Origin of the sequence: uncultured Shewanella sp. (genome assembly GCF_947497935.1) — a bacterium.
Lineage (GTDB): Bacteria > Pseudomonadota > Gammaproteobacteria > Enterobacterales > Shewanellaceae > Shewanella.
Genome location: NZ_CANMIO010000016.1, coordinates 1 through 57,671, shown reverse-complemented (window position 1 = coordinate 57,671; position 57,671 = coordinate 1). Strand labels below are relative to the sequence as shown.

Genomic DNA, 57,671 nt, shown 5'->3' with positions numbered 1-57,671 from the left:
AGCTTGTTGATGGCTGCAAGCTGAGAATGAGGTTAAGGAGAGAGGTCTAAGGTTATGTGTGTAAGCAGTGTAGGAGAATGTTTGCAGGGCTATTTTTTTGAGGTATTAGATAATTCATTTTTAATCCTTTAAAAGTTTAGAAATCAAATCCGTTGATCACATTGCTACTAAGTATAGGACTTAAATCATTAAATGGTAAATCTGCTTAAGTGTAACAAAGCATATGCTAGAGCCTTAAAAATTTTTCATAGATAAATCAGATGCTAATCGATGTGATCTTATTTAGAATTGTACTGATTACCGCAATTAATTGAGCAAAAGAGTTAAATATGACGATTGAGAGAATTGAAACCGCTACTCGCATGAGCCGCATCGTTAAGCATAACGGCACCATCTATCTATGTGGTCAGGTGGCTAAAGATGCTGAGCAAGATATTACCGAGCAAACCCGTACCATGCTTGAAAAGGTCGATACTCTACTCGAGCAAGCTGGCAGCGATAGAGAGCACATCTTATCGGCTACCATTTATATTAAAGATATGCAGTATTTTGCTGAAATGAACGCAGTTTGGGATGCATGGGTGCCAGAAGGTTACGCACCTGCTCGCGCATGTGTTGAAGCTAAGATGGCTCGTGACGCACTATTAGTTGAGATCTCTGTGGTCGCAGCTGAGAAAGCATAAGCCTATCTAGGCTTAATCGCCGAAGCGGCTATTGGCTTCGGCAATCTCATTTCTTATCAATTTAACCCGACTACAACTTCGCTTATTCTATCCCCGAGTTCCTCGCTTCTGTTATACTGCCCGCCTGATTTTTTGGAGGCAATAATGGACGTATCATCTTTACTAGACGGCCTAAACGACAAGCAGCGTGAAGCTGTTGGTGCACCGCAATCTAGCATGCTGGTATTAGCGGGTGCGGGTAGTGGCAAAACGCGGGTGCTCACCCACAGAATTGCCTGGTTGATGCAGGTTGAACAGCAAAGCCCTTATGCGATTTTAGCGGTAACTTTTACCAATAAAGCGGCAAAAGAGATGCGTGAGCGTGTTGAAAAGGTTGCTGGTGGCAATATGAGCCGCATGTGGATAGGCACTTTCCACGGTTTAGCACACCGTTTGCTACGCACCCATTATAAAGATGCTAATCTGCCTGAGAGTTTCCAAATCTTAGACTCAGACGATCAACTGCGTCTGATCAAACGTATTCTTAAAAGCCTTAACTTGGACGAGAAGCAATATCCGCCAAGACAAGCTCAGGGCTACATCAATGGTAAGAAGGACTTAGGTCTACGCCCATCGCATATCGATGCCGGCGGCTTTCCGATTGAGCAAAATTTACTGAAGATTTATCAAATTTATCAAGATTCATGCGATCGCGCCGGTTTGGTAGATTTTGCGGAGATCCTGCTTAGAGCCCATGAGCTTTGGCTCAACAAGCCACATATTCTTGACCATTACCAAGATAGATTTAAGCATATTCTTGTGGACGAGTTCCAAGATACTAACGCCATTCAATATGCGTGGATCCGTGTACTTGCAGGTTCGACTGCCAATGTGATGATTGTTGGTGATGACGATCAGTCTATTTACGGCTGGCGCGGCGCTCAGGTGGAGAACTTGCATAAGTTCTTAGCCGACTTCCCAGCGGCGCAAACCATTCGTTTGGAACAGAATTATCGCTCGAGTGGTAATATTCTAAATGCCTCGAACGAGCTGATTGCCAATAACCCAGATCGTATGGGTAAGAAGCTGTGGACCGACGACAAAGACGGTGAGCCGATTGGACTTTACTGCGCCTTTAACGAGATGGATGAGGCGCGCTTTATCGTTGGGCGTATCACCGATTGGCAAGATGAAGGCGGCAAGTTAGAAGATTGCGCCATCTTATATCGCTCTAATGCTCAGTCACGGGTACTGGAAGAAGCCTTACTGCACAAAGGTATTGCTTACCGGATCTATGGCGGTCTGCGTTTCTTCGAACGCCAAGAGATTAAAGACGCCATGGGCTATCTGCGTCTCATCAATAACAAGAATGACGACGCAGCGTTTGAACGCGTTGTGAATACCCCAACTCGTGGTATTGGCGATCGCACCTTAGAGATAATACGTACAACTGCGCGTCAGCAAGAGATGACCTTGTGGGAAGCGAGTATTCGCTTACTGGAAGAAAAAGTCCTTAACGGCCGCGCTGCCAATGCCGTGCGTGGCTTCATGGATTTAATTGTCGCCATGAGAATGGATACTGACGAGCAATCCTTACACCGCATGACAGATCACGTGATCCAAACATCGGGTCTAAAAGCGATGTATGAAGCTGAGAAGAGTGAAAAAGCTCGTGCACGTGTAGAGAACTTAGAAGAATTAGTGACAGCCGCTCGCAGCTTTGTGATGCCTGAAGAGATTGAAGACATGGGCGAGCTCAATGCCTTCTTGTCTCACGCGGCGCTAGAAGCGGGTGAAGGTCAGGCCGATGAGTTTACCGATGCGGTGCAATTAATGACGTTGCACTCGGCAAAGGGCCTTGAGTTTCCAATGGTATTTATGGCGGGCGTGGAAGAAGGTTTATTCCCAAGCCAGATGGCAATCGATGAGGGTGATCGTCTCGATGAGGAGCGCCGTCTCTGCTACGTGGGTATGACCCGCGCCATGCAAAAGCTGTATATCACCTATGCCGAGTCGAGACGCATCTATGGCCGTGAAAGCTTCGCTAGACCATCACGTTTTGTAAAAGAAATTCCTGAGCAATATGTGCAGGAAATTCGTATGCGAACTCAGGTTTCAGCACCGGCAGTCAGCAGTCGCTTTAGTAAGCAAGATAGCGCGTTTAACGAATCAGGCTTTAAGATTGGTCAGCGTGTGATGCACCCTAAATTTGGTGAAGGCACTGTGACTAACTACGAGGGTAGTGGTGCACAGGCGCGTATTCAGGTTAACTTTTTCGACGTGGGCAGTAAGTGGTTAGTGATCGCTTACGCACGTTTAGAAAAGGTGTAATTTGGCGAAGCAGTTAAAGATAGCGGCTTGGATATTACGTGATTAACGATCATGCAAATATAAGGCTGAGCACTGTGCTCAGCCTTATTTTTTAGTGCATAAAACAAGCATCAATTTTATTTATCTCAATACTGGTTGAATACTGTTACAGCTCAGTCATAATGCGGTTACAAAACTAAAGGCCGAAGACGTTGTAGGAGAGCCTAATCATGAATTTAAGGGATAAACTAGACGTTTATATGCGACTCGCGCGTATGGACCGTCCCATTGGTACCTTGTTATTAATGTGGCCATGTTTGATGGCTCTGACCTTTGCCGCTGGTGGTTTGCCAGATCTTAAAGTGTTTATTATTTTTGTGATTGGCGTATTCTCGATGCGAGCTTGCGGCTGCATTATTAATGACTATGCCGATAGGGATCTCGATGCCCATGTTGAGCGCACCAAAGCACGGCCACTAGCTAGCGGTGAGGTTTCCAGTAAAGAAGCCTTGTTACTGTTTTTAGCTGTAGCCTTGTTTTCATTTTGCCTAGTGCTGATGCTTAATCCGTTAGTAGTACAGTTGTCGGTTGTCGGTATCATTCTTACCATTATTTACCCCTTCACCAAACGCTATACCAATATGCCGCAGATGTTTTTGGGCACAGTATGGAGTTGGTCAATCCCTATGGCTTATGCCGCGCAGACGGGAACGGTTCCGGTAGAGGCTTGGTGGTTATTTGCCGCTAACTGGTGCTGGACGGTAGCTTACGACACCATGTATGCCATGGTTGATAGAGATGATGATTTAAAGGTTGGCATCAAGTCGACAGCGATCCTATTTGGCCGATATGACAGACATATCATCGGGGCTTTTCAGCTAGCGGCTCTAAGCTGCTTTATCATTGCTGGCATGGTTGCAGATCGCGGCGCTATTTATGTAGTTGGTATCTTGGCCTTTATCGGTTTTGCTCTTTACCAGCAGAAGCTTATCCATGGTCGCGAACGTGGACCTTGCTTCACGGCATTTCTAAATAATAACTGGGCCGGCATGGTGTTGTTTAGCGCCTTGGTTCTGGACTACTTAATTATTGGTTAACTGCTTGCCTAACCATAAAAAAACGCCTTTTTCGAGGCGTTTTTTTATGGTTGAAATACTGGTGTGTTTCGCCTCATAGCTACTTTGATATCGCAACGATTCGAAGATCCCTGACTATACTTACTGTTGTCGCTAACCATAGTTAAGGGTCATAGAAGTGACATCTTGGTTGGCTATGCTGAGATAGCGGCTTTATCGAGGTCTGTGTCTTAGGTGCTATCTAAGCCAAAAGTAACAAATGGATTTGATTACTACGGAGGGATTGATGTCAGCTTGGGTTATCGCTTATGAAGCGGGGCAGTGGGCCGATTATGAGCTTGCGTTACTGCTGGTTTCAGCATCAATATTACTGGTATGGCTGCTGGTGTGCAGGCTTAAACCGCAAGGGTTCCTGCGTTGCAGCCTAGCTGTGGTCTGTTGCGTGGCGCTTACCGGCTTGTGCTTGACGAGCCGAGTCGATGCACTGCAAATAAGCTCGCTGTTGACCAAGGGCAAAAATATTGAAGTGCTGGATGGCATCTACCGCTATGGGGAATATCGCTTTCCTCACCATAGCGCTAATGGAATCGATTTTCGTGAAATTCACATCGGTCAGCGTTTACTAAAGCTCTATCACGGTGGTTACTTAGCGCACAGTCGCTGCTATCGAGACTTCTATAATAGCAATCGATTTAACGACAATATCGAGCTGCGTTTATACATACATTGGTATGAGCACGAGCTGGTGTATAAGCGTGAAAAGGTGGTGATAAAAACTCCCTGCATCTTAAAGATTGAACAGCGGAATACCGGCTAACCCGTCTTACATTATGTTATAGAACGACTGTCTATAACACCTTGATTTAGAACTTCTCTGTAGTGCTTGCCGGTATAGGCGTTAACTGCTTAGCGCCATTTAAGGCCTTGTTGTCAGCAGGATCTTTCGAGCCCTGAAGACTCTTTCCTTGTTGGGTGTTAAACAACCAATCCATGCCATGAATAGCCGTGGTAGCAAAGGCTGTGGCGTGGTGAGCCTCATTGATAATCAATAGTTTGCTGTCAAAAGCTGGGTTACCGATTGCAACATTGTTTAGCAATGCCTTAAAGTGCTGCGCATCGGCCACCATATTGTGCTGTGAGTCTCCGCCTTTACCGTTATGCTCAAGTGCACCGATACCGATAAAGACATTTGCACCTATCCCCTGGAGTGAATTGATATTCTTTGCAAATTGAGTCAAAACCCAGCGTTCATGCCACCAAAAAGAAGGGCTACCTAACAGGTAGTTAGTAAAGAGATCTGGCTGCTTTAACAGTATATAAGCGCCAAATAGGCCACCTAAAGAGTTACCAATATAGGTGCGCTGCTGGGGATTTGTGCGGTAGTTCTGCTCTATATAGGGGATAATTTTAGTCTTTAAAAAGTGTAAATGTCTGTCGGCGCCGCCAGTGGCTTTTTTCCAGCTAGTGTCTACCGTAGGTGTGTAGTCCCTGACTCGACTATGATCACTTTTCAGCCCAAGCTCCCAAGAGATCCCCACAATAATGGCTGGTGCCATCTGCTTTGAGTTCATCGGAAAGCGGGTCACACCAGACATGATCTGAAAGGTATACATGGCATCAGTAAGATAAATCACCGGATATTGGAGATCTTTGTTCGCAGAGGCTTTATAACCTTTAGGTAGCTTAACATAGAGCCTATAGGTACGTGCTTCATCGTTAATTTGTACAGTATGACTGCGTGGAATGCTAAAAGGCGTGGTTAAGTGTGCGGTTGCTTCAATGCTTCGATTAGCCGCGAAAGCGTATGGTGAGGCGAGAGTGAGCAACGCTAGGCTGGATAGCAATAAGCTAAGAAGAATGCACTTATTTCGCAAGGTTAACATCGATACTCTGTCCAGCAGTGACTAGTTTCTCTAGCTTAGCTTTTTATTTGTACAAAAGCAGCTTAAGTTAATATCGATTAGATTGGTTTTCTGTCTGGAGTGATATGTCTATGTATTTAAGTTGCCGTCGTACAGGAGCCTGTGTAAACAGAGCGAATCGACTCTACTTACACAGTATCAAAGCTTAAGCCTTAACTAACTTTTCTAGATCTGCTGGGCGGTAGTAAACCGACTTGAGGACCTTACCTTGGCGGACGACTTTACCGGCCATATCGACGTCTTTAGCGCACTTGGCGATGATGAAATCCCCCTTGGTGCTGCCGACAATCTCAACACCTTGCTTGGCATAAAAAGCGATGGTTTCCTCAAGCTCTTGCTCATTACGGCAAACCTTACTCATGTTGCTCGAATGCACTTCATCCCAACAGGTAACAAAGTCGATTTCACGATTCTTGGCAACGTGCAGTAGTAGGTCGATCACATAGCTTATCTCGACTCTATCGGTTACCTGAGTTGCGCCTAGATGCACCAAACGCCCCATCAATACATACACTGAATCGACGATAGCATCGGCTTGTTCTACGCGACTATCAGCCTCAGCCAACTCTGTGAGCTCTTCAATCGCAAGCGATGTGTGCAGCGTATCGGCTTTATCATCTAACGTGCTGATATCCTCGATCGGTAAGTCGAAAGTCATGCGGAACTCTCGAATATCGCGATATAGGTGATCGTATAGTGGCTGATCCAAAGCGGATAGTTTCATCGGTAGTATGCCTTTGCTGCTGAATAAAATTAACTGGCGCCATACTAATGAAATGATGTCGTAAATGAAAGTCGGACACGCTTAGTTATTTGGTTTCGCAGGAGTCTATATTGACCGCGGAGGTATAAGAAAATAAGCAAAAAACTGATTTATTAATACGTTAATTGAGCTGATTGGAAAGATGAGTGATGAGCTCATCTTTGATCTGCTTGATTAAGTTTTGGCTATGCTGATGGCTAATATCGAGTGCCTGCCAGCCATCGGTTCCCATTATTGATAATTGAGAGATCTTGATGGCACCTTTCAGCTCAAGATCTCCTGACAGCTTAACTATCCCAGCCTTGGTATTGAGTCGACTAATATTAAAACTTGCCATGGTGTACTCAGTTGCAATTGTCAGTGATCAACATAAGCAGATGTCGACCAGTTTGCAATAAAGTTTGCGTAATTGTTGCATTTTTATCCGTCTGTTGGTCTTGGTATGAATTTTTATCATCAGTGGCACCCTTAGTGGTAAATGCGTATTTAGTGCATATTTAATCGATATCTCACATTTGCCTGAATAGCTAGGCTGTTTCGGGGTGAAGGGAGGATCGCTTACCTAGGGGAGTTCAAGCTGAACGCTAGACGCTGTTGTTAACTTTATGTAAGGATGTGGTTTCAGCCTATGCACCTTAGTTTATTTTTTAGCGTAAAAAACGATTTAATTTTAGAGCTTTAATTTTAGAAAGAGTGCTTAGGTAATAAGAATAATAAAAAGGATGCTACATGAGCTCAAATAATGATCTTCAACAGTCTGATCCTGTGACTATGGATCCTCTGCAAGATAGCAAGCATACCGTCCCAACCTTACTCGATGCTCTTCTCCCTATTATCGCCTTAGTGATGATGCTCACCGCTGCCGTCTACCTGTTCTCATCCGACAGTTCATACGGTGCCAATCAAATTGCTTTGATAATGGCGGGTTGTATAGGGCTATTGATAGGTTGGAAAAATGGTTATAGCTGGGCGGAAATGGAGCAGGGCATCGTCCGCAGTATTGGTGTCGCCACCGGGGCATTGCTCATTCTGTTTACCGTTGGATCCCTCATTGGCACCTGGATCCTCGCAGGCACTGTACCGACCATGATCTATTACGGCATGTTGGTGCTCAACCCTGAATATTTTTATGCGGCCTGTTGTTTACTATGTGCGGTTGTCGCCATCAGTATTGGTAGCTCATGGACAGTGGCGGGCACCTTAGGTATCGCCTTGGTCGGCGTGGCATCAGCCATGGGACTCAGTGTCGAGATCACCGCCGGCGCCATCATTAGTGGTGCGTACTTTGGCGATAAGATGTCTCCTATGTCTGATACCACCAACTTAGCGCCAGCCGTAGCTGGAACCGATATTTTTAGCCATATCCGCCATATGGTTTGGACTACAGTGCCGAGCATCATCATAGCCATGATCTGTTTTCTGTTATTAGGCTTTAATAATCAGGTTGGCATAGATAACAATAACTTTGAGCAAACCTTATCGCTCATTCAGACTCAATTTAATCCCGGGGTTCACCTGTTGTTGCCGTTGTTAGTGGTGTTTATCTTGGCTTGGAAAAAAATCCCCGCCTTTCCAACGGTTATTATAGGTACCATAGCGGGAGCTGTCTGCGCGGTACTGTTTCAGTTTGATAACGTAGTGGATTTTGCTGCTGATGACAGCCTAAGCCCTGTGGTTGCCTTGGTAAAAGGGGTCTGGGTGGCGATGTTTAATGGCTATACGGCGAGCACAGGGGATGAGGTACTTGATAACCTACTGAGTCGCGGCGGTATGAGCAGTATGATCAATACCGTATGGTTGATTCTGTGTGCCATGACCTTCGGTGGCATCATGGAAGTCACAGGGCTACTTAAGCGCATTTTGCAGAGTGTTTTAGGCTTGGTGAAATCCAGTGGCAGCTTGATAATAACCACTCTGGCAAGCTGTATCGGTGCCAACCTAATCACCGCCGATCAGTTTATCGCAATTGTGCTGCCAGGAAGGATGCTTAAGGTGGAGTACACCAAACGTGGCCTAGCTCCTGTTAACCTAAGCCGAGCATTAGAAGATTCTGCCACCATTACTAGCCCGCTTATTCCGTGGAATACTTGTGGCGCCTATATGGCCAGTACATTAGGGGTGGCAACGGTGGCATATCTGCCTTATGCCTTCTTTAATTTAGTCTGCCCACTAATCAGTGCTGCCTATGCAAAATATGACTTTAAGATAGAGCGTTTACCCGAGGCCAATATACCTCAGCCACAAGAGGCCGTTGCTTAAGCTGGGGCGATAGCTTGGTAGCTCAGATAAAAAAAGCCTTGTCGGTTAGGAGTCGACAAGGCACTTGGCACTGTGATTGACAGAACCTAAATTCACCATAGAGAGGGTGAAAATCACTTTAGGACCTAGGACCTAGGACCTAGGACCTTGAGCCTTGAGCCTTGATCCTAGAACTAACGATGCGCGTATTTGGCCGTCAGCTTTTCAAGGTATGGCTGCACCTCTTTGTCACCCCAGTCGAGGTAACCACGTAAGAAGCCCACAAGGTTGCCTGAACCGTCAAATACATAAGTGGCGGGCACAACATCGGCTGGCATAATTTGGTCGATAGTTTTCTTCGGATCTAACCAAGTCTGGTAGTGGCCTAGTTCGTGGCGATCTAGGAAGGCCTGTACCTTGTCACTTTCTTCATCAATTGAGATGGGTACCACAACCAAGTCGTTATTTTTATTAACTTGGCGGATGTTCTCCATCTGTGGGATCTCTTTAATACAAGGTGCACACCAGGTCGCCCACAGGTTAACCAGTACTAACTTACCCTTGTATTGTTTTAGGCTAATCTGCTCGCCTTTGGTGTCAGTAAACATCACTTCAGGTACTGAACGTGCCGACTGCATTTCAATAAAGCGCGACATAATTAGCGGCTTTTCAATGGCTTCACCAGTGTTGTAAACCTTATTTGAAGCAACTTGTGCTTGGGCTGGTATAAGTAGAGATGACAGAACCAATAAGCCGCTCAGTAGATGTGTTTTATTCATAGGTGTTAGCCTTCATGTCTTGATGTTTACGTTGTTCACGGATCCAGATTACTGCAAACGTAATAATGCCAAATAACAGCAGGATCGGCCCAAACCACAGCAGGGCGGTGGCGGCCGAAAAGCTAGGTTGGTATCTGATTTTCTCGCCGTAGCGTTGTACTAAAAAGTCGATGATCTCAGCTTTGGATTCGCCTTGTTCGAGCATTAAGAAAATTTGCCCCTTAAGCTCACTGGCTATTGGCGCACCTGAGTCAAACAGGTTTTGGTTTACCGACATAGGGCAGCGCAGCTCATGGGCGATTTCAAAGCCTAAGTCACGGATTTGCTCTGGGCTGTAATGGATCTTGTCGCTAGCGCCTTGGGCAGAAACGCTGATACACAGCAAGATGGCAAAGCCTGCGAGTAAGCGAGTTAAGGTTGCCGTGTATGACTTGCTCATGCGAGTCTCCCTGCTTTACAGGCATTGACTTGGTTAGGCGTATTAGCGGTTTGGCTGTGGCGTAAACGCAGTTGGTAAAGACCCGTTAAAGCAGCAATCGCGCCACCTAGCATCATCATTAGGCCACCAATCCAGATCCAACAGGCAAGTGGCTTATGGCTAATACGCACTAAGTATTCGGTTTCACTGAGTTGCTGACCACTCGATACATACAGGTCGCGCACTAAGTTGCGCATAATGCCGGCCTTAGACACTTCCATCGCATTGGTCTTAAAGGTTTGGCGCTGTGGGGTGATGTAACCGACAAAGTTATCATTAACATCGGTCACGCGTATATTGGCTTGAATCGCGGTATAACTGGTGGACTCCACATCCACTGTATCTTCATAAACAAAGGTGTAGCCAGCGACCACTTTACCTTGGCCTGGGCCCATTCTGAGTAACTCTTGAGTCTCAAAGTTCGACACCGCCGTGGCGCCGATAATGGTAATTGCCACGCCAAGGTGAGCTATCAGCATTGCCGATTTTTTAGCAATCACTGCCGCGCCTTGCTGGCGTAGGCTAAACACTAAATACCCCAGAGAAATGAACACCCAGCTTGCGGCCGTCGCGCCAAGCCAGACCCAAGGGTTAAAGCCATCGCGGGTTTGCATCGCAACTAATACACCGATTACAGCAGCCACGGAAAATAGCCCAAGTAGTGGAGATAAACGGTTTAATGACTGCTTCCACTTTATAAGCGGTGCTGCGCCCATAAGCAGTACCGTTACGAAGGTAAGCGGCACGAAGATACTATTGAAATAAGGCGCACCCACTGACAGCGTACCTAAATTAAGCAGTTCAAATAGCAGTGGGTAGAAGGTGCCTAGCAAGACAGAGATGGCCGCAACCACCAATACGATATTGCCAAGCAGCATCACAGTGTCGCGAGAGACTAAAGCAAAGTCAGACTTAGACTTTATCTGATTGGCTTTGAGGGCAAACAGGGTTAACGCGCCGCATACAAAAATACCTAATAGGAACAGAATCGACATGCCGCGAGTCGGATCGGATGCAAAGGCATGCACCGACTGCACTATGCCTGAGCGGACCAAGAAGGTGCCCAGTAAACTTAAAGAGAAGGCCAATAAGCACAGCAATAGAGTTGAGATTTTAAAGCTGCTACGTTGCTGACTCAGTACCACGCTATGCAGTAGGGCTGTGGCCACAAGCCAGGGAATAAAAGAGGCGTTTTCTACCGGATCCCAGAACCACCAACCGCCCCAGCCTAGCTCGTTATAAGCCCACCACGAACCAAAAGCATTACCACCCGTTAGAAACACCCACGCCATTAACACCCAAGGGCGAAGGTAGCTTGCATGTTGCTGAGTAAACTTACCCCCAAGTAGCGCCGCAATCGCAGCAGCAAAGGTGATGGTGAGTCCTACATAGCCTAAGAACAACATAGGTGGATGGAAGATGAGTCCTATGTCTTGCAAAATTGGATTGAGGTCGCGCCCCTCTATCGGAAAGTTTGGTAGTAAGCGAGCAAATGGATTAGAGGTGAACAGCATAAACAGGTTAAAGCCGGCTATCACAAACGCTAAAATGGCGATCATACGGCCAATAAACAGTGGATCTTGATAGCGCGAGGAGAACACGATCAGGCAGCCCCAAATCGCGATGGACACCACCCAAAACAGCATTGAGCCTTCATGGCTACCCCATACTGCTGCCACCTTATATAGGGTCGCAAGTTGAGTATTGGAGTGGTTGGCCACATAAGCCACAGAGAAGTCATCGACTAAGAAGGAAATAAGCAAACATAATATTGAGGCACTAATGGTGACGGTCATTAATGCCGTTAATGTTTTTACATAACTAAATAGATAATAGTTTTTTGTATAAGAAGCATAGAGCGGAATAAATGACAGCATTAATGCTGACACTGTGCTAATGATAAGGAATATAAGTCCTAGTTCTGGGATCATCTTATTCAATTCTCTACATTCTAATAAATGCCTGAGCCAAGTTTATCCAGATTTAAATGATTAGATGTGACTGTTTAATATTTGCGGTGAGCATTAAGTTAATAATGCTGTGCGCTATTTATTAATCAGTTGTGTAACGTCTAACTCTTCAAGATAAATCTTAATCAAGCCGTTGTGGCTTAGGGTAGATTATATTAGCGAAGCATTTTGTGACCTCGCGAGCCTTTATCGTACCCCATCTTCCCAGTGATATTTTTTCACGTCTAAAGTGGTTGTTTTTAGCTTTTTTTAGATATCAAAAAATACGATTAAAAGTGAAAAACATGTTTTGGGTGTCTCGTTAAGTTGTTGTATTTACTTTATTTTCACTGGTTTTTTACTATCTGTATTTTTCTAAGTCTCATTTCGTGCTGTGACGCGTATTTTTCGTAAAAAAGATGTGGAAAATGGCTGCAACTCAATTGTTCAGTTGTTCGGCTAAACAAGAGAGTGCCTTAGTTGAATGATGATGAAAATACTATAACTAGGTTATAACTAGGAGTGATGATGAAAAGTTGGAAACTTAAAGCAGTCGCAAGCGTACTGTTTTGTTTCGGCGCAATAGGTAACGCTAGTGCTGCTGGTGATAAGTACAATAGCATCCCAGAAATGGGTGCATCTGCTAAGAATGCAATTGCAAACTATGCTGGTACACAAGAAAGAACAGGTGTTAAGTCACTACACGATTATATTGTTCAAGAAGATGAGTTATTTGATTTCTTATTTCAAAACCATCCAATGTTCAAATATCAAGAAGAAGGTAACTTAATTGGTGATTACCATATCAGTGACCGTGGTGAAGAATATTTAGATACCGGCGGAAGCCAGGCATACAGCAAGCGTGTTGGTCGTCCAAGTGCAGTTCAGTACCGTCTAGGTGCTAAATCAACATTGGATTTCCCAAACAACTTCGTAGGTCCAGAGAAGTGTGCTGAATGTCACGCGACTCAATATGAGAAATGGCAACGTTCGCGTCACGCTAACGTAGTACGTTTCCCAAGTGAAATTACAGATAAAGAAGTACCAAACGGCGACTTAAATGCACCACTATACGGCAGCGAAGCGTCTATGCTTCCAGACGGTGTTCGTGCTAACGACGTTTACGCAATCATCGGTACACCACGTACTAAATACGGTTTCCTAGATTCATGGTTAGTACGCGGTACTTACCACGTTCGTGACGGTCTACTATCTGAAGGTACCGGTAAAATGGTAGCGGGTGGTAACCAGTTCTCACGTGGTTGGGCTGAATGGTTAACGCCAGAAATGGCTAAGAAAATTAATAAAGCAATCCCTGAGTTCCCAGTAACACTTGAAGAATTTGGTGATACAGGTTCGCACAAGTGGGGTATGACTTCATACGGTGCTAAGTACGAAAAAGAGATGCTATTCCAACCAGGTAGCTCTTACTGTGAAATGTGCCATACCTACAAGTTTGACTTCCAAAACCAGCAAGAGTTCTTCGATGCACTTGGCGACGCTAAGAAGCTTCAAGAGCACACTATCTCTAAGGGTATTGCTTGTGAAGAGTGTCATGGCGCAGGTGGTCACTTAGATGGTGGTACTGGCGGCATGCAGTCTAACTGTGAACGTTGTCACCAGCGTTTCTTCTTCGTTGACGCACTAGCTGATACAGAACAAGCACAAGAGAAAATGGAATACGCATTCGGCGTATACATGAAGTCTGCTTGTCCATCTTGTGGTACTGAAGGCTCGCAAATGTTTGCTTCTTCTCACTACGAGAAAGGCATGCGTTGTACAACTTGTCACGATCCACACGAAGTAACAGATGGTGACTTCCTATCTGGTTTCTCTTCTCCAAAGCTGAAGAAAGACTGTGTTGACTGTCACGAAGCGCAAGCAACGATTGCTGACAACACTGACACCCACAGCAACCAAACTTGTCAAAGCTGTCACATGCCTAACATGGGTAGCTGTGAGAACTTCGCTGCAATCCAGTTCCCAGACAACGCAGGTTTTGACGCGGTACGTCGTACTCACATGTGGAAGATTGATATCGACCCAGAGCGTAAGACACTTAACCCACCAGAAGGTCAGCCACGTGATTCAAGCGTGAAAGGCTGGACTGTTGCTAAGAACGAAGAAGGTCACAACTACTTAGACTTAATGTGGACTTGTGCTCGTACCGCTATTTCTGACAAAGACGTAGTGGATAACAAGGGTTGTCATAGCCCATTCCAGTCTGAGCTAGAAACTGGCCTACATTACGATGACCAACTAGAGATCTACGGCGAAGTAATGAAGATGCAAACGCCTGTTAAGGACGTTTACGCCAAAGTTGAACAAGCTCTTGAGCGCATCGATACGCTACTAGAAGTGACTAAGTTGTCTACTGCAGACAAGACTGAAGTGCTAATGCTAGCTGAGAAAGCACAAGAAGCAATTGATCTAATTAAGAAAGATGGTTCATGGGGTGTGCATGGCTTCCGTTACAGCCAGAAGCGTCTAGACGCAGCACTGACTTATGTTACCCAAGCTCAAAACATTCTTGATGGTGTTGGTTACAGCGCTAAAAACATGTAATTGAGTTTATACCGACCTCAACCTAAGGCGACTTAGGTTGAGGTAACAAAGAGAGAAACTATGAATAGAGTACTGGGAAGTGTCGTTTTCACCGTCTTGTTATCAATGCTATCAGCGGGCAGTTATGCCGGTGGTGGTCAAGAGATGGGCCCGGCTAAATATTATGATGAGCCGTTACAAACAATCACCATGATGGAAGCACAAACCTTAGTGGGCAAAGAGGGAGTTTACTTCTTTGATGTCAACACATTGGAATTATGGGCAGAAGGATTCATTCCAGGCGCTGTTTATTTCAACGTAAAAAATTGGAAAGACTTGCTGCCAAAAAACAAAGACGCACTCATGGTTTTCTACTGTGCAAACCGTCTTTGTAATGCCAGCGAAATTGCTGCTCGACATGTGATGAAACTGGGTTACACCCAAGTGCTTCAGATGCCAGATGGAATATATGGCTGGCGTTTAGCTAATCGAGTAACAGAAAAGCCATAACGGATTATGTTTATTTATTTTTAGTGAGATTGAATGTATGAAAAAGCTTAAAAAAAGTGTCTTGGCCGTTGTGTCTTGTCTAACCCTATCAGTATCTGTGTCGTGTTTTGCTAATAGCGATTTGACTACTGACGTTGAAAAAGAGTCGTACAGCATAGGCGCGTCTTTTGGTCACCATATCTCTAGTCAGGTATATGGCCAATCTCAGTTAGGCGCAGAAGTGGATATGGGGCAAGTGGTAAACGGTTTACTCGATGCTTTGAAAGATGAGACAAAAATGTCTAAAGAGGAAATCGTCACTTACCTAAATCAGCGCGCTGAAACGCTAAATGCAGCGAAGCAGGTCAAGTTAGATGAGCTAACTGCTAAGAACGTAGCAGCCGGTGAAGCTTTCATGGTTGAAAATGCTAAGAACAGCGATGTTAAGCAAACTGAATCAGGTCTGCAATACGAAGTGATCACCATGGGTGACGGCGCCATGCCACAAGGCAATGACGTAGTTACCGTGCACTACAAAGGCACCTTGATTGATGGCACTGAGTTTGACAGCACTTATGACCGCGACGAACCAAACCGTTTCTCTTTAGTTACCGTTATTGAAGGCTGGCAAGAAGCGCTTGCTCTTATGCCTCAAGGGTCAAAATTTAAATTAACAATTCCACCTGCACTCGCTTACGGCGACCGTGTTGTTGGCATGATCCAACCGCATTCGACTTTGGTATTCGAAGTTGAACTAGTCAAAGTTGAAGCGCCAGGTGAAGGTGCTCACGGCATGGGACTAAGTGGCATGGGTATGGGTGGAATGATGGGCGGCTCTATGGGCGCCAATCCACACAAATAAATTTGATATTAATTATTGATATAGAGCCAAGATGAACATAGTACTTATTAGTATCTCAATTATTTTATTCTGTTCGACAGCGTTCCTTTTTTGTCACCACCTAAGGTATGACAAAAAGCTGACTGAACTTGAATCAGAAGTTGGGCACTTCTTTGGCTCTAATATTAGCATCGACACCAATGATGCTAAGCAAAACAATAATTATTACTTTGGAACCATTGGCTTCTTTCTTATTAGTGTTTCGGTTTTACTTTATTCAACAATCGGTAGTTATCAGCATTTGGACTCAGCTCAGGTTGATTACAACATTGATTATTTGCTGGTTGCCGATATTAACAAAGGCCAGAAACTCGCTGAAGAAAACCCCGGTGATCCACTAGTGCTATTAGGGCTAGCCCAGTCGTATATCGACGGTGGCTTATACAATGACGCGCTAGGAACCTTAGACCAACTACTGACGATAGACGCTAACAACACCCAAGCTTTAGGGCTTAAAGCCACATCTATGTACTACCGCGATGACCGCGTTATTAGCATGGAGACTTCTTTAGTGATTGCGAGGGCGCTAACTCTGCATCATGAAGAATTAAATACCCGCTTATTAATGGCCAATGATGCTTACCTAAATGGTGATTATCAAAAGGCGATAGATAACTGGAATATTGTTTTAAGCAATAAAGTGCAAGTGTTTAATCGTGATGCAATTCAATTCGCCATTGAAAAGTCCAAAGGCAAATTAACGCAAGTTAAATCTTAGTGAGTCAAAAATCTAAATAAACGTACTAGCAAAAATATTAAATAAAAAATTACGTGTCGGTTTTAAACCGATAATCGGAGGATGCTGTGAGTGAAAATCTAGAGAGACGGAGGTTCCTTAAAGGTCTAGGAGCCAGCTCTTTGATATTGGCACCGCTTGGGTGTAGCTCAGTCAAAGACAAGGAAGATACCAACAAGCCGCATTATGTAATGGTTTTCGACCAAAATAAATGTGTTGGTTGTGGTGAGTGTAAGGATGCCTGTAATAAGGCTAACCACTTACCAGAAGGTAAATCTCGCCTGCTAATGGAAGAGCAATCGAGCGCCGTTGAAGGTCAGCCTTGTCCACACTGTGGCAAAACCAATGACTGTGGTTGTCAGCGTAAGTTCGTACGTGTTTCATGTCAGCAGTGTAAAAACGCTCCTTGCGTAACAGTTTGCCCAACCGGCGCTGCACATCGCGACGAGAAGACAGGCATTGTGACCATGGACGCGGCGAAATGTGCTGGCTGTAAGTACTGTATTGGTGCTTGCCCATATGACGCACGTTTCATCAACAAAGAAACTGACGTTGCCGATAACTGTGACTTCTGCCTAAACAGCAAGCTTGCCATTGGTGAGTTACCAGCTTGTGTGCAGCAGTGCCGTTACGACGCACTAATCTTTGGCGATGCAAACGATCCAACTTCCTATGTGAGTAAGCTATTAGCAGTGAAGGACTCGGTGCGTATTAAGCCGGGCTTCGGAACTGAACCTAGCTTGCGCTACATTCCAATTGTGAAGCTAGGAGTATAGTCATGGACGGTAATATTGAATTTACAATGGGCCTTTCACAAGGCATCGCGTGGCCTTGGCCAATTGCGGTTTACCTGTTCTTTGCTGGTATTTCTGGTGGTGCACTATCTGTAGCCCTGTTCATTCGTTTCTACAAAAAACAAACTGAAAACACACCTTTTTTAAAGGCTGCGTCTTTAGTGTCGTTGGTAACGATTGCACTGGGTATGATCTGTCTGGTTTTAGACTTAACTAATCCGCTGTTCTTCTGGCGTATTTTGGTGTTCTACAACCTAAACTCAGTGATGTCAGTGGGTGTTATTGCGCTATCAGCATACATTCCATTAGTTGCACTAGTCACCTTGTTCGCAATGGAAGAAGAGATCAAAGCCTACAAGCCTTTGAATTTCTTACTGCCAATTATCGATAAGTTACGCGGTATTCGCGCACCATCTGAAAAGCTAGTGTTAGTACTTGCTATGTCAGTGTGTGCTTACACCGGCTTCTTGATCTCAGCCTTGATCCGCTTCCCAATCATCAATACCTCGGTATTGCCTGCATTGTTTGTTGCGTCAGGTCTATCTGCGGGTGCCGCTGCTGCGAAAATGGTCGCAGTATCGGTATTCAAAGAAGACATACACAGCAAAGATATGCACACATTACATGGCTTTGAATGGCCAGTAATGGCAGCCGAAGCTCTGTTCCTATTCATGATTATCATGTCTTTGGCTACAGGTAATGAAGGTGCACAAGCTGCATTCGCTGGTTTCCATACCGGCGTGTGGGCAAACGTGTTCTGGATTGGTGTTGTGGGTATCGGTTTTGTGGGTCCATTACTGCTTAATTTCGCCACAGGTAAAGCGTTTAGCCATTCGGCTAAAGCGTTCTACATGTCAGGTATGTGTGCGGTAGTCGGCATGATGTGCTTGCGTATGTTTGTGATTTACGCCGGCCAGTTAAATGCCATCTAGTCGAGTGAATTGGAGAGCCGAATAAGTTTCCCCGACTTAACAGGCTAACCGATTTAATTGACGAAAGTGAGTAGCGAGTTTGCGGTCACTGACTCTTCAGTGCACTTGAGCTTAGCCTTTAGTGGTTAGCTTAGCGCGAGAGTGAGTGGCCAAAGGCTCAATACAAATAATGTTAGTCGCAGTGGGGTTGTAAACAAACAGCAGGTCTTTGAGCGCTTTCCCTATGGGTGCTTAGTGATCTGCTTGCCTTTACATCTAAGCCACAAGTTAGACTGACTGTGAGTAAGCTAGCCCTTCAATGTCGTCCCTGCAAGGCTACAGAAGGGCTAGTCTGAAAACATACTGGAACTTGGAGAGAAAATGAAAAAGTTAATCTGTTTGTTATTCCTTTTACCTTTGCTCAGCGCTTGTAGCGAAAGCAGTGCAGATGTCACTCAATATACGGCTGAAGCCATCCATGAGCATGACCGTTGTCACTTGTGCGGCATGATGATCACCAAGTATCCAGGGCCTAAGGGCCAAGTTCACCTTAAAGGGCAAACTGTGGTGCCAAAGTTCTGCTCGACCCGAGACATGTTTAACTTCGCTCTGCAGAGCGAGAACAAGCGTCAAATTGAAGCGCTATTTGTTCATGACGTAGGTGCAACGGATTGGGAACACCCGAAAGACGACGCCTTCACCGATGCTAAAACCGCTTGGTATGTTTACGGCACCATTAAGAAGGCGGTGATGGGCCCTGCGGTAGCGAGCTTTAAGAGCCAAGATGATGCGGTTGCATTCGCGAAAGAGTTTGGCGGCGCCGTTCTGCCATATGAAAAGATTGATATCGCCTTGTTAGCTGGTGAGTAATGGCTCACTGCCATTACAAGCAAATAAAGTCCGGTAAGTGATCGCCAGTGAGTGGGCACTTACCAAACTAATGAATCTATTTATGAAAAAAGTCACCTCTGCTCAAGTGCTAGGACTATTTTACAAGGCAGCGAAACAAGTCTGCCTGAGTGCTTGCCTATCTCTACTCTTAAGCCCCATTAGTTTCGCGGCCACTTATTCGGTGGTGAGTACTGAAAGCCTTAAGCAGCAGCTGTTAAGTGTCGTCGCGGGTGACACCATAGTGTTAAGCGCTGGCGAATATCGCGGCCACTTTGAGATCCACCAAGCCATCAGCTTAATCGGTGAGAAGGGCGCGATTATTGATGCGAAGGGACGTGGCAGTGCCGTCAGTATCTTTAGCTCAGATGTGACCCTTTCCAATCTTGTTATCCAAAACTGGGGCGGCGATCTGTATGAACTTAACGCGGGTATATTAATTAAAGAGCAAGCACAGCGAGTTCGTGTTGAATCAAGCCAGCTGCAAGGTGATGGCTTTGGTATTTACGCCGAAAATACCAGTCATATTACTGTTGTTAATAATGTAATAGCCGGTAATCCAGCCCTGTATAAGCTCGATAGAGGTGATGGGGTTTACCTTAAAGGCGTCGATGTTTCGGTCATCCACGACAACGCCATCTCAGATGTTAGAGACGGCGTCTACTTAGAAACCAGTACTAACAGCTTAGTGTTCGATAACCGTTTTCACTCGGCGCAGTATGGCATTCACTACATGTACACCAAGCATGATGAAGCCTATGGCAATCAGGTTGATAACGTTGATGGTGGCTACGCCATTATGAGTTCAGAATTCGTTAATCTGCATCAAAACCAAGCCTCAAACACCTTAGACTTTGGCATTTTGCTCAACATCAGTAACCAATGCATCGTCAGTAATAACCGTATGTCGTTAGGTCATAACCCCCAAGGTACAGCCGAGCTCGGCAACGAGGGTAAGGGCATCTTTATCTATGGCGCTCGCGATAATGAGGTGACCCATAACCTGTTCTCCGACAATGATATCGGCATCTATATGGCCATGGGCGGCGAGAAGAATAAGGTTTACGGCAACCAGTTTGTTAATAACAAGACCCAGGTGAAATACGTTGGTGACACGCTGTTAGAGTGGAGTTATGAAGGCAGAGGCAATTACTGGAGCGGCTACATGGGCTGGGATACCAACCATGATGGCATCGCCGATAAAGCATACCGCCCTAACGACAGCCTAGATAAGCTTTTTTGGCTCTATCCCGAGGCGCGCTTTTTAATGAACAGCCCAGTGGTTGCACTGCTGCGTTGGGTGCAAGGACAGTTCGAGTTTGGCCCTGCAACGGGCATTGTCGACAGCTTCCCCATACTCGCCCCTTCAGTGCAAAGCCTTTCCCTACAAAGCTCTACATTACTCAGTTTAGATGATGAGCACCTACCGAATGAGGCTGGAATGCAATGAGTACTGCTACGCCAAACAACAGGTTTGATGATGGCTCTAAAATTGAGAAACAGATGCAAAAACTGTCTATAAAAGAACCGCCAATACAGCTAATCGATGTGAGCCTTAACTATCATAATTTTACTGCGTTAGATAATGTCAGTTTTGAGGTTAATGCCGGGCAGACCATGGCATTGTTGGGCCACAATGGTGCCGGAAAATCTAGTCTGATTAAAGTCATTCTAGGCTTGATTTCCCCAACAGCCGGCGTGGCAAAAGTCATGGGGCAATGTGCCACATCAGGTAAAGGTAAGCACGAAATTAATTTAGGTTACCTGCCAGAAGATGTCAGTTTTTACGACAAACTCACAGGGCTTGAAGTGCTCAGCTATTTTGCCGCGCTCAAGGGCGTAAGTAAGCAGCGTATAGCGTCGCTCATTGAAGAGTTTGGCCTCGAATATGCTCAGCACCGCCAGCTAAAAAACTACTCAAAAGGCATGAAGCAGCGCCTTGGAGTTGCGCAAGCGATTCTATCTGAACCTAAAATCTTACTGCTAGATGAACCTACCGTGGGACTCGACCCGCAGGCGTCGCAGTTTCTATACGGCAAGATAAATCAGCTAAAGCAGGCAGGCTGCGCCGTGGTGATCTCGACCCATGAGTTGTCGTTAGTCGAGTCACACTTAGATACCGCGTTGATCATGGCTAAAGGCAAGTGTCGAGCGTTAGGCACATGCGCACAGCTTAGCAGCAACAGTGGTTTAAAACTCAGTATTAACTTCCAAGATCTTAATGAAAGAGTCAAGACTAACGCCTATCTGCAGCAGTTTTATCAAGATGATTTGTTGCGTTTTAGCCATCAGCACAAAGCCGACATCGTTAAGCACTTAGTCACCCAATGCCAAATATTCGATTTCGAAATAAAAGAGCCAAGACTCGAAGACATTTACCACGATTTAATGGGGCAATCTTTACGCTCCGCAGCAGAGCAGACATAACATGTATATTAATAAACTAACATCGCCCGTGTTGATTATTGCCTATAAAGAGATCTGCGATAGTTCACGTAACCGCTGGCTCACTTTTATGGGTAGCCTGTTTTTATTGCTGTCATTGAGTGTCAGCTTTGCAGGCAGTGCCGTAACCGGTAGTTTGTATCTGCCAGAGCTCAACAGCTTGATGAGTAGCTTATCGACCATTTCGGTATTCATCATTCCTCTCGCGGCTATTTTACTGTGTTACGACAGCTTTGTTGGCGAAGATGAGTCAGGCACCTTGTTACTGCTGCTGTCTTACCCCTTAACGCGGATGCAAATATTATTGGGTAAGTTACTCGGCCATGTGACTGTGATGTTTGTTGCCACGGGAGCCGCCTTTGGCTTGACGGCAGTACTGCTCATGCTGTTGGGTGATCATTACCATAAAGGTCAGTTAATCAGTGCTTTTGTGCAGTTTGTGATAAGCAGTAACCTGTTAGCGCTAACCTTTATTTTGATCAGCTATATTGTCAGCCTCAAAAGCACCGAGAAAGCCAAGGCGATAGGTGGTTTACTACTGATTTGGTTTCTGTTTGTGCTCATCTATGACCTGTTACTGCTGACTATTTTGGTGTCAGATTTCTCGTTTGCTAATCAATATGTCATTAACGCCTTGATCGCCATGAGCCCGACAGACCTCTACCGCGCTATTAATTTAGTTGCCATCGATGGCAGCAGTGCCAGCGGCAGTTTAGGCATGCTTGCAAACTCAGATTGGGGCTTATCGGCAATGTATGCATTGCTCTTGTTGTGGATCGTGTCGCTGACTGGGATCTCTCACCAGCTCTTTAAGCATAAGCCGCTTTAGCGGCATTGAACGTTCGGTAAAAGCTGAGAAAAGTGATTACAAAAAGCTATTACTAAAGAGGTAATATCATTAAGGTCTAAATTTGTGAACATTAGCGACAATTGGCTTACTTACCTAGACCATTATGAGCCAAAAATCACATTCTACTTAATTACTTAGCTGTAGAATTTGCAAGGTCGATAAATTTGTAAATATCAATTACGTATAATTAGGTAGTAGAGGTTAATTGTGTTGAAAATTACTCCGTATTTGGAGTTGGATACGGAAGCCAACCAGTTAGTTGACCATGTCAGTGGAAAAAAAATCAGTTTGACCTTTTCTGAGTCTGCTGTATTACATCGTCTTTTACTGTCATCAAACCCTGTGTGCTCAAAAGAAGAGTTACTTAGCGCAGGTTGGCCCGATCGTGTGGTGGCGGTGACATCCTTAACTCAATGTATTAGTACCTTGCGTAAAAAGCTCGATGGCTATCGAGAAATTCAGTTAAAGACCATCGCTCGCCGTGGTTATCAGCTACATATTTCGACTCAGTCCCATGTGAAAATGTTGGCGGTAAATGACGCTGAGTCGATGAAGGCTGCATTTTTCGATGTGTCTCTATTGGTCAAAATTTCAGGCATTGTTATTGCTATTCTCCTACTGGTAATGGCCTGGTATTTCAGTGACTACCACAAGGTACATCAGAATCTTGCACGTTGGAGCAGCGATGAGCAATTTGAGCTGAAGGTTGGCGGCTTAAAAGGCAGTGCGCAGTTGCTTTATAAAGATGATGCGCCGCATCTGCATCCATTTATGTGGGAGAAACATCTACTCCCCGATACCAGTTTCTTAACTTGCCATGAAGATTTTAATGCCTTTGCGGCCACCGATGGTGAAAACTATTCGATAGCGCTATGTCCAGGGAATGATAAAGAGCAGTGTGCGGGTAAGGGCTTAATTAACTTGACCTCGGTGGACTCTGAGCCTGCAGAGCTTAATCTGCAGGAGTTTGTCGACTTGTCGAGCGCGATGGAGCAACGCATACGTTACAACCGAGTGATGCTGCCTGAAAGTACTGGCACAGGTGGCGCGCTACTTGAGCATAACTATCAAGCCGATGTGTATTTCCCGGTTAAAGATGAGCTGCTTATTCGCGCCGACATCAATATGTCGCTCATCTATGACTCTTCAGATACCGGTGAATTTCACTCTTCGACCTGTATCACCGACCAAGACTGTCTAACCACACCGATTAAGTACAAGATCCGCGGTAAGTTTAAGCAATACTCGGGCATGATCGGTGGCCTTGAGGCGGATATTTTCCAGGTTAAAGTCGAGCAGAAGGATTTGATTAAACCGGATAAATTGAATGATTCGGCGGTGCGTTTTTATCGAGATTTACGCAAGCGCGATATTAAGGATAAAGAGGTGTATTTCATCCGAATTCATCAGGATCATAAGACGGCAGTTTGGATTATCCCGCTGTTTGGTCAAGTGACGGCTTGGTACCATTATGAGAGATTCGATATCTAAGTCGATATTAGTGCTCATATCGAGCTGAGCTGGTTGGTTAGACTGTGTCTAACAGTTAGCATCATGGGACAGAGTCCCACTTTGAAAGCCCACGGTTATGTGGGCTTTTTTGTGCCCTTAGCTTGGGTATTGCTTTGTGGTTTGAGCTATTCAGGCTACGCCTGACTCGCGTTTTACAGTGAAAGGCAATCAAGCTGCGCTTGACCTATAAGTTAGACTGCGTCTAACAATCAACGTCGTGGCGCTTCGCCCCTATTCTTTTGTAAAGAGTCGAGCCAAGGGGGAAAGCGCTTGTCCCCCTTAGCGAACCCCCTGCGCCCCAGACAAAGTTACATGCATTAGATACGGGCCTCATGCTCCAATAAAAATAGCCTAACGACTCAGATGGGACATCTGATGTGAATGGATTCACAAATGCCGTGATGGCATGGATGCCATAGAACGGCCTGCCCCCCGAGCCTGAACCATCATCCATGATGGTTCCACGGCATTTTCATTTCCGTATTTTGGCAACTTCGATGGGGAATGGTATTACCTGTGATAAAGCGGGAGATTTAATTTTGTATTTTCTATTTGGTTTTGAAAAAAAGTTAGGTGGTTAATTTAATGAATTTGTAATCAGGCTATTGTGTTTTGTTTTGTTTTGTTTTGTTTTGTTTTGTTTTGTTTTGTTTTGTTATAGGTTATTTGTCTGAATAAAAAATGATCAAGGAATGATTGTAATGTTTAATAAGTTTTTATTGTTGACTTTAATATTTATATGTTTATCTATTAAAGCAGATGAAGCCTTTTTTTGTAAGGAGTGTACATCTCTCGAAAATGCTAAAGATATAGCAAAATTGAAGTATGCGCCAAAGTTACAATGTAACTCCACTGACCCTATCTCTCCACCGACACCAGATAACTCTACCTGTGGTTCGATAGCTCGAAATATTATTTTAGTTAATCCTACCACAAAAGACGTTTACTCTTTTCGCGTAGGCCATAGTAATCAAGCGCCTTTTTATCCAGCGATGGCTTGGAGTCGAGATTTATCAGCTCAAGATGTTTCAGGATATGCGATGGTTGCTGAATACTTGTCTACTTATAAAAATGGAATTCAAATAGCAACGAGTAATGCTAACCTCTCAAAATCAAGTATTAGTTTTAGTAGCTCCGGTTCAGATACTGCAACATGCCCAACAGATACAGCATTAAGCACTTTGGTGGATCCTAATGCTAGGAAAAGTGGGGTCAGAGTAAGATAGTTATTCTGTGCTAATTCAGTACACAGAACCTACAGAAAACACCCATTCCCCATCGGAGCTGCCGAAGTACGCTGGAAACTCTTTATAAACCAGAGTCGTGTGATATTGACATGGATGGCGGTGTAGCAGGGATCTGTGCCCCCCCATATCTCCCAACTTTGATTCGCATTTTCTTGTGCTGCGGAGTACTCTTCTCTCCCACTATCTATTTGTTTTCTTATTATATTCAATCGCCAAGGATGTTGTATGGCCCAGTTTGATAAGTATGTTGCTATCGTTGTTGATCCCCAATCCCCAGAGAGTATTACCTGTGCACTTGCCGAGTATCGTCAGCGAATAAGCGATGGTTCGGCCTTTCGCTTAACCATGAACCTGCTGCTCAATGTGCAGTTTGTAGCGCCTACTGGCAGCACTCTGACCTTAGAAGATACCGGCGAGAACCGCGCTTTGGTCGAGCAAGCGCTGAATACTTGCCGTTTTGACGAGAAACACGCTTTTATCACTGAGCCGGTACTATTCGGTGCTGCGTTAAACTTTCCAGATCTCATGCCTGCGGTGGTTGAAACTGTCGAGGCTTTGGTGGCATTTTCTCGCAGCCGTAACGATTCTAACGATCTTTGGCTAGATGATCACAACGCTTTTGGTATCGAAGCCTTGTATATGCTGGTTGAGACCGATGCCAGTTATAGCCCTATGCTAGCGCGTTTCCTTGTGCCTTACTGGGATACGCAGGCTATGACGGCACCGCTTTGCTTGCTCAGTGGCTTAGTCGGTAAGCTTGGCTGGACTCGTGATTTGATCAAGGCTTACGTTTGGTGCGATGGCGCAGAAGTACGCCGCTACTTTTTTGAAGAAGATGATGCGGTGCAAGCAGACTTGCTATCGCACCTACAATCCCAGCCTGACGATTACAACTATTTTAAAACTGAGCTTTTATCACGGCTGCAAGCGAGCCCGGTTTTGATGCTTGCTGATGAGCCTAGCTCTTTGAGCCAGATGTTGTTTGAGTATTACGGCAGCATGGGCGCTTGGCCAGTGGGAGCTGAGCGCTGGGAGTTTGAAGATGAGCAAGAGCAGTGGCAAGACAAGGTAAAGCAGCAATTAATCTGTGGCGCTAAAGTTGAAGATGAAATCATCACTTTAGCGGCAACACTGACTGAAACTCGCACTGAATCTGACTTTTTGGCAGTAGCTGAAGCGCAGCGCAGTGGCATTGAAAACGCTTATCAAGCCTGGATGCAACCTACAGAGGTTGAAATTGAGGCTGATACACAAGCTTCCTCAGCAGTTGAACCAAAGCCCGCTGTTGAACCAGAGCCAGAAGTTAACGCCATCCAGTGGGATGAAAAAACGGCTCGCTCATTCTTTAGCTGCTTAAATCCAAGAACAGATTTAATCAGCCAAGAGCGTTTACAGCGCCTCAGTGATGAGCTTGGCCATCGTGACGGCCAAGAGATTGTTGAAGTGCTGCCTTATATGCCATTGCACCTTGGTAGTAGCGCTTATTTAGCACTGCGACTTAACAATCAGCCTAGCGCCGTAGAGCGCGATGCCATTGAGCAATGGTTAGAGCAGCACTTGAGTAAGTTGCTCACTGATTTTGTGCTCAAGTATTGCGATGTACCTGAAGAGGCTAACGAGGCGCTGCGTCAGTGGCTTTGTTGTTTAGAGCCTGATGCTGAATATTGTGCTGCAGCAGATATTGACGCGCAAATGATAGCGCTTGTGCGCGCGAACATGGCAAAAGACGGCGGTAAGTCAGGGCCTGAAATCAGCGCCAAACAAGCAGCTTATTGGACCTTGTTTACCCATGATGCTGGTCAGCGCTGCATGTTAACCACCTTGTTATTACAAAGTGCTGGCAAGCTTGAGCTATCGAGTCATATTGCGATGCTAGCCAAAAGACATTGGCAATTGTGGTTGGCAATTGCGCCGCAGCGGGTGATAAATCGCGTCGTTAAATTTAAAGCTGATTACGGGCTGTATGCGGCGATTAATGATCAAGATGTCGAGACCGCTTTATTCGATTTGTTACAGCAATACGGTGTAACAGATGCCATGCTAGAAGCCTTTACTTTGATGGCAGATCAACAAGTTGCCGATTATCGTCCGGCTGATGCGCGTTTTGCCCAGCGTTACGCTGCCAAAGTTGAGCAATATGCTACAGTCGATAGCACTGACACCAGCATGATTGGACGGCAGCAACTTAAGCAATTCGAGGCTTTATTGCGAGAGCTTGAGTATTGCCGTGAAGATCAAGTCTTGGAGTTTTTACAGCATGTAAAAGCGCGTAATCCACAGGTCTCGCTGCCGATCATGCCGATGTTTGAGCAAGCTTTACTTAATACCTTGAAAGAAGGTTTTGAAGAGGATAGCGCGCAAACCTTGTATGACAAACTCATGGCTTACCTAGCAAGTGGCGAAGGCTTAGAGACCTTGAGTCCGCAGGCGTTAAAAATGCCAAAATTGCAGGGCTGGAACCCGTATCCTATGTACCGAGGTAAACTCGGCCCTGCTGATTTTATCTGGATGTTACCCATTGAAATGGCTGAGCGCTTAGCACTGTTTTTAGCGCAATTAGGTAAGCGCGGCTTGCATTGGTTGGGTCGAAGCTCAGTCGAGAACGCCTATGTGGCTAGTCGTATGCAAGTGGGTGAGATCAGCATGGCCGAGCGTTGGAGTCATTCAGAGGTGGGTAATGAGCGTCACGGCGACAGTGATATGGGCGATGCGCTGGATATTGCTAAGCAAAGCTGGGCACTAAATTGGCTCGATAACGCTGGCGTGCCAGAGGCTTCACTGGTGTACTTTGCTGTGCATGAGGGTTATGAGCAACAAGCGTTTGTACGCAGACTCGCGACTGAAAACCGCCTGCCTGATATGCAGGACTGGCTCACGGCAGATGAACGTGTCGAGTTACTCGAGATGCTCCAAGATGCTGAGTCATTGCCTGACGCGACTACGCAGAGCTTTTTGCAAGATTGTTCTAGTACAGTGAAACAACTGGCAAATAAGTTATTTGGTAACCGTGGTTAATCGTTGATAGTTCTGAATGGTTTTATGGCAGCACGTTTGAAAACAAAGCTGTCATAAAGCCATCCATTTGTCATTACTGTTCATGAGTTAGATAACCCTGAGCTACAACACTGCCAAACCAAACCAAACCAAACCAAACCAAACCAAACCAAACCAAACCAAACCAAACCAAACCAAACCCCCTCACAATAGTTTTAAGCATGATTTAGATGCTAATAATCCATGGAACTCACTTCCCCAAATAATGCGTTAAAACATGTTTTAACGTCTTTAGTGCTCGACTATGTGTCTAGGCGAGTATCTATTGACTATGGTGTTGCAACACACCGAGATGAATCCAGTTCTTTATGATTACGACTGCGCTAGCCCTTATGCCGCCTAAGCTAGCGAGATTCACTTAACCATACTTGCTTGGTTTTTAATCGCTCTTTTGTAAGTTTTTGGCGCTTTAAAGAAAATTAAAGTCCCATTTTTATATCTAAAAAGATCTCTTTGTAACTATTTATCTGTTTGTTTTTTAATGTAAATACCGTTTTTACATCTAATCGCTTCTAATGCTTTTTTTAGTGTGCTGTAGCGCAAATTTTTACTGTTTTTTATATGGAAAATAGCCCTTGCTCAGTTGTCTAGCTCAATCGGTGAACGGTTAGTTTTAAAAATGTGGGCTTTAAAAAGCCCGCAAAAAAACAGTGAAAAAATAAAATAATGATAAGTAGGAGTGAATGATGAGACGGTGGAAACACAAGGTAGCATTAAGCGTGCTGTTTTGTTTTGGTGCCATTGCCAATGCGAACGCTGCTGGAAAATATGACAGCATCCCTCAGATGGGTAAAACCGCTAAAGGGGCTATTTCTGAATACAACGGTATGCAACAAGTTAACGGCGTGAAAACGCTGCAAGACTATATCGTTCAAGAAGAAGAGTTATTCGATTATTTATTTGAGAACCATCCAGTATTTAAATACCAGCAGTCTGGCAATCTGATTGGTGATTACCATATCAGTGACCGTGGTGAAGAGTATTTAGATACCGGCCACAGCCCTAACTACAGTGAGCGCGTTGGTGCGCCTCGCGCAGTTCAGTACCGTTTAGGTGCTAAATCAATTTTAGATTATCCAAACAATTTCGTTGGTCCAGAAAAGTGTGCTGAATGTCATGCGACTCAATATGAGAAATGGCAGCGTTCGCGTCACGCTAAAACAATTCGTTTCCCAGGTGAACACCCTGAAGTGGATAACGACATTGAAAAGACCATGTACAACACTAAAGACACGTCTATTTTGCCAGACGGTATTACGCCAGACATGATCTATGCAACTGTTGGTACGCCTCGTACTAAATACGGTTTCATCGATGCGTGGCTAGTGCGTGGTACTTACCACATCAGAGACGGGTTATTACGCGACGGTACCGGTAAAATGGTAGCGGGTGCTAACCAGTTCTCTCGTGGTTGGGCTGAATGGTTAACGCCAGAAATGTCTAAGAAAATTAACGATGTTATCCCAGAATTCCCAACAACCTTAGCGGGTTTCGGTGGTTCAGGTTCGCACCAGCAAGGTATGAGCTCATACGGTGCTAAGTACGAAAAAGAGATGTTGTTCCAACCTGCAAGTTCTTACTGTGAAGTTTGTCATACGTTCAAGTTTGACTTCCAAAACAAGCAAGAGTTCTTCGATGCGTTAGGTGATCCTAAGAAGCTACAAGAGCACACGATTTCTCGTGGTATCGCTTGTGAAGAGTGTCATGGCGCGGGCGGTCACTTAGATGGCGGTACTGGCGGTATGCAGTCTAACTGTGAACGTTGTCACCAACGCTTCCAGTACGACCCAACACTTGCTGACACGCCTCAAGCACAAGAAAAGCGTGAATACGCCTTCGGTGTGAAGATGAAGTCACTATGTCCATCATGTGGTACTGAAGGTTCACAGATGTATAACTCTGTGCACTACGAGAAGGGCATGCGTTGTACTACATGTCACGATCCACACGAAGTGACTGATGGTGATTGGCAGTCTGGTTTCACTACGCCAAAGCTGAAGAAAGACTGTAAAGACTGTCACGAAGCACAGACTTTGATTGCTGAAAACTCAGATACACACAACAAGCAAACTTGTCAAAGCTGTCACATGCCTAACATGGGTAGCTGTGAAAACTTCAAGGCACTGCAGTTCCCTGACCAAGCTGGTTTTGACGCAGTACGTAAGTCTCACATGTGGAAGATCCAGGTTGATCCAACACTGAAGACGCTTAACCCTCCAGAAGGTGAGCCACGTACTCAAGGTCCTAAGGCTGGTAAAGGTTGGACTGTTGCTAAGAACGAAGAAGGTCGTAACTACTTAGACTTAATGTGGTCTTGTGCTCGTACCTCGATCTCTGACCACGACGTGGTTGAGAACAAAGGTTGTCACAGCCAGTTCCAGTCTGAGCTTGAGAAAGGCCTGCATTACGAAGACCAGTTAGAAATTTATGGTGAAGTGCAGAAGATGCAAACACCTGTTAAGGAAGTCTTCACTAAGGTTGAGCAAGCTCTTGTACGCATCGACCAGCTATTAGAAGTGACTAAGCTGTCTACTGAAGACAAGACTCAAGTACTAATGCTAGCTGAGAAAGCACAAGAGACTGTTGATCTAATCAAGAAAGACGGTTCTTGGGGTGTGCATGGCTTCCGTTATAGCCAGAAGCGTCTAGATGCAGCGCTAACTTATGTTACGCAAGCACAAAACATTCTAGATGGAACAGGTTACGCAGCTAAATAAGCCGCCTAACTAGTTAACCGCCTCGGCATGCATTGCACAGCAATAATTGCCGAGGCAATAAAGAGAAAAGATGATGAAAAAAGCACTGGGTCAAATTCTGTTAAGCCTGACGTTAATTGCAAGTTCAACCAGCTGTCTAGCAGGCGGTGGTTCTGAGATGGCACCTGCTCATCGTTATGAGCATCAGCTTACGACTATCAGCATGATGGAAGCTGAGTCTTTAGTCGGCAAGGAAGGGGTTTATTTCTTTGATGTGAATACGCTTGAACTTTGGGCTGAAGGTTTCATTCCAGGTGCTATTTACTTCAACGTTAAAGATTGGAAGAAGTTACTGCCAGCTAAGAAAGATGCAGTAATGGTGTTTTATTGCGCTAACCGCTTATGTAATGCCAGCGAAATCGCAGCACATGAAGCGTTAAAGATGGGCTACACCAATGTTCTCCAGATGCCTGATGGAATATACGGATGGCGCTTGTCGAACCGAGTAACAGAAAAACCATAACAGCAGGATGTTGGGTCATAAACCTAGTTCGTACCGAATTGATTTAAAGAGATAATTATTATGAAAACATTTACAAAAACTACCCTAGCTGTTGTGACAGGTTTCACCCTGTTTATGTCTGCCAACTCAATGGCCGCAACCGAGCTGACCTCTGATGTACAAAAAGAGTCGTACAGTATCGGTGCTTCTTTAGGTAAATACATCTCTGGTCAAATCTACAGTCAAACGGAGCTTGGTGCAGAAGTGGATGTCGACCTTGTCATTGAGGGGGTAGTGGATGCACTTAAAAACAATCCCCAGTTTTCAGATGAAGAAATTCTCACTTTCCTTAACCAGCGCGCCGAGCAGCTCAATACTGCCCGTGAAGCTGCTGAAGCCAAAGTTGCGTTAGCAAACGTTACGGCGGGTAATAAGTACCTAGCTGAAAACAAAAAGAAAGACGGCGTAAAAGAGACTAAGTCTGGTCTGCAATACCAAGTGATTAGCGAAGGCGAAGGCCGTAAGCCGAACCCACAAGATGTGGTTACCGTGCACTACAAAGGTTTCTTAATCGACGGCACTGAGTTTGATGACTCACACAAGCGTAATGAGCCAAACCGCTTTGCATTAATGAGCGTGATTGACGGCTGGCAAGAAGGGATCCCATTAATGAATGAGGGTTCTACTTACAAGTTTGCTATTCCTGCTGCGCTTGCCTACGGCGACAAGCAAGTCGGCATTATCCCACCGCAATCAACACTCGTGTTTGAAGTTGAGCTAGTGAAAGTGGAAGCACCTGGTGACAACGCACATGGCATGGGATTAAGCGGTATGGGCATGGGCGGTATGATGGGCGGCGGTCATTAATCGCTGCGTTTAACGCAATGGTTTTAAGTCAGTTTATTAAGTTAGTTTTTTAAATCAGTTTTTTAAGTTTGTCGCTTGTAGAGAGTCACTATGAATAGTTTAGCTATCGGCATTACTGTCACCCTATGTGCAGTTATCAGCTTAATTTGGCGTCATCATCACTCTAGTCAAAAGCATGGTGTAACCCCGATAGCTAACCTTTGCGAAGATGGAATAGATGAGCAATCCACCAACGTTAAGGTACCCGTGGTGCTATCTGTAGTGCTCTTTACGACGACACTATTAGTTTACTCACAATTAGGCCATTTCAATGGTTGGAACAAAGGAGTGGTAGACAGCAATATTGATTATCTGATCACCGCAGAAATCAATAAAAACGCAAAGAAAGTAAGTGAGCAACCTAGCAATGAAATTGCATTGTTAAATTTGGCCCAGTCTTATGTCGATGGTGGACTCTATAGCGAGTCAGTACAAACCTTCGATACCTTACTCAAGCTCACGGGCGATGATGCCAGCATTATTGGCATGAAAGCCAATGCCATGTATTACCGTGACAATCGCGAGATGAGTTTAGACATAGATCTGGTCATCGCCAGAGCTTTAGCCCTCGATGAGTTTGAGCCGCAATCAAGACTGCTGCTCGCGACCCACGCTTACCTTAATGGCGAGTATGAAGCAGCCATCGAGCAATGGCAGAAGTTACTCGAAAGCGACAGGCAGAACTTCAATCGGGCCTCAATTAACAATGCAATTTTAAGAGCCGAGCAAAAAATCGCTAATCGTTCAGTGGCTGCATCTGAGTAAAGTCACGTAAAACCTAATAAGTATAAATATATCAGCAAAATAGCTGATAGCTGGAGGATGCTGTGAGTGAAAATATAGAGAGACGGAGGTTCCTTAAGTGCTTAGGAGCCAGCTCTTTGATAATAGCGCCCTTGGGGTGTAGTTCTGTCAAAGAGGGTGAGTCAGATGCAAACAAGCCCCATTACGCCATGGTGTTTGATCAAAATAAATGTACTGGCTGCGGCGAGTGTAAAGAGGCCTGCAATCTAGCCAATAATTTACCTGAAGGTAAGTCGAGACTGTTGATGGAACAGCATTCTGGTGGTTTAGAAGGGCAGCCTTGTCCGCACTGTGGCAAAACCACTGAGTGTGGCTGTGAACGTAAGTTTGTTCGTGTGTCGTGTCAGCAATGTAAGAACGCCCCATGTGTCACCGTATGCCCGACGGGCGCGGCGCACAGAGATGAGAAGACCGGCATTGTGACTATGGACGCGGCTAAGTGTGCAGGTTGTAAGTACTGTATTGCCGCTTGTCCTTATGACGCACGTTTTATTAATAAAGAAACCGATGTCGCTGATAACTGTGACTTCTGCCTAAACAGCAAACTTGCCATTGGCGAGCTACCTGCTTGTGTACAGAAGTGCCGTTACGATGCACTGATCTTTGGTGATATTAACGATCCGACATCCTATATCAGTAAGCTATTACGAGTAAAAGATTCTGTGCGTATTAAGCCGGGGTTTGGTACTGAGCCTAGCTTACGTTACATACCTATTGTGAAGTTAGGAGTATAGATATGGACGGCAATATTGAGTTTACAATGGGGCTTTCCGAGGGCCTTGCATGGCCTTGGCCTATTGCGGTTTACCTGTTCTTCGCGGGGATCTCTGGTGGTGCGCTAGCCACGGCGTTATTCTTGCGATTCTACAAACAGCAGACAACTAACACACCATTTTATAAAGCGGCGGCATTGATCTCGTTCGTGACGATTAGCTTAGGTATGTTATGTCTGGTATTGGATTTGACCAACCCACTGTTTTTCTGGCGAATTTTGGTTTACTACAACCTCAATTCAGTGATGTCGATTGGTGTTATCGCGCTCTCGGTTTATATCCCGTTAGTGGCGCTAATCTGCCTATTTGCATTTGAAGAAGAGATCCGCGAGATCCCTGCACTGAAAGTACTCGTGCCAGTAGTAGAAAAGCTACAAGGTATTCGTCGTCCATGTGAAGTAACCGTATTAGTACTGGCTTTAGCTGTGTGTGCTTATACCGGCTTCTTAATCTCGGCTTTGATCCGTTTTCCCATCATCAATACCTCTGTTTTACCGGCGCTATTTATTGCCTCCGGTATTTCAGCAGGCGCTGCAGCAGCAAAAATGCTTGCGGTATCGATGTTTAAAGAAGACTTACATAGCCAAGATATGAAGGTTCTGCATGGCGCTGAGTGGCCAATCATGATTGCTGAGATGCTATTCATTTTCATGATTGTGACATCGCTTATGACGGGTAACGCGGGAGCACAAAGTGCATTTGCCGCTTTCCATACTGGAGAGTGGGCGGCGGTGTTCTGGTTTGGTGTGGTTGGCCTAGGTTTTGGTGGGCCACTACTGCTTAACTTCGCTACGGGTAAGTCTTTTAGCCACTCGGCTAAGGCCTTCTACCTATCGGGTGTTTGTGCCGTTACCGGCATGATGTGTCTGCGTATGTTTATCCTGTATGCCGGTCAAAACTTCGCTATCTAGCCCTAGAGCAAGTTAGCCAAGTCGCTAGTCGTTCGCTCCTAATACGCCGTCCCTGCAAGGCAGGTATTAGGAGCCGAACTGCTACTGAATAGCAAAATATTAAACGCTTAGCTCACAGCTTGTAGACCCTCTGGACATAAGGCGGTGAGTGCCAATCTATAAACCTCCTCTAGTTGGAAACTGTATGAAAAAACTGATGCTCATCTTGCTCTTTATTCCGCTAATGTACGCTTGCAGCCAAGGTGATGCCGCGTCGCAGTCTACTCAAGCACAACCGATACATGACCATGACCGCTGCCACCTTTGCGGCATGATGATTACCAAGTATCCAGGGCCTAAGGGGCAATTAGGCCTAAGGAACGAAACCATAGTGCCAAAGTTCTGCTCGACCCGAGATATGTTTAATTTTGCTCTACAACCAGAGAATCAGCGTCAGATCACGCATTTGAAGGTGCATGATATGTCGGTTACAGATTGGGAAAATCCTGAGGATAGTAGTTTTGTTGATGCGACCACTGCTTGGTATGTTTATGGCACCAGTAAGAAAGCAGTAATGGGCCCTGCGGTGGCATCATTTGCGACTAAAGAGGGGGCCACCAAGTTTGCTACCGAATTTGGCGGAGCGGTTTTAACCTATGAACAGATCACCATTGAGTTACTTGCTGGCGAGTAGGGCGACTTTCATGCGCCTGTTGTTTTGGGCGTTTGCTGTCGGTTACGGCACGTTTTGCCATGCAGGCAGCTTAAGTGTGTCTAATACCGAGCAGCTTAGGCTTGCACTGGAGCAGGCCCAAGTTGGCGATCGCATCGTGCTTGCGGCGGGTCGTTATCAAGGCCCGTTGCAGATCCGTCAACCTCTCATCCTTTCCAGTCGCGGCGATAGCACTATTGATGCCAATGGCACTGGCAGCGCAATTTATGTGTTTGCTTCTAATGTTGAGATCTCTGGGCTCAGAATTGAAAACTGGGGTAATGATCATTATGAACGTGATGCCGGGATCTTGGTCGAGTCGGGTAGTGATAACGTTAAGATCCACAACAATAACTTACGTGGTGATGGCTTCGGTATTCGCGCCGATGAGCTCAATAATATCCAGATTAACGATAACGTCATCGTGGGTAACAACCGTTTATATACTTTAGACCGCGGTGATGGCATTCATCTACAGCATGTGGTCGATGCCGAGATCTGGGGCAATACCATTTCCCAAGTGCGCGACGGTGTGTATCTCGAATCTGGCAGTAACAGCAAGGTTTACGCTAACCGATTGTTTGACCAGCAATACGGCATTCACTACATGTACACCCATGATGATGAAGCCTATAACAATCAAAGTTATCAAGTTGATGGTGGCTATGCCTTGATGGATTCGAAGCGTATCCATCTACATCGTAATCAGGTATGGGATGCGATCGATTTCGGCATCTTGCTCAATATGACTAAAGACTCGCTGGTGGAATTTAATCGCGTCGAACAGATTGTCAATCGCAGTGACAGTCAAGTACAAGGCCAAGAAGGTAAAGGGATCTTCGTATACGGCGCTCGAGACAACACCATAATTAATAATCACTTTGCCTACAATGATATCGGTTTCTATATGGCCATGGGCGGTGAGGGTAACCAAGTTTACGCTAATCAGTTTATTGATAATTTTTCTCAGGTTAAGTATGTCGGTGATGCCTTGTTAGAGTGGAGCAAAGCTGGTCGTGGGAACTACTGGAGTGGATACCTAGGTTGGGATCACAATTTGAATGGCGTAGGCAATACGGCCTACCAGCCTAATGATAATATCGATAAATTATTTTGGCTTTATCCTGAAGCTAACTTCTTGATGGATAGTCCAATTATTGTGGTGCTGCGTTGGGTTCAACGTCAATTTGAGATCACTCCGCAAAGCGGTATTGTCGACAGTTATCCGTTACTGAATATGAACCCCGCGTTTAGCAATTAGGTTTATTTTATGATGGCTCTTGCTGAGCTTTTCATCGTAAATATAAAAGCCTATTCGGAGAAAAAATGAATCCTTGTTTAGCGGTTTCAGCGCGAAACATTAAGCATCAGTTCGCAGATTTCGTTGCGCTTAATGATGTGAGCTTTGAGGTTGAACGGGGTCAGACAATGGCGCTGCTTGGGCATAATGGTGCTGGCAAGTCGACCCTGATAAAAATTATGTTGGGGCTAATTAAGCCAACAAGTGGTGATGTAAAGGTTTTAGATAATAACTTGTTTAGCCTCACGAATAGAGCCGATTTAAAGATTGGTTACTTACCTGAAAACGTGAGTTTTTATGACAAGTTAACTGGCAAAGAGATCTTAAATTACTTTGCCGCGCTAAAGGGCGTGAAGTCTGTTCGGGTTAAACAACTGCTACAAGACTTTGGTTTAGAGTATGCGCAAGATAGAGCATTAAAGACCTACTCTAAAGGAATGAAGCAGCGGCTTGGCTTTGCTCAAGCTATTTTAAGTGAGCCTGAGTTATTGCTACTCGATGAGCCAACTGTGGGGCTCGATCCTGTGGCCTCTAAGTTCCTATACGGCAAGATTGATGAGCTTAAGCTGCAGGGATGTGGAGTCATTGTGTGTACCCATGAGCTGTCACTGATTGAACACAATATCGATATCGCGCTTATTCTCGCAAAAGGTCAGGCGTTGGCATCGGGCAGTCTTGCACAGCTTAGAGCCGGCAGTGGCCTGAAAACTCGGTTAACTTCGCCTCAGCTTGCACGCTATGTGGCTTCACAACCTGAGTTGGCTGCACTGTATGCCGACAATGCATTATTGCTGGACAACCAAACAAAGCCGAAGGCGCTACAGTTGTTGACCACGGCCTGCCAAGAGTATGACTTTAGCTTGCAAGAGCCTGCTTTGGCCGATATTTATCATTTTTATATGGGGCAATGTGCTCAAATTGACGTAGTGAGTTAACCCAATGCTAACCTCTCCGGTATGTGTCATCGCTAAAAAAGAGATCCAAGACAGCCTGCGTAATCGTTGGGTGTTATTTATCTCGCTAATCTTTTTAATCTTATCTTTGAGTGTCACTTTTGCGGGCAGTGCGGTAGCGGGTCATCTGGCGTTACCTCAATTGGATGCCTTGATATCAAGCTTGTCGACGGTTTCGGTGTTTATTATTCCGTTGGCGGCCATGTTGGTAAGCTACGATGCCTTTGTGGGGGAGGATGAATCTGGCACTCTATTATTATTGCTGTCTTATCCTATTACTCGTTTGCAAATTCTATTGGGTAAGTTGTTAGGTCATGGGCTGATCATGAGCGCTACGATTAGCCTTGCTTTTGGACTGACCGCATTGCTACTTTTGGCATGCGGTGATTATGACGTCGCTAAGAGTTTGGCTCAGTTTGGTCAATTTATTCTGAGTAGCATTTTGTTGGCTATCGCCTTTATTTTGCTGGGTTATATTGTCAGTTTGAAATCCACCGAGAAGGCGAAAGCTGTTGCTAGTATCCTGTTCGTTTGGTTTGTGTTCGTACTCATTTATGATCTGTTGTTATTAACAATATTAGTTGCAGACTTGGCCTTTTTTAATCAGTATATAATCAACTTCTTAATTGCACTTAATCCAACGGATCTTTATCGCGCCATTAATTTATTAGGCACCGATGCCGGTAATGGAAGTTTGGCGATTCTTTCCACTGTTACCTGGGGTAAATGGGCGCTGTATGGTGTGATGTTACTGTGGGTTACAGCCTTAGTGTTTATTGCTAATCAACTATTTAAACGCCGAGCTTTGTAATTAAAAAATGGGGGCTAGAAATTAAAATGTTAGTTATGTGAACATTAACATGCTGATTTTTAATAGCTGATTTGATTTCAGGGCGAAATCACGTTTTTAATAAAATTTTTTAGTAAACTAAGATTAAGTTTTATTAATGCCCGAGTTACAGTGAATTGATTTGTAGAGGTTTAAGGTGCTAAAAGTTACTCCATACTTGGAGCTGGATGAAGAAGCTAAGCAATTAGTTGATCATGCGAATAATAAAACCATAACCCTGACGGTGTCAGAGTCTGCGGTTTTGCATCAATTAATTCTCGCTGTTAGTTCAGTATGTACAAAAGAAGAGTTGCTAGCAGCTGGTTGGCCCGATCGCGTTGTTGCTGCAACCTCGCTCACTCAATGCGTTAGTACCCTCAGAAAGAAACTCGAAGCCTATCCTGAAGTCATGTTGCGCACTATTGCCGGCCGTGGCTATCAGCTTAATGTCTCTACCCGTTCTCATATAAAAATGCTTGCGGTCAATGATCCTGAATCAGTACGGGCAGCAATTGTTGATGTTTCATTACTGGTCAAAATAAGCGGGATTATTATTGTCGTGCTGATCGCTTTGTCAGTTTGGTACTTTAGTGATTATCACGGTGTGATAAAAGCTAAAAATAGTTGGGATGCTAACAAAAATATCCCGTTGAATATTGGTGGCGTTAAGCAAGATGTTCAGCTTATTCATAAAGACAATGTCGCACATCTGCACCCGTCAATGTGGCAAAAGCACTTAGCCCCCGAGTCTAATCATCTGGATGGCATGAGCAAGTTTAATGGCTATGCGCTAACCGATGGTAATTATTATTCGATGGCGGTGTGCCCAGGTGCTGACAAGCAAAACTGTTCAGGCAAGGGCCTAATCAATATAACCGCAATTGATTTGACGCCAGCGGGTTTGAATATGAAAACCTTTACTGAGCTTACCCATGAGATGGAGCAGCGTATTCGCTATAACCGCGTCATCATTCCTCATGACGAGCCGGGTACCAGTGGTTTTATCGAGCATCATTATCATGCGGACGTGTATTATCCGGTACAAGGTAATATGCTGGTGCGCTCCGATATTAGCTTGTCACTTATCTATGAAAGTGAAAAAACGGGTAAGTTTTATTCCGCTGCTTGCGTGACCGATGAAGAGTGTAAGACCACACCGATCAAATATAAGATAAAAGGTGACTTTACTCAGCACCGCGAAAAAATTAATGACTTAGATGTGGATGTATTCCATGTCAAAGTAGCTCAAAAAGAGTTGATTAAGCCCGATCAAGTAAGCTCATCTGCAATGCACTTTTATCGTGAAATTCGTAAACACGAGATCATCGATAGCGATCTGTATTTCTATCGCATCTATAAAGATTCTGAAACCGCAGTGTGGATAGTGCCTATCTTAGGTAATCTAGTGGCTTGGTATGAGTACGATAAGGTAAAGCTTTAATAAAAGCAGGTTCTAGGTTAAAAGCAGGTTCGAGGTCCTAGGCCCTAGGAAAAGCTGAATAAAGCTGAGACGGTACAAGCTGAGACGAAAAAGCAAAAGATTACAGCGAGCTTCTTTTGATTGTATAGCAGGACGCAGTCCGCTCTAGCCGCGCAGCGTTCTAGAATCTAGGTTCTATACAGAGCAGGTTCTAGCAAAAGCTCAGCGGCAAAGGTAGTGCTGTTGGCTTTTGCTCTTTCTAGCAGGGCGTAGCCCGTCCTCGCAGCGAAGCGTCCTAGGAGCTAGGCCCTTCTTTTAAAACTAAGACTTAACCCTATTGTAGGTCGGCATTTATGCCGCCACGCGAGTCAAAAAAGGCAAAACAGCATCAGATGTTTTGCCTTTTTTACATCGTACAGCAATAACCAGAGCGTGATAAATCAATCCGATAACCTCATAAATTTCCTCTTATCCACCATAGAACTATGGCGTTTTTGTTAGATCCTTCACAGATCTCATTGCTGCTCCATGCAATATCGAAACGTTTCGATTACCCTGCTCGCAATTGCTATCGAAACGTTTCGATGGCTAGCGATAAGCCTTAGGTTGATAGATGAACAAACACGCTTTACTCAATGCCGATATGAACTATCTGGCTGCCATATTGGGTCATACCGATGAAGTGACTATTTGTGATGCGGGATTACCCATTCCAGCATCTGTGCAGCGCATAGATTTGGCGTTGACTCATGGGGTACCGAGCTTTATTGCTACCGTTAAAATCTGGCTAGCTAGCTCGCAAGTTGAGGGGCTTGTACTAGCGCAAGAGTTTGCGGATGTTAGCCCAGAGTGTCATCAAGCGTTATTGCTCGAAATCGAAGCCGAGCAGCAAGTAACAGGACGCACTTTTTCGATTGAATACATCAGCCATGAAGCGTTTAAGCAGCGCACGGGACACAGCCGTGCGGTGATCCGTACAGGTGAATGCACGCCTTATGCCAATGTAATTTTTAAAACCGGTGTTGTATTTTAAGCTTATCGGAGTCACTAATGACCGAAGCAATATTGCAGTTACAAGCCATTGAAAAGTCTTTCCCAGGGGTTAAAGCCCTAGATAAAGCCAGCTTAAATGTTTACCCAGGTAAAGTGATGGCCTTGATGGGAGAAAACGGTGCTGGTAAATCGACATTAATGAAAGTACTCACCGGGATCTATAATTTAGATGCGGGCAGTATTGTTTATCAAGGTAAGACACGTACCTTCGATGGTCCACGTGATTCACAAGCCGCTGGCATAAGCATTATTCATCAGGAGCTTAATCTTTTACCTGAGCTCACCATTGCCGAAAACATCTTCCTTGGGCGTGAAATCACTTCACGCTTTGGCCGTATACTTTGGGATGAGATGAATGCCCAAGCTGCCGCATTATTAGCACGCTTATCTGTATCTCATTCGCCGCAAACATTGGTCGGTCGGCTGAGTTTAGGTGAGCAGCAGATGGTTGAAATAGCCAAAGCTATCTCGTTCGACTCGAAAGTTATCATCATGGATGAGCCGACAGATGCCCTCACCGATGTTGAAACCCAGTCGCTGTTTAAAGTCATTAATGAGTTACGTGAGCAAGGCTGCGGGATCGTTTATATCTCGCACCGCATGCAAGAGATTTTTACCATTTGTGATGCGGTCACAGTGCTTAGGGATGGCGGCTTTATTCATGAATGTGCGATTAGTGACATTGATGAAGACCAACTGATAGAGCGCATGGTGGGGCGTAAGCTCGCCGATCAATATCCACGTATCGCGATTACCCACAAAGGCTGCAGAATGGCAGTCAATCAACTATCGGGTCCCGGGGTTGAAAATGTGAGCTTTAACCTTAACAAAGGTGAAATCTTAGGTTTTTCTGGGTTAATGGGGGCTGGACGCACTGAGTTGATGAAAATGATCTTTGGCGCTGAGACTAAAACCCAAGGTCTGATAGCGTTAAATGGCTGTGATATTAAGATTAATAACCCACAACAAGCGCTTGATGCCGGTATTGCTTATATCTCAGAGGACCGCAAAGGCGATGGCTTACTGCTGGATCTATCAGTAAAAGAAAACATGTCTATAAGCGCGCTAGCCAAGTTAAGCACTGGGCTACAACTGCGTCACCGCGATGAAATGATTGAAGTCGATCAGTATATCGATGCCTTTAATATTAAAACCCCAAGCCGTGATGCGCGCATCGGTAATTTATCTGGCGGTAATCAACAGAAAGTATCAATCGCTAAAGGTTTAATGACCTTACCGCAGGTGCTTATCTTAGATGAGCCAACCCGTGGTGTGGATGTGGGAGCCAAGAAAGAGATCTACGACTTAATCAACCGCTTCAAGGCTCAAGGTATGAGTATTATTTTGGTGTCATCAGATATGCCTGAGTTATTGGGGATGTCTGATCGTATTTTAGTGATGCATCAGGGCCAGATCTCTGGCGAATTTGACGCATGCCAAGCAGATCAAGAATCCATTCTTGCTTGTGCAGTCGGTAAAACATTAAACAAGGATATTGCATGAGCCAGTCAATTACAGCGCAGCCATTTTATAAGCGTATTAACAAAGCTTGGTTGATTGAGAACAAGTCTCTCATCGCCCTGTTTAGTTTGATTTTTGCGGTCTCCTTGTTGAGTCCTAATTTCTTAACCGTCGATAACTTACTTAATATTCTGCGTCAGACGTCAATCAACGCGATTATCGCCGTGGGCATGACTATCGTGATTTTAACCGCGGGGATCGACTTAAGTGTCGGCTCGGTATTGGCCTTAAGTGGTGCAATCGTGGCGACCTTAATCGGTTTGGATGTGCCTGTGATAGTGGCTTTACCGGTGGCGCTCATTGCTGGTGCCGCACTCGGTGCAATTAGCGGCATTATTGTTGCTAAGGGCAAGGTACAAGCCTTTATCGCGACATTGGTGACCATGACGCTATTGCGCGGTGTGACCATGGTATACACAGATGGTCGTCCAGTACCAACAGGCTTTAGCGAAACTGCTGATTCGTTTACCTGGTTAGGGACTGGTTATGTACTCGGTATTCCAGTGCCGGTTTGGTTAATGGCCATCGTATTTGCTGGCGCCTGGTATTTACTAAACCACACTCGTTTTGGCCGTTACATTTATGCGGTAGGCGGCAACGAGTCTGCTGCACGCTTATCGGGTATTGCGGTTGATAAGGTTAAGATTGCAGCCTACGCTATCTGTGGCTCGATGGCAGCGCTTGCCGGCTTCATTGTGACTGCGCGTTTATCGTCGGCGCAACCAACGGCTGGTATGGGTTATGAGCTCGATGCGATTGCGGCGGTCGTGTTAGGGGGAATCAGCTTAATGGGCGGCAAGGGGCGTATCATGGGTACCTTAATTGGCGCACTGATCATTGGCTTTTTGAACAACGCCTTAAACCTGCTCGATGTGTCGTCTTACTATCAGATGATTGCCAAAGCCAGCGTGATCTTACTTGCGGTGCTTATCGACACTAAGCAAAAAGCCTAGACTCCTTATTGGCGGAACTTAGCGAAAACTCTAACTAGAGAGATGCCAGTTCTGCCTTTGCATTTACTGTATTGAAAAGGTTTACCATGAAGCGACTTGCCAATCATAAAGTGTCAGTTCTCTTGTCTGCAGCCTTGCTGTCGGCTAGCAGTTCTTTTAGCGCCAGCGCACAAGATGCGATTGCTATCGTGCTATCGACGATGAACAATCCTTTTTTTGTCACCATGAAAGACGGTGCCGAAGCCAAAGCGGCAGAGCTTGGTTATAAGCTGATTGCTCTGGACTCGCAAAACGATCCCAGCAAAGAGCTAGCAAACGTTGAAGATCTCACCATGCGTGGCGTTAAGGCCATTTTGATCAACCCGACTGATGCGTTAGCGGTAACCAATGCCATTCGCACCGCTAACCGCGCTAACATTCCAGTGCTGACATTAGATAGAACCGCAGAGCATGGCGATATCGTGAGTCATATTGCGTCTGATAATATCGCTGGTGGCGAGCTTGCCGGGCAGTTTATTGCTGAGACGCTCGGGGAGAGCGCTAAGGTTATTCAGCTTGAGGGCATAGCCGGTACTTCTGCCGCTCGCGAGCGCGGCGAAGGTTTTAGCAACGCAGTGATAGCCAATCACCTAGTGATGTTATCTAGCCAGCCTGCGGATTTTGACCGTTCGAAAGGCCTAAACGTGATGGAAAATATGCTGGCAGCCAATGGTGATGTACAGGCGGTGTTTGCCCAAAATGATGAAATGGCCTTAGGCGCGCTGCGCGCGATTGAAGCGGCGGGTAAAGATATTATGGTGATTGGCTTTGACGGCACTGATGAAGGTATTGCGGCGGTTAGACGCCAGCAACTGTCGGCAACCGTAGCTCAGCAACCTGAGCTACTCGGTGCAACGGCGATTATGACAGCAGATAGAATTTTAAAAGGCCAATTCGTTGAAAAATCTATCCCTGTTGCGTTAAAAATCATTACTCAAACACAGTAATGTAAGCGGCAATTTGTCACACTAGTATTTGGCGTCAGGAGAGTTAATATCTAGGCGCATTTTCCTCTGAGCCCAACATCAAACTAAGTTGGCCGCGAGTCAGAGAACATCAAGGAATATGTAAATGTCTCAGTTAATTGTTTTAGGCAGTGTCAATGCCGACCATGTGCTTCAAGTGCCTTCTTTCCCACGTCCGGGTGAAACCCTGCATGGCCGTAACTACCAAGTGATCCCTGGTGGTAAAGGCGCGAATCAGGCGGTTGCCGCTGCACGTCTTGGCGCCGATATAGGCTTTATTGCCTGCGTAGGTGATGATAGCTTTGGTCAAAATATTCGCCAGACTTTTGCTAGCGACGGTATGGATATTTCAGCTGTACACATGATTGATAATACCCCAACGGGCATTGCGATGATCCAGGTGAGTGACTGTGGTGAAAACAGCATCTGTATCGCAGCTGAGGCTAATGATGCCCTAACGGCTGAAATTGTTGAGCAGCATTCGGCAAAGATTGAGCAAGCCCAATATCTTTTGATGCAGCTAGAAACGCCATTAGCGGGTATTGAACTGGCTGCGAGCATTGCTAAAACACAAGCAACTAAAGTGGTATTAAACCCAGCTCCTGCGTGTCGCCTACCAGATTCACTCTTGGCTATGGTCGATATCATTACCCCAAATGAGACTGAAGCCGAACTATTAACGGGTGTTGCCGTGACTGACGTTGATAGCGCAGCTAAAGCCGCTCAAGTGCTGCACGACAAAGGCATTGCGACTGTGATGATTACTCTAGGCGCAAAAGGTGTGTATTTAAGTGAGCAAGGCGCAGGTAAAATTATCCCCGGCTTTAAGGTAAAAGCTACCGATACTACAGCAGCTGGTGATACTTTCAACGGAGCGTTTGTGACGGGATTACTTGAAGGCAAAGCTATCGACGATGCTGTGGTATTTGCCCACGGCGCAGCGGCCATTTCAGTCACTCGCTTTGGCGCACAAACTTCTATTCCTACGCGGAATGAAGTTGAGCAGTTTATTGCGGCACAGTAACTTATTTCGGTGACTCTTTGTTTAACAGTGTTTAAATAGAGAGTCATCAATCAAATCGATATAAAATCGTTAGCCACAGTATAAAGAACAGTGTAATTCAGATAGGAAGTTAACCCATGGCCACCATGAAAGATGTTGCCAAACTTGCCAGCGTATCCACGTCGACCGTGAGCCATGTGATGAATGGTACCCGCTTTGTAAGTGATGATATTGCTAAGCGAGTGCAAGATGCTGCGCAGCAGTTAAATTATCATGGCCCTTCTGCGGTGGCTCGCAGCCTTAAACAGAACTGCACTAAAACTATCGGTATGTTAGTGACCACCTCGACTAACCCGTTTTATGCCGAGGTAGTACGCAGTGTTGAGCAAGCCTGTTATCAGCAAGGTTATAACCTTATTCTGTGTAATACCGAAGGTGATGCCCAGCGATTAAAGCGCTCATTAACCACCTTAATCGAGCGCCGCGTCGATGGGTTAATCATGATGTGCGCCATGCTCGAAGGCGACGATGCGCTGATCTATCGCCGATTGGGTGGGTTACCCGTTGTGGTGATGGATTGGGGCCAAGTGGAGTTTCCATGTGACAAAATTCAAGGCCACTCGCGCCAAGGCGGCGTCCTAGCGACGCAATATTTGATTGATAACGGCCATACGCAAATCGGTTGTATTACCGGTCCGCGTAATCGCCAGCAGGCAGATTTACGTTACCAAGGATTTGTGGATGCTATGGCGGCGGCTAACTTGCCGATTAACCCTGCTTGGGTAATTGAAGGTAACTTTGAAACCGAGGGTGGCAAGGCGGCATTTGCTAATCTACAAGCGGCGGGCGAATTACCGAGTGCGTTATTTGTGTGTAACGACATGATGGCGATTGGTGTGTTACATGAAGCGCAGCGCACAGGGGTGCAGATCCCTGAGCAGTTATCGGTAATTGGTTACGATAACATTCAGTTGGCTAAATTTATGACCCCAGCGCTAACCAGTATTCATCAGTCAAAAGCGCGTTTAGGCGCCGCGGCTGTTAATGCATTGATTGCACGGCTGCACGACCCAAGCTTGCCTCCGCAATTTATGGATATTGAGCCACGAGTGACAGAGCGTGCCAGCGTGAGTAAAAAATAAATTGAATAAAAAAGGCGACTGATTCAGCTATTGGTAATAGTGATTCAATCGCCTTTTATGATCTTACGATCAATACGTTTTATTTAATAAACGCGAACGCATCACCGTAGAGGTGATCTTCTTCAACGCCCATGGTGCGGAACACTTCACGCGCTGCGCCAACCATATCGAAACGGCCTGCAATATAGATGTCGTAGCCTTTTAAGCTGGTAAAGTCATCTTTGATCTGCTCAAGCAGGTTCGCTTCCTTGCCTTTCCAGTCATCTGCCGCTTCTTCGATAACTGGGATAAAGTTCAGCCATGGATGAGCCTCATGCCATTCACGCGCGATAGTTTCATAGTACATGGCATCTTGATTACGGCAGCCCCAGTAGAGCGTCGTTTCAATCTCTTGGCCTAAAGCAATCTTCTGCTCGACAATACTCTTGATATAGGAGAAGCCTGTACCGCCAGCAATCAGTAGGCGAGGGCGCACACTTTCAGCACGAAGATGGGCATCGCCGCCAGGAACTTCAATCTCGATGCTACTACCTGACGCTAGGCATTCTTTTAAACGTTCAACCACTTGCATCGGGTAACTCTCACTGACAGCTGCGCCGATATGTAGCTCAATATGCTCAGCATCAGGGGCTGAAGCGATAGAAAATGGACGCTTGTCTTTCTCGCCCATGACCACGCAAAGGTACTGGCCCGCTTTAAAATCAAACGCAGTGCTAGGCTTTAAAATTACTTGATATACCGCGTTATTAAATGGCGCTACTTTTTCAATCGTGCAACTAATAGTGTTCATCTTTATTCCTTGATGCGCTTCTCTTTGGAAGCTTAATTTGTATAAATTTGTGCGCCTGCTGTGGGCCAGCAGGCAATATAAAGGCTAGCTAATGTTTAGCGCAATATAGTTATAGGGTTGGTGCATCGTCAATGCCAAGATCGTCCCAGATTGCATCGACTTTTTGCTTAACAGCTTCATCCATTACGATAGGAGTTCCCCATTCGCGGTCGGTTTCGCCTTCCCACTTATTGGTAGCATCCATTCCCATCTTAGAGCCAAGGCCTGCCACTGGTGAGGCAAAGTCGAGATAATCGATAGGGGTGTTTTCGATCATCACAGTATCGCGTTTAGGATCCATACGTGTGGTTATCGCCCAGATCACATCGTTCCAGTCGCGGCAATTAACATCTTCGTCGACCACGACAATAAACTTGGTGTACATAAACTGGCGTAGGAAAGACCATGCCCCCATCATCACCCGTTTTGCATGACCTGGGTATTGCTTACGAATAGAGATCACCGCCATACGATACGAGCAGCCTTCAGGCGGCAGGTAAAAATCGATGATTTCTGGATACTGTTTACGCAAAATTGGCACGAAAACTTCGTTCAGTGCCACACCTAACATGGCTGGTTCATCTGGTGGACGGCCTGTGTAGGTACTGTGGTAAATCGCATCCTTTCTATGGGTGATGTGAGTGACCGTAAACACTGGGAACGAGTCGGTTTCGTTGTAATAACCTGTGTGGTCACCGTAGGGGCCTTCTTCGGCCATCTCGTCTGGGTCGATATAACCCTCTAAGATGATTTCGCTGGTGGCAGGGACTTCTAAGTCACAACTTAGGGCCTTACAAACTTCGGTGCGCTCGCCGCGAAGTAGCCCTGCAAAGGCGTATTCGCTCATGGCATCAGGCACTGGCGTTACCGCGCCCAAGATGGTTACTGGATCGGCACCTAAGGCAACAACCACAGGGTAGCGTTCACCAGGATGCTTTTCTTTGAAATCTTTAAAGTCGAGTGCGCCGCCGCGGTGGTCAAGCCAGCGCATAATCAACTTGTCTCTACCGAGTAATTGCTGGCGGTAAATACCCAAGTTTTGGCGTTTTTGGCGTGGGCCCTTAGTTATGGTTAATCCCCAAGTAACCAATGGCGCTACATCGCCAGGCCAGCAGTGCTGAATAGGCAGTTTAGTTAAGTCGACATCATCACCAGTTTTAACCACTTGCTGGCAAGGTGGATTGCGCACGGTTTTAGGTGGCATGTTTAACGCTTGTTTAAACATGGGGATTTTTGAAATAGCGTCTTTAAAGCCGCGTGGTGGCTCGGGCTCTTTCAAAAAAGCCAGCAGCTCTCCCACATCGCGTAGCGCGAGAGGATCTTCTTTGCCTAATGCCATGGCTACGCGTTTTGGCGTGCCAAAAAGGTTAGCCAGCACAGGCATCTCGTTGCCGACAGGGTTTTCGAATAACAGAGCGGGACCTTTAGCGCGCAATACACGATCGGCTATCTCTGTCATTTCCAAATGAGGATCGACGGGATGACTAATACGCTTAAGCTCACCATTGGTTTCTAAGTGGTCTATAAAGCTGCGTAAATCCTTAAAACTCATAGGGGAATTCTCATCGCTATAAACTGTGATATGGCGCGCACTATAGCACTATTCCAACGTGCGTTAAACGCTTGTTCATCAAAGCGTGGTATCGCAATTATTCAGCTATTGCTGAACTTCGATTAGTTGTCCTGTCACGGTTTAGACCTGACATTGGCGAACGGAGTTATTAAGCGTAAGATTAACTTAAGTGGTTAGCCAAGCATCATTACTATGTAGCTGTTGCTATTCGGCTAGCGAAGCATCATTACAGAGTTTCGAGGAGGATGATCATGAATACCGTTAAATGGAGTCTGAGCTTCCTTTTAGTCTTCGGCGCATTAGTTTCCGGCGTATTAAGCGCTGCGACTTCATCACCAAGCCAGTTTGTCAACCAGCAACACAGATACCTCTTTGCCAATTCATCGGTAATCAATAACGTCAGTGTAGGGGTTGGCTGGAGCAATTATGATTATCGCGATCCTTGGCGCTGGAATGTGGGTGTTTCTAACAATTGGTACTCTTATCCCTATCGTGGCCGCTATTACCGGCCGGGATGGCGTCCAGGTTATAACTGGGGAATGGGCTCTCGTTGGGGTTACCCTTATGGTTATAACAGCCGCTATATTTATCCTTACCGCTACGACAGACAAACGTATAAAGTCCCTGAGCCTAAAGTGGTTGCGCCGCCCGAGCGGGTAACGACTAGCGTTAGCTATTCAACAGGACTAAATCGATTGCCTGATAATGCGCGGGTTATTCAGCGAGATGGGCGCACTGTGTATGAGTGGCAAGGCGTTGAGTATGTGTTTGACTGGAATACTAAAACCTATCAGAAGATAAACTGATAGCTTGTCAGCTAGCATGTTTGTTTAGTCTAGTTTTATCGGCCGAATAATCTTGTTACCCTGACGAGGGTAAAGTCAAAACAGGGAAGCGCGCTAAATGGAGAATAGCATAATGAGTTGGATGGAATTCACTATCGCCTTGCTGGATAAGCTTGTTTGGCCTGCAGTGTTAGTGTTTGCAGTGATGAGCCTAAAGCGCCCTCTAGCTAAGTTGATCCCCCTAGCAAAAAAGTTAAAGTTTAAAGATCTCGAGCTGGAGTTTGGTCAAGGTTTAAAAGCTGTTACTCAACAAGCTGAAGGTGTGTTTCCTGAGTTAAAGACAGATAACAAAACTTTGCTTATCGCATCGGCCACCCACCTGCCCAACTCGGCTATCATCGAAGCGTGGGAGCAAGTGGATCTTACTGCCGAGCGGTTGATTAAGTCTCACTGTAACAACATTACCTTAGATAAGAATACTCGCTATAAGCACATTGAAAATATCTTGATCAGTGAACAGCTGATTAACACCAAACAAGGCAAATTATTTAGTGAGTTACGTCAATTACGTAATCGCGTTGCTCATGCGGTAGGTTATGAAGTGGGTAAAGCTGAGGCGATTCAATATATTGAACTGTGTTTCAAGCTGATTGAGCACTTGAATAGTTTAACCCCTTCGCAATTACAGGTTTGCGATACACAGATTGAAAAAGCCGTTAGCTAAGAGCCTTGTACAAAGAAAGCAATTCGCTAGAAGCTACCAACAGCACGTTATAAGCTAAAAGGTTTAGGAGGAAGTCCAGGCTAAAGCGGTGACTTGATAGTATTAAAAAGCCTCATGACTCGCAGAATCATGGGGCTTTTTAATGCTGGAGTTGGCAGCTGTGATTAACTTCTACTTTTAAGGTACATGTCGTAGCGCTGAATGCTAAAGCCTAAGTCTTGAAACTTTTTATTAAAGGTCATACCTAGCTTTTTGAGTACATTGATAGAGGCGTGATTTATCTCAACGACATCGCCAACAATATAATCTAAATCCATGTGCGCTTTAGCGTAATCAATGCAAGCTTGATTTGCCTCTGTGGCGTAGCCTTTGCCCCAATACTCTGGAGCAAAGCGATAACCGATATCTGTTTCATCGATACGATGGTCATTTTTAAAGCCACAAAAACCAATTACTTTGTTGTTTTCTTTTAATACGACAGCCCAACGGGCGTAACCAAATTGAAAATATTCATCCAGCCAAATATCACGAATAATTCGCTCGGCATCGGCAAGTGATTTAACGGCTCCTGCATCGCCCGTGTATAGGTTGACTCTTTCATCGGCGTTAAAGTCATACACAGCTTGGGCATCGTCGAGGTTAAACTCTCTAATTATTAAGCGTGCTGTTTCGGTAATGATTTTGCTCATGGACTGTAGCTCTCTCCTTGTTTTAACTATTACCAAATGACATCTGTAATGGCATTTTCTGTCTCACCTATGATGGTTTTGACTACCTTGTTGTTGGCATCTAATAAGATCAATCTTGGAACACCTACATTGGCAAATTGTGCATAGATGTGCCTATCGGGATCTGCAACCAAAGGGAAGTTCAGCTCATATTCGCTGGCGAACTTATCCAGTGCTGCGTCGCTCTCTTCACGGCCAATACCTATGATGTCTACATTAGGGCTCAGGTGTAGATCTGAGTTGGCGAGGTGCTTCATGGTTCGCTGTGAATCGGAACACCAAGTGGCGAATAAGATCAGTAACTTATTGTTTGTCGACTCGTTGAGATCCAGCGTGTTGCCGTGAGTATCAACAAAGCGCGCAACTGGTACGCTATCGCCAGGTTTTACATAGGTCAGGTATTCAACTTGGCCAGGGGACCTGGCGCAGCCGTTAATGGTTAATAGTAATAGGCTGGTAAAGAGGAGTTTAACGGCTTTCTTTGAGCTAAAGGCTTTCATTTTGCATCCATTCTCATTAACTTGCCTTTAAAGTAGCAGAGGTTTAACAGAATGTATAAGCCTTGCTTGCAACAGCATGTAACTCGATTAGCTGGTTTTGTTTTATATATAGGCAGTCATGAGGAGGGGCTTGGTATCGGTTATTCAGCAATAAATATAACAGGGTTGTTGACAGTTGAACTAGGACAACATATCGTGGTGGCTTACACATTGTTCTGTTTATTAAGTTGTTGATTAACAGAGTCTATCAAGGAATATTACGTGTTATTAACACCACAAGAAGCATATTACTATCGATAGCCACAATGGCGTAGATAGAGGTTATTTTCATTCCCCCTCATGTTTTAAATCACTCCATTGTGGCAATTCCATTTCTTTCGGAAGTCGGCCACCATCAAAGCCTGTTCCGAACTCAAACTCATATATTTGGAACACCATAAATGAACAAAAGTAAAACCTTCGGTAGCATGCTAATTATTGCTGGTACAACAATTGGCGCAGGAATGCTGGCATTACCTCTGGCCGCATCGGGTCTTGGCTTTGGTATGGCTAGCATCATCATGCTACTGATTTGGTCACTAATGACCTATACCGCGCTGCTGATGATTGAAGTACATCAACACGCCCCTATTGATGCGACCTTACATACCTTGGCGCATAAGCTATTAGGGCGAAAAGGGCAGCTTATAGCCAGCTTTTCGATGATGTTTCTATTCTACGCATTATGCGCCGCCTACATTGCAGGGGGAGGCGAACAGATCCACAGTAAATTAACCAGCTGGTTTGGACTGGAACTGCCAATGCAAGCTGGGGCAATCATTTTTACCTTATTGATAGGCACAGTAGTAGCCATCGGTACTCGTTCAGTGGATCTGATAAACCGCAGCTTGTTTTCGCTTAAATTGATTGCATTAGTGGTCATGCTGTTCCTGCTTTTACCCCATGTATCGGTAGAAAACCTAGTCGAACTGCCTGTTCACCAAGGTTTAGTGTTTGCGTCATTACCTGTTATCTTCACCTCTTTTGGTTTTCATGGCTCTATTCCATCGGTTGTACGTTATTTAGGTAAAGATACTAAGGCGTTACGCTGGATCATTGTTGTCGGGTCTGCATTGCCATTGATGATATACCTACTATGGATGCTAGCTAGCCATGGCGTATTGCCTCAGGAAGACTTAATGGGCAGCCAAAGCTTGAATGGCTTTATCGCCTCTTTGAGCCGAATGCTAGATAACCCAATGATTGCCAATGCGGTATCTATCTTTGCTGACCTAGCGCTAGCGACTTCTTTCCTGGGGGTAAGCCTAGGTCTATTCGACTTCATCTCTGATCTACTAAAGCGCAGCACCAAGGCTAGCCATAGAGTGCAGGTTGGCTTAGTGACTTTCTTACCACCGTTAGGCTTTGCTCTGTTCTACCCTCAAGGGTTTATTACCGCATTAGGTTACGCAGCCTTTGCCTTGGTCATTCTGGCTGTTTTCCTGCCTGTCGCTATGGTTACGGCACAGCGTAAGCAGGTCGGTTTACAGGGATACAGAGTAAAAGGCGGTAAGGTAGGCTTAGTAGCGGCAGGCTTAGCTGGTGTATTGATTATCAGTGTGCAATTGATGCAGATGTTTAACCTGCTACCTTCAGTTGGTTGATAGGTCGATAAGTTAAAAGCCAAGAAGTTCCGCTGATTTTAAGTGGTAATTGACTAAAAATTAGTTAACTAAGCAGTATTTTGTATTGTTGGCTGGTTTTTTAGACACTTGAGTCGAAATAGGCTTTACATTGAAGTCGAGTATCCCTATTATCAGCGGCGTTCGGAGGGATGGCAGAGTGGTCGAATGCACCGGTCTTGAAAACCGGCATGGGTTTATAGCCCATCTAGGGTTCAAATCCCTATCCCTCCGCCACATTTAGAGAAAGGGCTAGTCGAAAGACTAGCCCTTTTTCGTTTCGGATATAAAGCTGATTAGAACCCTTGGGTTCCTGTTATTTACGGATAATTAAAGTCAGCTATGCCTCTGTTACATTTAGAGGGGGAGCTTCCTCTTTTTATTCAAGAGGAATAGTCGTATAGATGGTGTGTGGTTAAAGCAGTCCAGATTGTGATGTCTTATCTAGATTAGATTTGCAGCAGAACTTGGTGAAATGGGCCTGTTGCGCTGAGTTTTTGTGCAAACTAACCAGTTCGGTGAAAATAGGCTTTACAATGACGCTGAGTATCCCTATTATCACCGGCGTTCGGAGGGATGGCAGAGTGGTCGAATGCACCGGTCTTGAAAACCGGCATGGGTTTATAGCCCATCTAGGGTTCAAATCCCTATCCCTCCGCCATATTCAAGATGAAGCCCCTAGCAGAAATGCTAGGGGCTTTTTCGTATCTGTAACCTAATGGGTTTATAGCGCATATATGTAGGGTTCAAGTCTCTACCTCTACGCCACATTTAGAGAAAGGGCTTCCATTCTTGTAATAAAGAGCGGAAGCCCTTTTTGGTTTCGGATATAAAGCTGATTAGAACCTCAGGGTTCCTATTATCCAGAGCCAGCTATCCTCAGCCACATTTAGATGAGCCCCAGCAGAAATGCTGGGGCTTTTTCGTATCTGTAACCTAATGGGTTTATAGCACATATATGTAGGGTTTAAGTCTCTACCTCTACGCCACATTTAGAGAGAGGGCTTCCATTCTTCATGATAGAGAGAGGGAAGCCCTTTTTCGTTTCGGATATAAAGAAGATAGCAGGTGGCCTGCTATTTAAAGAGGCCCAAAGTCAGCAGTCATCGGTTTGTAAAGCATAACCTCAAGCTTCAATTACTCTCTTTCTTAGTAAAAATAGATTCTTACTCTCCTCTAACCTGTAGAAACTCGCTATTTATTGCTTCTTTTTTAGATGTACTAGCTGAAATTTGAACAAGCAAAAAGCGCTATTCGCAAAGTTTGCTGATTTCTCTTTTTATTTGGCGTTTTGTTGGGGAATTATCATTAGCTAGTGAGAATGTTTGATTTTCTTGAGGTAACACGCAGGTTCGGTAAAGTCTTGTATTCATTAACTATCAAATGCTGATATAAACCAATTCACAAAATAACTGCAGGCGTGTTTAAGCGCATTCCAAGCAGTAGCTATCTCAATTCTTTGTATACCCTGGAGCACCCAAATGAGCTGCGATCTGACTCTTGATAGTTTTCTTTCTACCGTTGCTGAGCGTAACCCTAATCAACCTGAGTTTTTACAGGCAGTGAAAGAAGTACTCACTTCAATTTGGCCTTTTGTTGCGGCGCGCCCTGAATATTTAAATGCCGGCATTTTAGAGCGTCTTGTTGAGCCTGAGCGCTTGATCCAGTTCCGTGTTTCTTGGGTTGATGACCAAGGTAAAGTGCAGGTAAACCGTGCATTTAGAATCCAGCACAACTCTGCTATTGGTCCTTTCAAGGGCGGTATGCGTTTCCATCCTTCGGTTAATCAGTCGGTGCTTAAGTTTTTAGCTTTTGAGCAAACATTCAAGAATGCGCTTACGACATTACCTATGGGCGGCGGTAAGGGCGGTAGCGATTTCGATCCTAAAGGCAAAAGTGAAGGTGAGGTCATGCGCTTCTGTCAGGCGTTGATGTTAGAGTTACATCGACACTTAGGCGCCGATACCGATGTGCCTGCTGGCGATATCGGTGTGGGCGCGCGTGAAGTGGGTTACATGACAGGTATGATGAAAAAACTAACCAATAGTGCCGAATGTGTGTTTACTGGTAAGGGTTTGTCATTTGGTGGCAGCTTAATTCGCCCAGAAGCCACGGGTTACGGACTACTGTATTTCGTTGAAGCTATGCTAAAGGCAAAAGGCGAAACTTTAGAAGGTAAGACTGTTACTGTATCTGGTTCGGGTAACGTAGCGCAGTATGCCATCGAAAAAGCGATGGAGATGGGCGGTAAAGTGATTACTGCATCAGATTCTAGCGGTGTGGTATTCGATCCTGAAGGTTTTACTCCTGAGAAACTGGCTAAGCTGATGGAAGTGAAAAACGATCGTCGCGGACGCGTTGCCGATTACGCCTATGAGAATGGTCTAGAGTATGTCACAGGAGGCACGCCATGGCAGTTTGCTGCAGAAATCGCTCTACCTTGCGCGACTCAGAATGAGCTTGATGCGGAACATGCCAGAATGCTGATTGAAAATGGTGTGCAGATGGTTGCTGAAGGCGCGAATATGCCAAGTACCGCTGAAGCCATTATTTTGATGCATGAAGCAAAGGTGTTATTCGCACCTGGTAAAGCTGCAAACGCGGGGGGCGTGGCAACCTCAGGTCTTGAGATGAGCCAAAATGCGCTGCGTCTGAGCTGGAGTCGTGAAGAAGTGGATATGCGTCTGCGCGACATCATGTATTCCATCCATGCAACTTGTGAAGAGTACGGCCGTGAAGATGAGCATATTAACTACGAGTTAGGGGCTAACGTTGCGGGCTTTGTAAAGGTAGCCGATGCTATGAAGGCGCAAGGCGTCTACTAAGCGATAAAAATTGAATTTATAAAAGGGCCATTTGGCCCTTTTTTCATTTCTGGCCTTGAGCAGCCATTTGTAATTACAGGTTATAAATATATTGCTAGTTAGATATATAGGCTGAATCTAGCGAACAAACTCATATCTATACCTAAAACTGTCTTAGAGCGACTATCTTACCGAACTTTCTAAATATGAGTGTGGGACAGATGAAGCATAGTGACCAGATTACTAATGGCACTGCCAACAAGCTCGGAAGAAGTAAGGTTGAGCGATTACGACTATATAAGGAAGGAGTTGCTATTAAAGAGGAGCGCAACCTATATAGCTATCTATTTGAAGCTCGGTATACGATTTCGACCAATAAGGGCTGCAATACAAACGAACAGATATCAATGGCAATGGATAGGCTCCTTTATAAAGTAATAAATATCTCTACTCTTATAAAGGCAGGGCTATTGTAGTGAGCGCAACCCTTACGTAAAAGAGCAGAGATATAAGGCATGGGGAGATCTGGTTGAATGAGATTAGCTTTAGCCTGTTTAATAGCAAAATCGGCCCCTTTTGGGATTACCTTATTCGATAGGAGAGTACTAAATTGAAAAAGTTGTACTTATATAAGCATCAATCCTAACTATTGGGCTTTCACAACACTGAATCCAAACTTTTAAGGCAGTAGATATTCCCATAAATGTGAGGGTTGATAGTGTATGAGTGCATCAATATTTGGTTGTCACCTCCTAATTTGTGTATAACTCTGTGTGTAAGTTGTTGCTTGGCTGTGCTTTATGAAGGTATAAAAATTAAATGTATTTTTCTTTAAAAAAGCGCTTGCGCTGATCTGAAAACTCCCTATAATGCGACCCCACTGACACGGAGCAGCAGGCCAACTACCCAGCGTTAAGCTAGATAGGACGGGACTTGCAGCTAAATCAGTATCTCTTTTAACAAGGAGATAAGAGGTTAATCTCTACGGAAATTAATCTTAGGTGAAAAGCGGTTTAAGAGCTTCACTTGATGTGCCTTGTATAAGAAATCATCGCTTG

General features: G+C 45.2%; 49 protein-coding genes and 2 tRNA genes. 41 read left to right on the top strand and 10 right to left on the bottom strand.

The features are described 5' to 3' along the window. Positions 1 to 329: 329 nt before the first annotated feature. From Q1A86_RS16325 to Q1A86_RS16310, 4 genes are all read left to right on the top strand, one after another. Entirely contained in the window at positions 330 to 683 is a 354-nt protein-coding gene (locus Q1A86_RS16325; protein ID WP_299808699.1) for a RidA family protein, read from the top strand. Positions 684 to 827: 144 nt separating this feature from the next. After that, positions 828 to 2,993: a DNA helicase II gene (gene uvrD / locus Q1A86_RS16320; protein ID WP_299808696.1), complete on the top strand. Its 2,166-nt coding sequence runs from the start codon at positions 828 to 830 to the stop codon at positions 2,991 to 2,993. 209 nt (positions 2,994 to 3,202) lie between these two features. After that, on the top strand, positions 3,203 to 4,069 hold the full coding sequence (gene ubiA / locus Q1A86_RS16315; RefSeq protein ID WP_299808693.1) for a 4-hydroxybenzoate octaprenyltransferase: 867 nt from the start codon (positions 3,203 to 3,205) through the stop codon (positions 4,067 to 4,069). A 265-nt stretch (positions 4,070 to 4,334) separates the two neighbouring features. Beyond that, positions 4,335 to 4,865 carry a hypothetical protein gene (locus Q1A86_RS16310; protein WP_299808689.1) on the top strand — a complete coding sequence of 177 codons (531 nt, stop codon included), beginning with the start codon at positions 4,335 to 4,337 and terminating at the stop codon, positions 4,863 to 4,865. Between the two features lie 46 nt (positions 4,866 to 4,911). Here Q1A86_RS16310 and Q1A86_RS16305 read toward each other — a convergent pair whose 3' ends face one another. The 3 genes from Q1A86_RS16305 to Q1A86_RS16295 all read right to left on the bottom strand — a co-directional run bounded on the left by Q1A86_RS16305 (position 4,912) and on the right by Q1A86_RS16295 (position 7,070). After that, the gene (locus Q1A86_RS16305) at positions 4,912 to 5,931 is read right to left on the bottom strand and encodes an alpha/beta hydrolase-fold protein (protein ID WP_299808686.1); all 1,020 of its coding nucleotides are present in this window, start codon (positions 5,929 to 5,931) and stop codon (positions 4,912 to 4,914) included. A 184-nt stretch (positions 5,932 to 6,115) separates the two neighbouring features. After that, complete coding sequence (locus Q1A86_RS16300) at positions 6,116 to 6,694, bottom strand: nucleoside triphosphate pyrophosphohydrolase family protein (protein ID WP_299808683.1); 579 nt, start codon at positions 6,692 to 6,694, stop codon at positions 6,116 to 6,118. Positions 6,695 to 6,854: 160 nt separating this feature from the next. Next, entirely contained in the window at positions 6,855 to 7,070 is a 216-nt protein-coding gene (locus Q1A86_RS16295) for a hypothetical protein (protein WP_299808681.1), read from the bottom strand. 392 nt (positions 7,071 to 7,462) lie between these two features. Between Q1A86_RS16295 and nhaC the strand changes: the two genes are divergently transcribed. Continuing rightward, on the top strand, positions 7,463 to 8,992 hold the full coding sequence (gene nhaC / locus Q1A86_RS16290) for a Na+/H+ antiporter NhaC (RefSeq protein WP_299808678.1): 1,530 nt from the start codon (positions 7,463 to 7,465) through the stop codon (positions 8,990 to 8,992). A 173-nt stretch (positions 8,993 to 9,165) separates the two neighbouring features. On the opposite strand, the gene Q1A86_RS16285 is transcribed toward nhaC, so the two are convergent. From Q1A86_RS16285 to Q1A86_RS16275, 3 genes are read right to left on the bottom strand one after another with little or no spacing between them, the layout of a single operon-like run. Beyond that, on the bottom strand, positions 9,166 to 9,750 hold the full coding sequence (locus Q1A86_RS16285) for a TlpA disulfide reductase family protein (RefSeq protein WP_299808676.1): 585 nt from the start codon (positions 9,748 to 9,750) through the stop codon (positions 9,166 to 9,168). Next, positions 9,743 to 10,189: a cytochrome c-type biogenesis protein gene (locus Q1A86_RS16280; RefSeq protein ID WP_299808673.1), complete on the bottom strand. Its 447-nt coding sequence runs from the start codon at positions 10,187 to 10,189 to the stop codon at positions 9,743 to 9,745. Before Q1A86_RS16280 ends, Q1A86_RS16285 begins: the two co-directional genes overlap by 8 nt. After that, positions 10,186 to 12,159, bottom strand: coding sequence for a heme lyase CcmF/NrfE family subunit (locus Q1A86_RS16275; RefSeq protein WP_299808670.1), 1,974 nt, complete (start codon positions 12,157 to 12,159; stop codon positions 10,186 to 10,188). The genes Q1A86_RS16280 and Q1A86_RS16275 overlap by 4 nt, the downstream gene beginning before the upstream one ends. A gap of 546 nt (positions 12,160 to 12,705) precedes the next feature. Here Q1A86_RS16275 and Q1A86_RS16270 point away from each other — a divergent pair. The 30 genes from Q1A86_RS16270 (at position 12,706) to Q1A86_RS16125 (ending at position 47,009) form a co-directional block, all read left to right on the top strand. After that, entirely contained in the window at positions 12,706 to 14,742 is a 2,037-nt protein-coding gene (locus tag Q1A86_RS16270; RefSeq protein ID WP_299808668.1) for a multiheme c-type cytochrome, read from the top strand. Positions 14,743 to 14,802: 60 nt separating this feature from the next. Beyond that, positions 14,803 to 15,231, top strand: a complete 429-nt coding sequence (locus Q1A86_RS16265) for a rhodanese-like domain-containing protein (RefSeq protein WP_299808665.1) — start codon at positions 14,803 to 14,805, stop codon at positions 15,229 to 15,231. A gap of 37 nt (positions 15,232 to 15,268) precedes the next feature. Then, a complete protein-coding gene (locus Q1A86_RS16260) occupies positions 15,269 to 16,072 on the top strand; it encodes an FKBP-type peptidyl-prolyl cis-trans isomerase (RefSeq protein ID WP_299808662.1) in 804 nt (267 codons plus the stop codon). A 31-nt stretch (positions 16,073 to 16,103) separates the two neighbouring features. Next, the gene (locus Q1A86_RS16255; RefSeq protein ID WP_299808659.1) at positions 16,104 to 16,829 is read left to right on the top strand and encodes a tetratricopeptide repeat protein; all 726 of its coding nucleotides are present in this window, start codon (positions 16,104 to 16,106) and stop codon (positions 16,827 to 16,829) included. A gap of 86 nt (positions 16,830 to 16,915) precedes the next feature. Then, complete coding sequence (locus Q1A86_RS16250; RefSeq protein ID WP_220763414.1) at positions 16,916 to 17,623, top strand: 4Fe-4S dicluster domain-containing protein; 708 nt, start codon at positions 16,916 to 16,918, stop codon at positions 17,621 to 17,623. Between the two features lie 2 nt (positions 17,624 to 17,625). Beyond that, positions 17,626 to 18,573: an NrfD/PsrC family molybdoenzyme membrane anchor subunit gene (gene nrfD, locus Q1A86_RS16245; RefSeq protein WP_299808655.1), complete on the top strand. Its 948-nt coding sequence runs from the start codon at positions 17,626 to 17,628 to the stop codon at positions 18,571 to 18,573. A 360-nt stretch (positions 18,574 to 18,933) separates the two neighbouring features. Next, the gene (locus tag Q1A86_RS16240) at positions 18,934 to 19,422 is read left to right on the top strand and encodes a nitrous oxide reductase accessory protein NosL (protein ID WP_299808652.1); all 489 of its coding nucleotides are present in this window, start codon (positions 18,934 to 18,936) and stop codon (positions 19,420 to 19,422) included. Between the two features lie 82 nt (positions 19,423 to 19,504). Continuing rightward, positions 19,505 to 20,890 carry a nitrous oxide reductase family maturation protein NosD gene (gene nosD / locus Q1A86_RS16235; RefSeq protein WP_299808649.1) on the top strand — a complete coding sequence of 462 codons (1,386 nt, stop codon included), beginning with the start codon at positions 19,505 to 19,507 and terminating at the stop codon, positions 20,888 to 20,890. Between the two features lie 53 nt (positions 20,891 to 20,943). After that, complete coding sequence (locus Q1A86_RS16230; protein ID WP_299808832.1) at positions 20,944 to 21,867, top strand: ABC transporter ATP-binding protein; 924 nt, start codon at positions 20,944 to 20,946, stop codon at positions 21,865 to 21,867. A gap of 1 nt (position 21,868) precedes the next feature. Further along, positions 21,869 to 22,714: an ABC transporter permease subunit gene (locus Q1A86_RS16225; RefSeq protein WP_299808646.1), complete on the top strand. Its 846-nt coding sequence runs from the start codon at positions 21,869 to 21,871 to the stop codon at positions 22,712 to 22,714. Between the two features lie 228 nt (positions 22,715 to 22,942). Beyond that, the gene (locus tag Q1A86_RS16220; protein ID WP_299808643.1) at positions 22,943 to 24,226 is read left to right on the top strand and encodes a winged helix-turn-helix domain-containing protein; all 1,284 of its coding nucleotides are present in this window, start codon (positions 22,943 to 22,945) and stop codon (positions 24,224 to 24,226) included. 722 nt (positions 24,227 to 24,948) lie between these two features. Beyond that, positions 24,949 to 25,473, top strand: coding sequence for a hypothetical protein (locus tag Q1A86_RS16215; RefSeq protein WP_299808640.1), 525 nt, complete (start codon positions 24,949 to 24,951; stop codon positions 25,471 to 25,473). 246 nt (positions 25,474 to 25,719) lie between these two features. After that, positions 25,720 to 28,509 carry a hypothetical protein gene (locus Q1A86_RS16210; RefSeq protein WP_299808637.1) on the top strand — a complete coding sequence of 930 codons (2,790 nt, stop codon included), beginning with the start codon at positions 25,720 to 25,722 and terminating at the stop codon, positions 28,507 to 28,509. A gap of 725 nt (positions 28,510 to 29,234) precedes the next feature. Continuing rightward, entirely contained in the window at positions 29,235 to 31,265 is a 2,031-nt protein-coding gene (locus Q1A86_RS16205; protein ID WP_299808634.1) for a multiheme c-type cytochrome, read from the top strand. A gap of 73 nt (positions 31,266 to 31,338) precedes the next feature. Continuing rightward, the gene (locus tag Q1A86_RS16200) at positions 31,339 to 31,767 is read left to right on the top strand and encodes a rhodanese-like domain-containing protein (protein ID WP_299808829.1); all 429 of its coding nucleotides are present in this window, start codon (positions 31,339 to 31,341) and stop codon (positions 31,765 to 31,767) included. Between the two features lie 60 nt (positions 31,768 to 31,827). Then, entirely contained in the window at positions 31,828 to 32,613 is a 786-nt protein-coding gene (locus Q1A86_RS16195) for an FKBP-type peptidyl-prolyl cis-trans isomerase (RefSeq protein ID WP_299808631.1), read from the top strand. A gap of 90 nt (positions 32,614 to 32,703) precedes the next feature. Continuing rightward, positions 32,704 to 33,417: a tetratricopeptide repeat protein gene (locus tag Q1A86_RS16190; protein WP_299808628.1), complete on the top strand. Its 714-nt coding sequence runs from the start codon at positions 32,704 to 32,706 to the stop codon at positions 33,415 to 33,417. 62 nt (positions 33,418 to 33,479) lie between these two features. Continuing rightward, positions 33,480 to 34,190 carry a 4Fe-4S dicluster domain-containing protein gene (locus Q1A86_RS16185; protein WP_220765641.1) on the top strand — a complete coding sequence of 237 codons (711 nt, stop codon included), beginning with the start codon at positions 33,480 to 33,482 and terminating at the stop codon, positions 34,188 to 34,190. 2 nt (positions 34,191 to 34,192) lie between these two features. Beyond that, on the top strand, positions 34,193 to 35,140 hold the full coding sequence (nrfD, locus tag Q1A86_RS16180; protein WP_299808624.1) for an NrfD/PsrC family molybdoenzyme membrane anchor subunit: 948 nt from the start codon (positions 34,193 to 34,195) through the stop codon (positions 35,138 to 35,140). A gap of 184 nt (positions 35,141 to 35,324) precedes the next feature. After that, positions 35,325 to 35,813: a nitrous oxide reductase accessory protein NosL gene (locus Q1A86_RS16175; RefSeq protein ID WP_299808621.1), complete on the top strand. Its 489-nt coding sequence runs from the start codon at positions 35,325 to 35,327 to the stop codon at positions 35,811 to 35,813. Between the two features lie 10 nt (positions 35,814 to 35,823). Next, on the top strand, positions 35,824 to 37,092 hold the full coding sequence (nosD, locus tag Q1A86_RS16170; protein ID WP_299808618.1) for a nitrous oxide reductase family maturation protein NosD: 1,269 nt from the start codon (positions 35,824 to 35,826) through the stop codon (positions 37,090 to 37,092). Between the two features lie 65 nt (positions 37,093 to 37,157). Then, positions 37,158 to 38,066, top strand: coding sequence for an ABC transporter ATP-binding protein (locus Q1A86_RS16165; protein WP_299808615.1), 909 nt, complete (start codon positions 37,158 to 37,160; stop codon positions 38,064 to 38,066). Between the two features lie 4 nt (positions 38,067 to 38,070). Further along, positions 38,071 to 38,895, top strand: coding sequence for an ABC transporter permease subunit (locus tag Q1A86_RS16160; protein WP_299808612.1), 825 nt, complete (start codon positions 38,071 to 38,073; stop codon positions 38,893 to 38,895). 175 nt (positions 38,896 to 39,070) lie between these two features. Next, entirely contained in the window at positions 39,071 to 40,354 is a 1,284-nt protein-coding gene (locus Q1A86_RS16155) for a winged helix-turn-helix domain-containing protein (RefSeq protein WP_299808609.1), read from the top strand. A 592-nt stretch (positions 40,355 to 40,946) separates the two neighbouring features. Continuing rightward, a complete protein-coding gene (gene rbsD, locus Q1A86_RS16150) occupies positions 40,947 to 41,366 on the top strand; it encodes a D-ribose pyranase (protein ID WP_299808606.1) in 420 nt (139 codons plus the stop codon). Between the two features lie 17 nt (positions 41,367 to 41,383). Further along, positions 41,384 to 42,889, top strand: a complete 1,506-nt coding sequence (gene rbsA / locus Q1A86_RS16145) for a ribose ABC transporter ATP-binding protein RbsA (RefSeq protein WP_299808603.1) — start codon at positions 41,384 to 41,386, stop codon at positions 42,887 to 42,889. Continuing rightward, positions 42,886 to 43,860 carry a ribose ABC transporter permease gene (gene rbsC / locus Q1A86_RS16140; RefSeq protein ID WP_299808600.1) on the top strand — a complete coding sequence of 325 codons (975 nt, stop codon included), beginning with the start codon at positions 42,886 to 42,888 and terminating at the stop codon, positions 43,858 to 43,860. The genes rbsA and rbsC overlap by 4 nt, the downstream gene beginning before the upstream one ends. A gap of 86 nt (positions 43,861 to 43,946) precedes the next feature. Beyond that, on the top strand, positions 43,947 to 44,846 hold the full coding sequence (gene rbsB / locus Q1A86_RS16135) for a ribose ABC transporter substrate-binding protein RbsB (RefSeq protein ID WP_299808597.1): 900 nt from the start codon (positions 43,947 to 43,949) through the stop codon (positions 44,844 to 44,846). A 124-nt stretch (positions 44,847 to 44,970) separates the two neighbouring features. Further along, positions 44,971 to 45,888, top strand: a complete 918-nt coding sequence (gene rbsK, locus Q1A86_RS16130) for a ribokinase (protein ID WP_299808594.1) — start codon at positions 44,971 to 44,973, stop codon at positions 45,886 to 45,888. Positions 45,889 to 46,004: 116 nt separating this feature from the next. After that, positions 46,005 to 47,009, top strand: a complete 1,005-nt coding sequence (locus Q1A86_RS16125) for a substrate-binding domain-containing protein (protein WP_299808591.1) — start codon at positions 46,005 to 46,007, stop codon at positions 47,007 to 47,009. A gap of 79 nt (positions 47,010 to 47,088) precedes the next feature. Here Q1A86_RS16125 and fre read toward each other — a convergent pair whose 3' ends face one another. Further along, on the bottom strand, positions 47,089 to 47,799 hold the full coding sequence (gene fre / locus Q1A86_RS16120) for an NAD(P)H-flavin reductase (RefSeq protein ID WP_299808587.1): 711 nt from the start codon (positions 47,797 to 47,799) through the stop codon (positions 47,089 to 47,091). 109 nt (positions 47,800 to 47,908) lie between these two features. After that, positions 47,909 to 49,390 carry a 4-hydroxy-3-polyprenylbenzoate decarboxylase gene (ubiD, locus tag Q1A86_RS16115; RefSeq protein ID WP_299808584.1) on the bottom strand — a complete coding sequence of 494 codons (1,482 nt, stop codon included), beginning with the start codon at positions 49,388 to 49,390 and terminating at the stop codon, positions 47,909 to 47,911. Positions 49,391 to 49,662: 272 nt separating this feature from the next. Between ubiD and Q1A86_RS16110 the strand changes: the two genes are divergently transcribed. Further along, the gene (locus Q1A86_RS16110) at positions 49,663 to 50,217 is read left to right on the top strand and encodes a hypothetical protein (protein ID WP_299808581.1); all 555 of its coding nucleotides are present in this window, start codon (positions 49,663 to 49,665) and stop codon (positions 50,215 to 50,217) included. 97 nt (positions 50,218 to 50,314) lie between these two features. After that, positions 50,315 to 50,920 carry a hypothetical protein gene (locus Q1A86_RS16105; protein ID WP_299808578.1) on the top strand — a complete coding sequence of 202 codons (606 nt, stop codon included), beginning with the start codon at positions 50,315 to 50,317 and terminating at the stop codon, positions 50,918 to 50,920. A gap of 164 nt (positions 50,921 to 51,084) precedes the next feature. Here the strand turns inward: Q1A86_RS16105 and Q1A86_RS16100 are convergent, their stop codons facing one another. Further along, on the bottom strand, positions 51,085 to 51,609 hold the full coding sequence (locus Q1A86_RS16100; RefSeq protein ID WP_299808575.1) for a GNAT family N-acetyltransferase: 525 nt from the start codon (positions 51,607 to 51,609) through the stop codon (positions 51,085 to 51,087). Between the two features lie 29 nt (positions 51,610 to 51,638). After that, positions 51,639 to 52,148, bottom strand: coding sequence for a TlpA disulfide reductase family protein (locus tag Q1A86_RS16095; protein WP_299808572.1), 510 nt, complete (start codon positions 52,146 to 52,148; stop codon positions 51,639 to 51,641). Between the two features lie 440 nt (positions 52,149 to 52,588). Between Q1A86_RS16095 and tyrP the strand changes: the two genes are divergently transcribed. From tyrP to gdhA, 4 genes are all read left to right on the top strand, one after another. Then, positions 52,589 to 53,791 carry a tyrosine transporter TyrP gene (gene tyrP, locus Q1A86_RS16090; protein ID WP_299808570.1) on the top strand — a complete coding sequence of 401 codons (1,203 nt, stop codon included), beginning with the start codon at positions 52,589 to 52,591 and terminating at the stop codon, positions 53,789 to 53,791. 164 nt (positions 53,792 to 53,955) lie between these two features. Then, positions 53,956 to 54,046, top strand: a tRNA-Ser gene (locus Q1A86_RS16085). 333 nt (positions 54,047 to 54,379) lie between these two features. After that, positions 54,380 to 54,470: transfer RNA gene (locus Q1A86_RS16080), tRNA-Ser, on the top strand. An 820-nt stretch (positions 54,471 to 55,290) separates the two neighbouring features. Continuing rightward, positions 55,291 to 56,634: an NADP-specific glutamate dehydrogenase gene (gdhA, locus tag Q1A86_RS16075; RefSeq protein WP_299808569.1), complete on the top strand. Its 1,344-nt coding sequence runs from the start codon at positions 55,291 to 55,293 to the stop codon at positions 56,632 to 56,634. The last annotated feature ends 1,037 nt before the right edge of the window (positions 56,635 to 57,671 follow it).

Bases quoted from the DNA above. Each gene is read 5' to 3' on its own strand.
- Q1A86_RS16325 (WP_299808699.1), top strand. From the start codon at position 330: ATGACGATTGAGAGAATTGAAACCGCTACTCGCATGAGCCGCATCGTT.
- uvrD (WP_299808696.1), top strand. From the start codon at position 828: ATGGACGTATCATCTTTACTAGACGGCCTAAACGACAAGCAGCGTGAA.
- ubiA (WP_299808693.1), top strand. From the start codon at position 3,203: ATGAATTTAAGGGATAAACTAGACGTTTATATGCGACTCGCGCGTATG.
- Q1A86_RS16310 (WP_299808689.1), top strand. From the start codon at position 4,335: ATGTCAGCTTGGGTTATCGCTTATGAAGCGGGGCAGTGGGCCGATTAT.
- Q1A86_RS16305 (WP_299808686.1), bottom strand. From the start codon at position 5,931: ATGTTAACCTTGCGAAATAAGTGCATTCTTCTTAGCTTATTGCTATCC.
- Q1A86_RS16300 (WP_299808683.1), bottom strand. From the start codon at position 6,694: ATGAAACTATCCGCTTTGGATCAGCCACTATACGATCACCTATATCGC.
- Q1A86_RS16295 (WP_299808681.1), bottom strand. From the start codon at position 7,070: ATGGCAAGTTTTAATATTAGTCGACTCAATACCAAGGCTGGGATAGTT.
- nhaC (WP_299808678.1), top strand. From the start codon at position 7,463: ATGAGCTCAAATAATGATCTTCAACAGTCTGATCCTGTGACTATGGAT.
- Q1A86_RS16285 (WP_299808676.1), bottom strand. From the start codon at position 9,750: ATGAATAAAACACATCTACTGAGCGGCTTATTGGTTCTGTCATCTCTA.
- Q1A86_RS16280 (WP_299808673.1), bottom strand. From the start codon at position 10,189: ATGAGCAAGTCATACACGGCAACCTTAACTCGCTTACTCGCAGGCTTT.
- Q1A86_RS16275 (WP_299808670.1), bottom strand. From the start codon at position 12,159: ATGATCCCAGAACTAGGACTTATATTCCTTATCATTAGCACAGTGTCA.
- Q1A86_RS16270 (WP_299808668.1), top strand. From the start codon at position 12,706: ATGAAAAGTTGGAAACTTAAAGCAGTCGCAAGCGTACTGTTTTGTTTC.
- Q1A86_RS16265 (WP_299808665.1), top strand. From the start codon at position 14,803: ATGAATAGAGTACTGGGAAGTGTCGTTTTCACCGTCTTGTTATCAATG.
- Q1A86_RS16260 (WP_299808662.1), top strand. From the start codon at position 15,269: ATGAAAAAGCTTAAAAAAAGTGTCTTGGCCGTTGTGTCTTGTCTAACC.
- Q1A86_RS16255 (WP_299808659.1), top strand. From the start codon at position 16,104: ATGAACATAGTACTTATTAGTATCTCAATTATTTTATTCTGTTCGACA.
- nrfD (WP_299808655.1), top strand. From the start codon at position 17,626: ATGGACGGTAATATTGAATTTACAATGGGCCTTTCACAAGGCATCGCG.
- Q1A86_RS16240 (WP_299808652.1), top strand. From the start codon at position 18,934: ATGAAAAAGTTAATCTGTTTGTTATTCCTTTTACCTTTGCTCAGCGCT.
- nosD (WP_299808649.1), top strand. From the start codon at position 19,505: ATGAAAAAAGTCACCTCTGCTCAAGTGCTAGGACTATTTTACAAGGCA.
- Q1A86_RS16230 (WP_299808832.1), top strand. From the start codon at position 20,944: ATGCAAAAACTGTCTATAAAAGAACCGCCAATACAGCTAATCGATGTG.
- Q1A86_RS16225 (WP_299808646.1), top strand. From the start codon at position 21,869: ATGTATATTAATAAACTAACATCGCCCGTGTTGATTATTGCCTATAAA.
- Q1A86_RS16215 (WP_299808640.1), top strand. From the start codon at position 24,949: ATGTTTAATAAGTTTTTATTGTTGACTTTAATATTTATATGTTTATCT.
- Q1A86_RS16210 (WP_299808637.1), top strand. From the start codon at position 25,720: ATGGCCCAGTTTGATAAGTATGTTGCTATCGTTGTTGATCCCCAATCC.
- Q1A86_RS16205 (WP_299808634.1), top strand. From the start codon at position 29,235: ATGAGACGGTGGAAACACAAGGTAGCATTAAGCGTGCTGTTTTGTTTT.
- Q1A86_RS16200 (WP_299808829.1), top strand. From the start codon at position 31,339: ATGAAAAAAGCACTGGGTCAAATTCTGTTAAGCCTGACGTTAATTGCA.
- Q1A86_RS16195 (WP_299808631.1), top strand. From the start codon at position 31,828: ATGAAAACATTTACAAAAACTACCCTAGCTGTTGTGACAGGTTTCACC.
- Q1A86_RS16190 (WP_299808628.1), top strand. From the start codon at position 32,704: ATGAATAGTTTAGCTATCGGCATTACTGTCACCCTATGTGCAGTTATC.
- nrfD (WP_299808624.1), top strand. From the start codon at position 34,193: ATGGACGGCAATATTGAGTTTACAATGGGGCTTTCCGAGGGCCTTGCA.
- Q1A86_RS16175 (WP_299808621.1), top strand. From the start codon at position 35,325: ATGAAAAAACTGATGCTCATCTTGCTCTTTATTCCGCTAATGTACGCT.
- nosD (WP_299808618.1), top strand. From the start codon at position 35,824: ATGCGCCTGTTGTTTTGGGCGTTTGCTGTCGGTTACGGCACGTTTTGC.
- Q1A86_RS16165 (WP_299808615.1), top strand. From the start codon at position 37,158: ATGAATCCTTGTTTAGCGGTTTCAGCGCGAAACATTAAGCATCAGTTC.
- Q1A86_RS16160 (WP_299808612.1), top strand. From the start codon at position 38,071: ATGCTAACCTCTCCGGTATGTGTCATCGCTAAAAAAGAGATCCAAGAC.
- rbsD (WP_299808606.1), top strand. From the start codon at position 40,947: ATGAACAAACACGCTTTACTCAATGCCGATATGAACTATCTGGCTGCC.
- rbsA (WP_299808603.1), top strand. From the start codon at position 41,384: ATGACCGAAGCAATATTGCAGTTACAAGCCATTGAAAAGTCTTTCCCA.
- rbsC (WP_299808600.1), top strand. From the start codon at position 42,886: ATGAGCCAGTCAATTACAGCGCAGCCATTTTATAAGCGTATTAACAAA.
- rbsB (WP_299808597.1), top strand. From the start codon at position 43,947: ATGAAGCGACTTGCCAATCATAAAGTGTCAGTTCTCTTGTCTGCAGCC.
- rbsK (WP_299808594.1), top strand. From the start codon at position 44,971: ATGTCTCAGTTAATTGTTTTAGGCAGTGTCAATGCCGACCATGTGCTT.
- Q1A86_RS16125 (WP_299808591.1), top strand. From the start codon at position 46,005: ATGGCCACCATGAAAGATGTTGCCAAACTTGCCAGCGTATCCACGTCG.
- fre (WP_299808587.1), bottom strand. From the start codon at position 47,799: ATGAACACTATTAGTTGCACGATTGAAAAAGTAGCGCCATTTAATAAC.
- ubiD (WP_299808584.1), bottom strand. From the start codon at position 49,390: ATGAGTTTTAAGGATTTACGCAGCTTTATAGACCACTTAGAAACCAAT.
- Q1A86_RS16110 (WP_299808581.1), top strand. From the start codon at position 49,663: ATGAATACCGTTAAATGGAGTCTGAGCTTCCTTTTAGTCTTCGGCGCA.
- Q1A86_RS16105 (WP_299808578.1), top strand. From the start codon at position 50,315: ATGGAGAATAGCATAATGAGTTGGATGGAATTCACTATCGCCTTGCTG.
- Q1A86_RS16100 (WP_299808575.1), bottom strand. From the start codon at position 51,609: ATGAGCAAAATCATTACCGAAACAGCACGCTTAATAATTAGAGAGTTT.
- Q1A86_RS16095 (WP_299808572.1), bottom strand. From the start codon at position 52,148: ATGAAAGCCTTTAGCTCAAAGAAAGCCGTTAAACTCCTCTTTACCAGC.
- tyrP (WP_299808570.1), top strand. From the start codon at position 52,589: ATGAACAAAAGTAAAACCTTCGGTAGCATGCTAATTATTGCTGGTACA.
- gdhA (WP_299808569.1), top strand. From the start codon at position 55,291: ATGAGCTGCGATCTGACTCTTGATAGTTTTCTTTCTACCGTTGCTGAG.